Source organism: Conexibacter sp. DBS9H8, from assembly GCF_023330685.1.
Lineage (GTDB): Bacteria > Actinomycetota > Thermoleophilia > Solirubrobacterales > Solirubrobacteraceae > Palsa-465.
The window spans coordinates 2485555-2543047 of the sequence record NZ_CP097128.1 but is presented as its reverse complement, the minus strand read 5'-3'; the positions used below and the strand labels follow the sequence as shown (position 1 = coordinate 2543047).

Here is a 57493-nt window from a genome sequence, read left to right as displayed (position 1 = left end):
CGTGTTCGCCAACGCCGCCGGCTCTGCGCTCGCCCTCGGACTCGACCCGGCCGAGCGGTGGCTGGCGGTGATGCCCCTCGCCCACGTTGGCGGCCTGATGATCCTCCTGCGCTCGGCGATCTACGCGAGCACCGTCGTCGTCCACGAGCGCTTTGACCCCGAGGCGGTCCTCACCGAGCTGATGGACCCGGCGGCGGCGATCACCCTCGCCTCCTTCGTGCCGACGATGCTCGCCCGGCTGCTCGACGCCGGCCTGCAGGCACCGCCGACGCTGCGCTGGGTTCTCCTCGGCGGCGGGCCGATCCCACCGGCGCTGCTCGACCGCGCAGCGGCCGCCGGCGTCCCGGTCGCCCCGACCTACGGGATGACGGAGGCCTGCTCCCAGATCGCCACCTTCGGCCGGGCCCTCCACGGCGTCGAGATCGCCTGTGCCGCGGACGGGGAGATCCGCGTCCGCGGCACAGTTGTCGCGCCCGGCGCGCTCGGAGCCGACGGCTGGCTCGACACGGGTGACCTCGGCAGCCTCGGCGCGGATGGGCGCCTCCGCATCATCGGTCGCAAGTCCGAGACGATCGTCTCCGGTGGGGAGAACGTCGCCCCCACCGCGGTGGAGGCGGTCCTGGTCGGCCACCCCGACGTGATCGACGTCGGCGTGTTCGGCCGCCCAGACCCGGTCTGGGGGGAGGCCGTCTGCGCCCGGGTTGTCGCCCGCGGGCGCGGGACTCCCGAGCTGGGGCAGGCTCTCCTCAACCTCTGCCGTGAGCGGCTCGCGACCTTCCAGGTTCCCAAGGCGATCGAGTTCGCCGACGAGTTACCACGGACGGCCTCGGGAAAGCTGCTCAGACGCCAACTGATGTGACATTAGCCGATGTTAGGATCGCCGGAGATGATCGTCGATTCGCGCCGGGTTCCGACTCCCACCGCCACCCCGTCCACGCCACACGCCACGGGCGCGCCGGCGAACGCGGCGGGCGCTCCGGAGGCCGCCGCGGAGGCGTCGCCCAATGAGATGACGATCGAGCAGCTCGCCGCCGCCACCCAGATGACCGTCCGCAACATCCGCTCCCATCAGGCCCGGGGGCTCGTCAGTCCGCCCGAGGTCCGCCTCCGGGTCGGCTACTACGGGCCCGAGCACCGTGAACAGCTGCGGGTCATCCGTGACCTGCAGGCGGCTGGATTCAACCTGCGTGGGATCAAGCGGCTCTTCTCGATCGCCGCCGAGCTGTCCGAGCGCGGCGTGCCGCTCAGCGTCATCCTGGACGCCCTCGACGCGACCCGGGAGACCTGAGGTGCCCCCCGCGGCCGCGCCGCGGCCGGGCGCGTCCCGCGGCCGGCGAGGGGGTCGACGGTGACCGACGATCTGCGTGAGGAGCTCCTCGACTCCTGGGAACAGGCGGCCCCCGGCTGGGCCCGTCAAGCCGAACGGTGGGCGGAGGCAGTCGCCCCGGTCACCGAGGCGATGCTCTCCGCCGCCGGGCTCGCCCCCGGGACACGGGTGCTCGAGCTCGCCGCCGGCCCGGGCGATCTCAGCCGGCGGGCCGCACCGACCGTCGCGCCGACAGCGGTGCTGTGCACGGACGCCGTCCGGGCGATGGTCGACGTCGCCCGTGAACTCAACGAGGACGGGGGCCCGGCGAACATCGTCTTCCAGACCGCCCGCCTCGAGTGGATCGACCTGCCGGCCGCCACCGTCGACGTCATCCTCTGCCGGTTCGGGCTGATGCACGCCGTCGACCCCGAGACCGCCCTGCGCGAATGCCGGCGTGTCCTCACTCCCGGGGGCCGGCTCGTCCTCGCCGTCCAAGCCGCCGCGGTGGCCAACCGCTGGCTCACCCTGCCGCTTGCGGCGGCGGCGACGCTCGGGCTTGGCGCCGGGGCCCCGGACACGCCCGCACAGGGGGCCGATGGCGGTCCGGGGCCGTTCGCCCTCGCCGAACCGGGCGTTCTCGAGGAGCTGATCGGTGCCGCCGGATTCGGCGAGATCAGCCTGTGGGAGGTTCCGTTCCTGTGGTGCTACCGCGATGAGCGCGACTGGATCGGGGAGAAGCTCGACCACTCTCCGAGCTTTGCCGCGCTCTGGCGCAGCCTCGACGACGCCCAGCGGTCTGAGCTCCGCCGTCGGCTGCGGGAGCTCGCGTCGGCCGAGAGGGGTGGGGACGGGAGCTTCTCGGTGTCCGGTCGCGCCGTGCTGGCGACCGCACGGGCCTAGCGGACGTGCGGTCGCTCTCGGACCCGCCCGGTGCCGGGCCGGGCTCACCGCGGGGGTAAAAGGCTCGCCGAGAAGGCCGTTGTACGCTCAGCGCCATGTTCTACGACGACGACGCTGACCTCCACGCGCTCGACGGCAAGACCGTCGCGATCATCGGGTACGGCTCCCAGGGCCACGCCCACTCTCTGAACCTCAAGGATTCAGGCGTCGACGTCGTCGTCGGGCTGCGCCCCGGGTCAGACAGCGTCGCCAAGGCGGAGGCCAACGGCCTGCGCGTCCTCGATCCCGCCGCCGCTGCCGACGCGGGTGACGTCGTCATGGTGCTCGTCCCCGACGAGCTGCACGGGAAGGTGTGGGACGAGATCAAGGGCGGCCTCGAGCCCGGCAACCTGCTGCTCACCGGGCACGGCTTCTCCATCCTCTACGGACTGATCGAACCGCCCCAGGACATCGACGTCGCGCTCATCGCGCCGAAGGGCCCCGGCCACATGGTCCGCCGCCAGTTCCTCGAGGGCTCCGGCGTGCCCGGCCTGATCGCCATCCACCAGGACGCGACCGGCTCGGCCCAGCGCATCGGTCTCGCCTACGCCAAGGGCATCGGCTGCACGCGCGGTGGCGTGTTCGAGACCACGTTCAAGGAGGAGACCGAGACCGACCTGTTCGGTGAGCAGGCGGTCCTCTGCGGCGGCGCCTCCGAGCTCGTCCAGGCCGGCTTCGAGACGCTCGTCGAGGCCGGCTACAACCCGCAGATGGCCTACTTCGAATGCCTGCACGAGCTCAAGCTGATCGTCGACCTGATGTATGAGAAGGGGCTCGCCGGGATGCGCTACTCGATTTCGAACACGGCCGAGTACGGCGACTACACACGCGGCAAGCGGGTGATCACCGATCAGACGCGCGCGGCGATGAAGCAGATCCTCGCCGAGATCCAGTCCGGGGCCTTCGCCCGGGAGTGGATCGCCGAGAACAACGCGGGACAGGAGAGCTTCCGGCGGATGCGCGCCGAACAGGCGGGGACCCAGGTGGAGAGCGTCGGCAAGGACCTGCGCAGCCAGATGTCCTGGATCGACACCGCCTTTCACGAGTAGAGATGAGGGTCCCGTCGGGGCCCGAGGGATTGAAGCGAACCGGCTCGGAGCTCTCGCGAGTGACGGCGTGACCGAACTCGGTGCGGGTTACCGCGTCCCAGCCGAACGGTGCGGCGAGCCTGAGTGCCTCGGCGGCGCCCCGGCGTACGCGCATGGAGTGGTCGGCGGCCTCCTGATCGCTGAAAGTGAGTAATCGCGGCGCGCCAAGCTCGCCGACGGACAGCGGCGCACCTGTGGCGTCCGTCAACCACAGGACGGGTGAGGCGGCAAAGGCCCGGGCGATCCGTCGCCTGGCAGACCGTGTGCGGGCCGAGTCGTGGCTGACGTCATCCCATCCCGATGCAAGGGTGGAAAGGTGCCGGGCACCGCTCGGAATCATGTCAGCGATTAGACTGACCGTGGGCCTGCGCGACTGGCGCTGAGAGTCCGTTCGGTGCCCGCCATGTCAGGGGGCGGAGTCTGGACGGATGAGAGGTGGGGTTGACCACCGGGAAGCGCGGCCCGTCAGACCGCCGCGCGCCTGGGCATGTAGGGTCCCGTCGACGACCGGAGTGACCATGCCAGAGACCGTTTGTGACATCCCCGCGCAGCTGAGACCCGCCGACGGCCGGTTCGGCTCTGGCCCTTCCCGGGTCCGCCCCGCCCAACTCGACGCGCTCAGCCGGATCGGGGCGAGCGTGATGGGCACCTCCCACCGCCAGGCGCCGGTCAAGGGGCTCGTCGCCAGAGTTCGGGCCGGGCTTGGTGAGCTGCTCGGGCTACCGGACGGATACGAGATCGCCCTCGGCAACGGCGGCGCGACGGCGTTCTGGGACGCCCTCGCGGCCGGTGTCGTCCGTCGCCGAGCCCTCCACCTCAGCTACGGAGAGTTCTCGGCCAAGTTCGCCACCGTCACCGCGGGCGCACCGTTTCTCTCCGAACCGGTCGTGATCCGCGCCGACGCCGGGGACGCGCCCGATCCCGCCGCCGCCGGCGAGCCGGCGGCGCTCGCTGGCGCCGACGTGATCGCCTGGGCCCAGAACGAAACCTCGACCGGGGTGGCGGTCCCCGTGCTCGCCCCCGTCGGCGCCCCGGAGGACGCGCTCGTGCTGATCGACGCGACGTCTGCCGCGGGCGGGATCGCTGTCGACCTCAGCGCCGCGGACGTCTACTACTTCGCCCCCCAGAAGGGCTTCGCCTCCGACGGGGGGCTCTGGCTCGCGGCTCTCTCGCCGGCCGCGATCGAACGTATCGAGCAGATTCACGCGGACCGGCCGAGCGTTGGGCCGGAGCGCTGGATCCCCGAGTTCCTCTCTCTGCACACCGCCCTGGAGAACTCCCGCAAGGACCAGACCTACAACACCCCGGCGCTGGCGACATTGATCCTGCTGACCGAGCAGATCGACTGGATGCTCGGCCACGGCGGGCTGGCCGCGACGGCCGCCCGCGCCAAGTCGGCCTCAGATCACCTGTACGGCTGGGCTGAGGCGCACCCGCACGCGACCCCGTTCGTCGTCGATCCGGCCAAGCGGTCCCCGGTCGTCGCGACGATCAACTTCGACGCCACCGTCGACGCCGCCGCGCTTGCGGCAACCCTGCGCGCCAACGGCATCGTCGACACTGAGCCCTACCGCAAGCTCGGCGCCAACCAGCTGCGGATCGCCACCTTCCCCGCCACCGATCTTGCCGACATCCAGGCGCTCTGCGCCTGCATCGACTACGTCCTGGAGCACCGCTCATGAGCCCGTCCAGCCCCACCGCCGACCCCGTCAACCCCGCCTCCGGACCCGTGGCCGCCTCCGGTCCGGCCCGCCCGCGTGTGCTCGTCGCCGAGAAGGTCGGCGCCTCCGGCATCGACCTGCTCGGCCGGGACTGCGACGTCGAGCTCGGCATCGACTGGAGCCGCGATGAGCTGCTCGGCCGGATCGCCGGCTTTGACGCGATCCTCATCCGCTCCGCCACTCAGGTGGACGCCGAGCTGATTGACGCGGCCCCGCGGTTGCGGGCGATCGGCCGGGCCGGGGTCGGGGTCGACAACGTGGACGTCGCCGCCGCCACGCGCCGCGGCATCGTCGTCGCCAACGCGCCGCTCTCCAATGTGATCACCGCAGCCGAGCACACGCTCGCGCTCCTGCTCGCCCTCGCCCGCAACATCCCCCAGGCCCACGCCTCCCTCACCGCCGGCCGCTGGGAGCGGGCCCACTTCTCCGGGGTGGAGCTGTATGAGAAGACCCTCGGCATTCTCGGCTTCGGCCGGATCGGTCAGCTCGTCGCCCAGCGCGCCCGCGCCTTCGGGATGACGGTGATCGCCTATGACCCGGTCGTCGCCGCCGAGCGCTACGCCGCCCTCGGCGTCGAGCAGGCCGAGGCCCCCGAGGATGTCTACGCAGTCGCCGACTTCCTCACCCTCCATCTCCCCAAGACGCCCGAGACCGCCGGCTGGCTCAACGCGGACGTCCTCTCCCGCTGCAAGGACGGGGTGAGGGTCCTCAACGTCGCCCGCGGTCCGCTCGTCGTCGAGGCGGATCTCGTCGCCGCCCTCGACGCCGGCAAGGTCGGCGGCGCCGCCCTCGACGTCTTCTCGAGCGAGCCGATGACCGACTCGCCCCTGTTCGGCCGGCCCAACGTCGTCGTCACCCCGCACCTCGGCGCTTCGACGGCGGAGGCGAACGACCGCGCCGGGCTGCAGGCGGCCGAGCAGATCCTCGCCGCGCTCAGCGGCGGCTCGGTCACGACGGCGGTGAACATTCCGGCGATCGCCCCCGAGGACATCGCTGCGCTCTCACCCTACATCGGCCTGTCCCGCTCACTGGGGCGAATCGGCGCCGCGCTCACGGAGGGGTCGGCGATCGATCGCGTCAGCGTCGAGTTCCTCGGTGGCCTCGCGACCCGGGACACGCGCCTGCTCGCGGTCAACGTCCTCGTCGGCGTGCTTGCAGCCGGGTCGGCGGGCGCCGCCCGCTGCGGCGTTGCGCCGGCCGCCGTGAACGAGGTGAACGCCCCGGCTCTGGCGGACGAGCGCGGGATCGCCCGTGAGACCGTCACCAATCCGGAAGCTCGCGACTACACCGATCTCATCCGGGTCACCGTTACGAGCGGCGCGGACGCCGTCCGGGTCGTCGGCACGGTGATCGGTTCCCGCCACCGGCCCCACCTGCTCGAGGCCTGGGGTCAGCGCTTCCAGGTCCAGCTCGAGGAGTACCTCACCCTGTTTCGCTACCGGGACGTGCCCGGGATCATCGGGCGGGTCGGGACGATCTTCGGTGCGCACGGGATCAACATCGGCTCCTCCATCGTTGGGCATGGGCGCGATAGTGACGGGGTACCCGGTCCCGGTGGCACCGCCGCTGACGGCGTTGCGACGATGGTGCTCACCACCGACGTGCCGGTCCCCGACGGGGTGATCGAGGAGATCCTCGCCATCGACGGGTTCATCGCTGGACGCACCGTCGAGCTGTAGGCCCGGGGGCCGTGACGGCCGGTTCTGCCTGTGGTCGTCAAGGACCACAGGCAGACCGCAACGCGGTAGACTTCCAAGCGGCGATGACCCTCCGCGCTCGACTTCTGCTTCTCCTCCTCCCCCCTCGGGGGGAATAGCGCGCCGGCGGCCGCACACAGCCGCGAACTCACGAAGCAGAGATCCGATTCGAGCCCTTCATCAGAGGAGACATCCATGACCCCACAACGCGACGACGACCGCGTTCTCATCTTCGACACCACCCTGCGCGACGGCGAACAGTCGCCGGGCATCTCCCTCAACGCTCAGGAGAAGCTCGAGATCGCCCAGCAGCTCGCGCGGCTCGGGGTCGACATCATCGAGGCGGGCTTTCCCGTCTCCTCGCCCGGCGACTTTGAGGCGGTGCAGACGATCGCCCGGCATGTGCAGGGGCCCGTCATCGCCGGGCTTGCGCGGACGGCTGCCGGGGACATCCAGACCGCCTTTGAAGCGGTCCGGGACGCCGCCCGACCTCGGATTCACACGTTCATCGCCACATCGGACATCCACATCGAGCACAAGCTGCGGACGACACGGGCGGACGTGGTCGCCCAGGCCCGAGCAGCGGTCAGCCACGCTCGCGAACTCGTGGAGGACGTCGAGTTCTCCACCGAGGACGGCTTTCGCTCCGACCGCGCGTTCCAGGCCGAGGTGATCGCCGCGGCGATCGAGGCGGGAGCGAGCACGATCAACATCCCCGACACCGTCGGCTATGCGACTCCGGAGGAGTACGCGGGGATGTTCGTCACTCTCTATGAGCTCGTGCCCGCACTTCGGGACGTCGTCGTCTCGGTCCACTGTCACGACGATCTCGGGCTGGCGGTCGCCAACTCGGTGGCCGGGCTCGCCGTCGGCGCCCGCCAGGTCGAGTGCGCGATCAACGGGATCGGTGAGCGGGCCGGGAACACGAGCCTGGAGGAGGTCGTGATGCTGCTCGCCACCCGGCGGGACCGGCTTGGTCTGAGCACCGGGATCGTCACCCGGGAGATCGCCCGCACCTCCCGGCTCGTGAGCCGGCTGACCGGGTACGCGGTTCCGCCGAATAAGGCGATCGTCGGACGCAACGCGTTCGCCCATGAGGCCGGCATCCACCAGGACGGAGTGCTCAAGGAGCGCAGCACCTACGAGATCATGGATGCGACGACGATCGGGCTTGACTCCAACAGCCTTGTCCTCGGAAAGCATTCGGGCCGCCACGCCCTCGCCCAGGCGCTCGCGGACATGGGCATCGAGGTGAGCGGCCAGGCGCTCAACGTCGCGTTCAAGCGGTTCAAGGAGATCGCAGACAAGAAGAAGCAGGTGACCGCGCTCGATCTTGAGGCGCTCGTGGCCGACGAGGTCCGTGACGCCGACGCCGATGGTCTCACCCTCGTTGCCTTCCACGTCGAGTCCAGCAGCGAGCGGCCGCCCCACGCGCGAGTGACCCTGCGCACGTCGGCCGGGGAGGAGCTGCAGGGCAGTTTCACCGGCGACGGACCGATCGACGCGATCTTTCACGCGATCAATGCCGCCACCGGGGTCGACGCTGCGCTCGTCGAGTTTCGGATCGGGGCGGTGACCGCCGGGCAGGACGCCCTTGGGGAAACCTCGGTCGTGCTCGAGGTCGGCGGCGTCAGCGGCGCCGGGCAGGGGGTCTCCACCGACATCATCGAGGCGGCCGCCCGCGCGTATGTCCGAGCGCTCTCAACCGTGATGCGGCGGCGGGCCGAGCCGACGCCGATCGAGGCCCAGCCCGCGGTCCTTCCCTGAGCGGCGCCGTGATGGCAGGGCCGGGGCCCGGGTGCGCAGGCGTAGGTGGCGGTGATGGGTCGTTGCGATCAGGCGACGCGCGCGGCCGGCCGGACCCGCCGGTCGGGCTCGGGTTCCGGATCCGGCTGGGCGAGGCCGATGCCCTGCCGGTACCCGGCAGCGAGCAGTTCGCGGCGTGAACCGGCGGCCATCAGGTTCGTCCCGATCAGCTCGGAGGCCTCGGCGCTCGGGTTGACGATCGTCACCTCCGCGCCCCGGCTCCGCAGCGCGGCCGCCTCGATCCCCGCCGTCGACCGCGACGCGGCGCGCGCGAGGGTGATGAGCGGATGGTTGCCGTGCAGGCCGGCGGTCGGGTTGAGGCAGAGCACGCGGCTGGAGCGGGTCACCGGTGCGGCGTCGAGGTTCGTCGGGCTCCAGATACCACCGTCGACGTACTCCGCCCCCGCGATTGACACGGCGGGAAAGAGCCACGGGATCGTGCAGCTCGCGTGAACGGCTGCGGCGACACTCGCCGGCGGCGCTCCGACGGCACCGAACAGGACGCGCCGTCCGGTCGCCCGATCGACGGCGGTGACGGTGAGGCGACCGTCAAATGACCGCTCAACGGTCTCGAGGTGGGCACGGAGATCCTCGAGGGACCGGGTTGGCTGGGGCAACAGGCGCAGAGCGGCGATCCGGGCGAGCGCCCCCGCAGGGGTGGCCAGCCCGAGTGCGGCGGCGGCAAAGGGCGCCGCGAGGCTGACGGCGAGGCTCGCCGCCGGCCCGCCGAGACTGCGCGCAGCGGCCTCGAGCGGGGCCATGAGCGCGTCAGTCACCGACCGTACGGGAACTCCGGCGCTGGCCACGAGGTCCGGCATCGTCCGGCGGAAGCGCACCTCGGGGAGGGCAGGGAGGAGGTCCGGATCTGTCCGGGGTCGCCGTGGTCGCTCCCCGTTGGCGAGGCGAGCGGCGACGATCGCCCCCGCACTCGTACCGACGTAGTGGCCGCAGGTGCGCAGATCCCAGCCGGCCGCGTCCTCGAGCCCGGCGAGGACGCCGGTCATCCACGCCTCCCCGGTGACGCCGCCGCCACCGAGCACGAGGATGTCCGGGCCGGTCAGCACGGGCGAGACCTTAGCGAGGGTGCGCCGCCGACCGCTGTCGCACAGATGGGCGCCGGACGGTCGGGCCCTCGGTTTGGACGAACATCCGGCGGAAACACGGCCGGTGAGTAGCCATACAAGCGTATGTGATAGCGAACGCCACCGTGTCGACCGACTCGATGATCGAATCCGACTACGGCGCACTCGCGGGGGAGTCGCTCACGGCGTCGCCGGCGGGCCCCGGGCCGTTGGGACCGCGGGTCAAGGCGCTACGGGAGGCGATGGACCTCTCCCTCCGCGATCTCGCCGACCGCTGCGGGGTGTCGGCGCCGATGCTCTCACAGGTTGAACGGGGGAGACGAGCCCGACCCTGCAGATCGCCGCCAAGATCGCGGCTGGACTGGAGCTGCGCCTGTCGCAGTTGCTGCGCCTTGATGAGGAAGGTGCCGTCAGCATCGTCCGGGCGGGTGAGCGGCGAAGGGTCCCGCCGGGGTTGCCATCTCGACGGTGCGGGGCCTCATCACGGCTAGTCTCGAGGGTATGACCCGCCCAGCAACCCTCACTCCCAAGGGCGAACGGGCGGCGCAGGAGATTCTCGAGGCGGCCGTGAGGTGCGTGGCCCGGGATGGACTCGCGGCCGCCTCGATGCAGCGGATCGCCGATGAGGCCGGGGTGGCCAAGCGATCGGTGGTCTACTACTACGGAACCCGCGCGGGGCTCCTGGATGCGGTGATCCGCCGCGTTGGCGATGGGATGCTCGACGAGCTCGAAGCGGTCGTGCGCGGGGTCGATGACCCTGTTGAGATCGTCTCACGTGGCTTTGAGGTGCTGTGGGCGGCGATCACCACCGACCGTGCCCTGCTTGCGGCGTGGTTTGGCCTTCACGCCGAGGCCGTGACCACGCCCGCCTTCCGTTGCGCCGCGCGTTACATCAGCGGCCGGCTCGAGCAGATCGTCACGGAGTTGATCACCATCCAGCTCGAGCGGGGGCGAGTCCTGCGCTACGACCGAGCGGCGGTCGAGGTACTGGTGGTCGCCAACGTCCAGGGACTCGCCACCTACTACCTCGAGCACGGGGACGTCGCGCCCCTGCGCACCGCGATCGCGACCTTTCAGCACTTTCTCGCCCGCGAGGCGTTTGCGCCGCGAGCGTGACCCTCAGGTGTGCAGCCGCACCGGAAGCGACTTGAGCTGGCTGGAGAACTGAGAGAGCACCCAGGTCGGGGCCCCGTCAATGGCCATCCTGGGGAAGCGGCGGACCGTCTCGGCGACGAGAATCCGCAGCTCCAGGCGGGCGAGCGCGGTTCCAAGGCAGAAGTGCCTGCCCCCGGCGCCGAAGGCTTGGTGCTCGGGGTTACGGGTGACATCAAAGCGGTCAGGATCGCTGTAGACGCTCTCGTCCCGGTTGGAGGACGGGTACCAGAGCGCGACCTTGTCGCCCGCGTGGATCGGGCACCCGCCGAGGGTCGTCTCCTTCGTGGCGGTGCGGCGAAAGTGGGCAAAGGCCGGGAACATCCGCAGGGCCTCCTCAACGGCGCTTGGGACGAGACTGGGGTCGTCAATGAGTTTCTGTCGCTCATCCGGGTTTTCCATCAGCGCCCGCATGCAGCTCGTGTAGGTTGCCTTCGTCGAGTCGTTGCCGGCGGCCATCAGCAGCACGAAGCCGGCGAAGATCTCGACGTCGGTGAGCTGGTCGCCATCGACCTCCGCAAAGATGAGGGTGCTGAGCAGGTCGTCGGTCGGGTTGGCCCGCCGCTCGGCGACGAGCGTCATGCAGCGTTCAAAGAGCATCGGCACATCCTCGGCGACGAGCTGCTCGATGCCCTTGGGGTTGAGGTCGGGGTCGCCGAAGCCTAGAAGCGTGTTGATCGCGGTCGCCCACGGAATGTCGTCCTCTGGGGAGAGGCCCATGAAGCTGCCGATCACGCGCGCGACGACGGGCTGGGCGACATCTGAGACGAGGTCGCAGGTCTCACGGTCTGCGACGGTGTCCAGGACGCGCGTGGTGATCTCCAGGATCTTCTCTTCGTGACGAGCGATCGCCTTCGGGGTGAAGCCACGCTGGAAGAGCGCCTTGATCCGGTCGTGCTTGGGTGGGTCCATGCCGATGAACATGCCCTGGATAAGCTCGAGGGGAACCGCGTGGTCGGTGAGGATGATGTTCTGGGCTGAGGAGTAGGTCTCCCAGTCGCGGCTCACCTCGTGGATGAGCTCGGCGGTCGTGACCGACCAGAAGCCGGCGTCCGCAGGGGACTGGGAGATCCCGCTGCTCCAGTGCACGGGGCACTCGCGACGGAGCCGGCGGAACACGTCGTGAGGGGCTCCCTCCGTCCAGAGGGCGTCGTCAGCGACGCGGAGGGAGTCGAGCGGTTGCTGGGTGGAAATCGCCATGAAGCCATTCTACCGCATTCTGCACCGACCGGTGAAGAATGCGCAGCCGATCACCGGGCCGATCAGTCGGAGCGTGGCGCGACGATGGTGATCGTGCCCTGGGCGGCGCAGGCCAGGCGTTCCGCCTGGTAGATCTCGCCGCGGACGACTGCGCTGCGCGTCGTCATCGCGAGCACGCTCGCCTCCGCGCGGACCCGGCCGTCCTTGACCGCCGCGATGTAGTTGATCTTGAGGTCGGTCGTCGCCGCCCAACTGCCCGTCGGCATTAGCGGGTACACAGCCGCGCCGGTGATGTGGTCGAGGATGGCGGCGAGTGCGCCGCCGTGGACGTTCCCTGAGATGGTGACCAGCTCGGGGCGGAGGTCCGCTTCAGCCGAGAGCCGCCCAGGGGAGACGTCAATGAAGCGGATCCCGAGATAGCCGGGCAGCCCTTCCGTGCTGTTACCCCATTCGAGTATCCCGCGGGCGAGCTCCGCGTTGTAGCGTTCCTTCAGGCCGCCCGTGGTCACGGCCGCTCCGATTCAGTTGGCGGGGTCGATCGTGGCGGGCGCGTCGGCTCTGCGTGGGGAGGGGGGAGTGTGGCGAACATCTGAAGAAACGTACCAGTCGGTCCATTTCCCCCTGGCGGTCTCGGCAGCCTCGTGGGTGTCCGGGGCGGGCTGCCTGCTTGCGCACTAGGAGCGTGGGTCGGTAACCCGGCCGGGTCCGTCCGGCGGGTTTAAGACCATGTGGTCATGAGCGCGATTGTTCAGGACCGGCTGGTTGAGGTAGAGGCCCTGCCCGAGGTGTCGGTGGCCGCGGAGCGGCTGGCGGTGGAGAAGACGTTCCGGGCCTATGACCCTGAGCAGGTGTTGTTGATGGCGCCGGTGCTTCGGGACTGGGTGCCTGAGGGGGATCTGGCGCACTTCGTGTCGGACCTGGTCGATTCCGGTGTTTTGGACTTGTCCGCGATCTATGCGGATTACACGGAGCAGCGTGGCTTTCCGCCCTATGACCCGCGCCTGATGCTCAAGCTGTTGATCTATGGGTACGCGAACGCGGTGACGTCGTCTCGCAAGCTGGAGCGTGCGACCTACCGTGACGTGGCGGTCCGGATGTTGTGCGCAGATCAGCATCCGGACTTCAGGTCGATCGGCCGGTTCCGTGAACGTCATCTTGAGGCGTTGGGAGAGTTGTTCGTCCAGGCTCTGAGGTTGTGTCAGAAGGCGAGCATGGTCGGGTTGGGCACCCTGGCGTTGGATGGCACCAAGCTCCGTGCGAACGCGTCCAGGCATAAGGCGATGAGCTACGGGCGGATGGTCAAGAAAGAGACCGAGCTTGATGTGGAGATCGCCGCGTTGCGTGCCCAGGTCAAGGATGTTCTCGCGGACGCTGCCGCGACCGATGCCGCTGAGGATGTTGAGTTCGGCGTGGATCGTCGTGGTGATGAGTTGCCCGATGAGCTTCAGCGGCGCGAAAGTCGTCTCGCTGTGATCCGTGAAGCGAAAGAGGCATTGGAGGCTGAGGCCAAAGCGGCTGAGGAAGCCCGGCGGGCGGAGATGCGTGAGGAGGGTCGCGAGCCGCGGACTTCACCGTCGGGGCGTGATCCCTTCAAGCCCAAACCCAAGGCGCAACGGAACTTCACCGACCCTGAGTCCAAGATCATGAAAACGTCAGATGGGGCGTTTCATCAGTGCTACAACGCCCAGGCTGTCGTTGACTCTCACACCCAGGTGATCGTGGTCGCAGATGTCTCTGACCAGGCCCCGGATGCCCGGCAACTGGAGCCGGCGTTGGATCAGCTTGATGAGAACTTGGCGGCGATCGACGCGTCATTGCCGGACAAGGCGGCGCTGGTCGCTGACGCCGGCTACTTCTCCGAGGAGAACGTTCGGGTTACTGCTCAGCACAGCCTTGACCCGTATCTCGCGACCGGCCGGTTCAAGCACACAGAACCGCCCGTGCCGGCGCCGCGTGGGCGGATCCCGAAGGACGCGACACCGAAGCAGTTGATGGCACGGAAGCTGAAGACCAAGAACGGCGCAGCTGTCTACAAGCGGCGCAAAGCGATCGTTGAGCCGGTGTTCGGACAGATGAGCACCGTCCAGAACGCGCGTGAGCTGAGGCTACGCGGCAAGGCCGCCGCTCGTGCTCAATGGCGATTCCACTGCGCGGTGCACAACCTGCTCAAGCTGCACCGCAACGGCGGGCTGGTGCTGATCTCGGCCGGATGACCCGCCCCAACGTGCCCTGAGCGGCGCCACCGACGCGCTCAACCCGATTGTCCGCAACCAACCGATCCCGCCCACCGCGAACCTGGCCTGTCCAAGCCGCGCTCACTCCTGCCCAGAACCGTTACCGACCCACGCTCCTAGGAGCGTGGGTCGGTAACCCGGCCGGGTCCGTCCGGCGGGTTTAAGACCATGTGGTCATGAGCGCGATTGTTCAGGACCGGCTGGTTGAGGTAGAGGCCCTGCCCGAGGTGTCGGTGGCCGCGGAGCGGCTGGCGGTGGAGAAGACGTTCCGGGCCTATGACCCTGAGCAGGTGTTGTTGATGGCGCCGGTGCTTCGGGACTGGGTGCCTGAGGGGGATCTGGCGCACTTCGTGTCGGACCTGGTCGATTCCGGTGTTTTGGACTTGTCCGCGATCTATGCGGATTACACGGAGCAGCGTGGCTTTCCGCCCTATGACCCGCGCCTGATGCTCAAGCTGTTGATCTATGGGTACGCGAACGCGGTGACGTCGTCTCGCAAGCTGGAGCGTGCGACCTACCGTGACGTGGCGGTCCGGATGTTGTGCGCAGATCAGCATCCGGACTTCAGGTCGATCGGCCGGTTCCGTGAACGTCATCTTGAGGCGTTGGGAGAGTTGTTCGTCCAGGCTCTGAGGTTGTGTCAGAAGGCGAGCATGGTCGGGTTGGGCACCCTGGCGTTGGATGGCACCAAGCTCCGTGCGAACGCGTCCAGGCATAAGGCGATGAGCTACGGGCGGATGGTCAAGAAAGAGACCGAGCTTGATGTGGAGATCGCCGCGTTGCGTGCCCAGGTCAAGGATGTTCTCGCGGACGCTGCCGCGACCGATGCCGCTGAGGATGTTGAGTTCGGCGTGGATCGTCGTGGTGATGAGTTGCCCGATGAGCTTCAGCGGCGCGAAAGTCGTCTCGCTGTGATCCGTGAAGCGAAAGAGGCATTGGAGGCTGAGGCCAAAGCGGCTGAGGAAGCCCGGCGGGCGGAGATGCGTGAGGAGGGTCGCGAGCCGCGGACTTCACCGTCGGGGCGTGATCCCTTCAAGCCCAAACCCAAGGCGCAACGGAACTTCACCGACCCTGAGTCCAAGATCATGAAAACGTCAGATGGGGCGTTTCATCAGTGCTACAACGCCCAGGCTGTCGTTGACTCTCACACCCAGGTGATCGTGGTCGCAGATGTCTCTGACCAGGCCCCGGATGCCCGGCAACTGGAGCCGGCGTTGGATCAGCTTGATGAGAACTTGGCGGCGATCGACGCGTCATTGCCGGACAAGGCGGCGCTGGTCGCTGACGCCGGCTACTTCTCCGAGGAGAACGTTCGGGTTACTGCTCAGCACAGCCTTGACCCGTATCTCGCGACCGGCCGGTTCAAGCACACAGAACCGCCCGTGCCGGCGCCGCGTGGGCGGATCCCGAAGGACGCGACACCGAAGCAGTTGATGGCACGGAAGCTGAAGACCAAGAACGGCGCAGCTGTCTACAAGCGGCGCAAAGCGATCGTTGAGCCGGTGTTCGGACAGATGAGCACCGTCCAGAACGCGCGTGAGCTGAGGCTACGCGGCAAGGCCGCCGCTCGTGCTCAATGGCGATTCCACTGCGCGGTGCACAACCTGCTCAAGCTGCACCGCAACGGCGGGCTGGTGCTGATCTCGGCCGGATGACCCGCCCCAACGTGCCCTGAGCGGCGCCACCGACGCGCTCAACCCGATTGTCCGCAACCAACCGATCCCGCCCACCGCGAACCTGGCCTGTCCAAGCCGCGCTCACTCCTGCCCAGAACCGTTACCGACCCACGCTCCTAGGATCAGCCCGGCCCTTCCCTGAGCTTACAAACGTATGTGATAGCGTACATCGGGTCGTGAGGACCGACTCAATCACCGAACCCGGCCAAGGCATACCCGCAGCGATGCCCGCGGGGGAGTCGGCTGCGGGCTCGCCGGCGGGCCCCGGGCCGTTGGGACCGCGGGTCAAGGCGCTGCGAGAGGCGATGGACCTCTCCCTCCGTGACCTCGCCGACCGCTGCGGGGTCTCGGCACCGATGCTCTCTCAGGTCGAACGGGGGGAGACGAGCCCGACCCTGCAGATCGCCGCCAAGATCGCGGCTGGACTGGAGCTGCGCCTGTCGCAGCTGCTGCGACTCGATGAGGAGGGTGCGGTCAGCGTCGTCCGGGCCGGTGAGCGGCGCAAGGGACCGGGCGGCGTCGCCGGGCATCGCTACGAGATTCTCACCCCGCCGCTGCCCGGCCAACGGGTCGAGCTCTCCGAACATGTGCTCGCCCCCGGGGCATCCACGGGCGGGGCCGGAGACCCGCCGATGCATGAGCCGGGTAGCCGTGAGACCGCTCTCATCCGGGAGGGGACGGTCACGTTCGCCTGTGACGGCGAGCGCTTTGAGCTCGGTCCCGGCGACGCCGTCACCTTCGACGCCGACCTGCCCCACCACTTCGAGAATCGCGGCCCGGGGGAGGCGACCCTGTACGCGATCCTCAGCGCCGGATTGCGGCGCAGCTGACGCGTTCCGCTGAGACCGTGAACGTCACCCGACCCACCCCGTCCCGACAGAGGAGAGATATGCCTCAATCGTTGTTCGACAAGATCTGGGAGCGCCACGAGGTCGCGCCGGGCCTCATTTACATCGACCTTCACCTCGTGCACGAGGTGACGAGCCCGCAGGCCTTTGACGGCTTGCGGCTGTCCGGCCGTCAGGTGCGCCGGCCCGACCGCACGCTCGCGACCGCCGACCACAACACGCCGACCGACGGGACCGCGGCCGCCCGCCTGATCGCGGACGAGCTCTCCCGAGTGCAGGTCCAGACCCTCGAGGCGAACGCGGCGGAGTTCGGGATTCCGATCTACTCGCTCGGCTCCGAGCATCAGGGGATCGTGCACGTGATCGGCCCCGAGCTCGGCGTCACCCAGCCGGGGATGACGATCGTCTGCGGCGACTCCCATACCGCCACCCACGGTGCATTCGGCGCGCTTGCCTTCGGGATCGGCACCTCTGAGGTGGAACATGTGCTTGCCACCCAGACGCTTGTGCAGACCAAGCCCAAGTCGATGAGGATCCGGTATGACGGGGCGCTCGGCTACGGGGTCACCGCCAAGGACCTGATCCTCTACACGATCGGCCAGATGGGCGTCGCCGGGGCGACCGGATACGTGGTCGAATTCGCGGGCCCGGCGATTGAGGCGCTCTCGATGGAGGGCCGGATGACCGTCTGCAACATGACGATCGAGGGGGGCGGCCGGGCCGGGATGATCGCGCCGGACGAGACGACCTTCGCCTACGTCATCGGCCGACCCGCTGCCCCGGCGGAGGTACCGGCCGACTGGCGGGAGCTGCGCAGTGATGAGGGGGCTCGCTTCGACAGGGAGCTCGTCATCGACTGTGGGCAGATCTCCCCGATGGTGAGCTGGGGCACCAACCCGGCGATGGTCGCGCCCGTCACCGATGACGTGCCGGCCCCGCGTTCTGAGCAGGATGAGCGCGCCCTCGACTACATGGGCCTCCGTGGCGGCACCCCGATCGAGGAGATCACCCTCGACCGGGTGTTCATCGGGTCCTGCACGAACTCGCGGATCGGCGATCTCCGCGCCGCCGCCGACATGGTCCGCGGCCGCCGGGTCGCCGACGGCGTCTACGCGATGGTCGTGCCCGGCTCGGTTCAGGTGAAGGCCCAGGCCGAGGCCGAGGGGCTCGACGAGATCTTCCGGGCCGCCGGCTTCGACTGGCGGGCGGCCGGCTGCTCGATGTGCCTGGGCATGAACCCGGACGTCGCCGCCCCCGGGGAGCGGATCGCCTCGACCTCGAACCGCAACTTCGAGGGGCGCCAGGGCCGGGGAGCACGGACCCACCTCGTCTCCCCACAGATGGCGGCGGCCGCGGCGATCGAGGGACACTTCGTCGACATCCGCACCTGGTCACCATCCACCCCGTCCACCCACTCACCCACCGCGGAGGCCTGAACCCATGCGAGCGATCGAAACGATCACCGGCGAGGTGTCCGTGCTCCGGCGTGATGACATTGACACCGACCAGATCATGCCCAAGCAGTTCCTCAAGCGGGTCCAGCGGACCGGCTTTGGCGAGTTCCTCTTCTACGACTGGGCCAAGGAGCCGGACTGGCACCTCCCGGCCAACCCGATCCTCGTCACCGGGCGCAACTTCGGCTGTGGCTCCAGTCGTGAGCACGCCCCGTGGGGACTGGAGGACTACGGGTTCCAGGCGATCATCGCCGAGAGCTTCGCCGACATCTTCTACTCCAACTGCACGAAGATCGGCCTGCTTCCGATCCCGCTGCCGGCGGAGGCGTGCGCGGCGATCGCGGAGGCCGGCAGCGCCCAGATCGACCTCGCCGCCCAGGAGGTCCGCTGGCCCGGCGGGTCAGCCACCTTCGCCATCGACGCGGAGATCAAGCACCGCCTGCTGAACGGGCTCGATGACATCGGCGTCACCCTCTCTCAGGAGGAGGCGATCGCCGCCTATGAGAGCCAACGGGAGCGCCAGGGTCCGGTGACCACGGCGCTGTGAGCCCAGCCACCGGGGTGCCCGGGTGATGCCGAGCGCGAATCGGGATTGGGACGCCCGCACCTACCATCGGGTCTCCACGCCCCACCGGGGGTGGGCCAAGGCGCTGATCGACCGTCTCGAGCTGCGCGGGGACGAGACGGTCTGTGACGCCGGGTGTGGGTCGGGCGCGGTCACGGCGATGCTCGCCGATGCGCTCCCGGCCGGCCGGATCTACGCCGTCGACGTGGCTCCGTCGATGGTCGCCCACGCCCGCGAGACGCTCGCCGGACGGCCGGTCACCGTGCTCGCCCAGGAGCTGACGGAGCTCACCCTGCCCGAGCCGGTCGACGCGATCTTCTCGAGCGCCACCTTTCACTGGATCGCCGACCACGACACGCTCTTTCGCCGGCTCGCGCTGGCCCTCCGGCCCGGCGGACGCCTCGTCGCCCAATGTGGGGGAGAGGGCAACATCGACGCCTTCCGCGCGATCGCAGACGACGTCGCCTTCACCGAGGCACCGTTTGCCCAGTATTTCCAGGACTGGACCCGGCCCTGGCACTACGCCGGTGCAGACGCGACCGCCGTCCGGCTCACCGACGCCGGGTTCCGTGACGTCCACACCTGGCTCGCGCCGGCGCCGACCGCGATCGACGATCCAAAGCCGTTCCTGACCAGCGTCTGCCTTGTCCGCCACCTCGACGCGCTCCCCCCCGCGCTGCGCGAGGTCTTCGTCGACCGGGTGCTCGAACGGTGCACGCATCCGCTCGTCCTCGATTACGTTCGCCTCAACATCGTCGCAACAAAGTCGACTGAAGCGGTTGACTAATCCGAAATAAGCTCGGCGCCTGATGCTCGCCCTCGACATTCAGAACCTCGTCAAGCGCTATCCGAGTGGCACCGAGGCGCTCAAGGGCGTCACGCTGCAGATCCCCGAAGGCGCCTTCTTCGGTCTGCTCGGTCCCAACGGCGCGGGCAAGTCGACGCTCATCCACTGCACGACGGGTCTTGCTCGTCCGACCTCCGGCAGCGTGCGGGTGTTCGAGCATGACGCGGTCAACCATTATCAGCATGCACGCTCGGGGGTGGGGCTCGCCCCGCAGGAGATCAATCTCGATCAGTTCCTCACCGTCGAACAGGTGCTCGACTACCACGGGGGCTACTTCGGAATGACGCGGCGAGAGCGGCGCGCCCGGGCCGGTGAGCTGCTCGAGGCCTTCAGCCTCACCGAGAAACGGGAGGACTTCACCCGGTTCCTCTCAGGCGGCATGAAGCGGCGGCTCACGCTCGCTCGCGCCCTGATGCACCGCCCGCCCCTGCTCATCCTCGACGAGCCGACTGCGGGCGTCGATGTCGAGCTGCGCCTCGAGCTGTGGCGCTACATCGAGCGGGTCAACGTGGAGGGCACGACGATCCTGCTGACGACCCACTACCTCGAGGAGGCCGAGCGGCTCTGTGACCGGATCGCCTTCATCAACCACGGTTCGATCATCACCGAGGGTTCAGTCGGCGAGATCTGCGATCACTTCCATGTCGCCACGCTGGAGGACGCCTACCTGCGCCTGATCGGCCGCGACGAACTCTCCCGCGCATGAGCAGCCTCGACTCCGATTCCGGCCTCAGTGCCTTCGGCTCACCCCGCCGGGACGGGCGCCGCCCGCTCGTCAGCGGCGGGCCGGTGACCGTCGGCACCCGCCGCATCCGGATGCGTGCGCTCGTCGGCCGTGAAGTCGCCCGCTTCATGAAGATCAAACGCCAGACGCTCGGGGCGCCGATCCTCGAGACGTTCCTCTATATCTCGGTGTTCGGTGCGGCGCTCGGGGCGGCGATCCACCTCGTCCACGGCTTCCGCTATATCGTCTTCGTCCTCCCGGGGCTGATCATGATGGCGTTCGCGACCAACGCGTTCGCGAACAACTCCAGCTCGATCCTGCAGCAGAAGTTCACCCACGCGATCGACGATCAACTCAGCTCCCCCGCCTCCCCGCTCGAGCTGCTGCTCGGTTTCACCCTTGGCGGCTTCCTCCGGGGCCTGCTCGTCTCGGGCATCTCCTACGCCGTTGCCGGGGCGCTCGTCGGCGAGCCGGTTCGCCACCTGCTCGTGCTGCTGCCGTCGATCGCGCTCGTCGGCCTCTTCTTCGCTCTCGCCGGGGTGCTCGTCGGGGTGCGGGCCAAACAGTTCGATGATGTCGCCCTCTATCAGACCTTCGTCATCCAGCCGCTCATCTTCCTCGGCGGGGTCTTCTATTCGGCCTCCTCGTTACCCCAGCCCTTCGGGACCCTCACCCACTTCGACCCGATCTACTACATGATCTCGCTCACCCGGTATGGGTTCATCGGCTTCCGGGAGACGTCGATCCTCGTCTCGTTCCTGGCGCTCGCCGCGGCGACCGCCGCGCTGTTCGCCGTGGATCTGTGGATCTTCACCCGGGGCCGGTACCTGCGCAGCTGACCCGGCGGGGACCGCGTTCTCCGCCCGTGGGATGAATCACAGATCAGCCCTTGGGTCCCTTCAGCCGCCGCCTGCCACGGACTACCTTTGTGATCATGACCGCCTCCGCCCCGAGCGTTCCGTCGCCGAACGAGCCGCCGCATGGCCGGATCGCCACCGTCTATGCCGGCCTGGGGCGCTTCGTCGTCCGCTTCCGCTGGGCGATCCTCGTCTTCTGGGTTCTCGCGGTTGCGTTCACCTCGGCGGTGATGCCGAACATCGCCAATGAGATCAACGGGAACAACTCGGCGTTTCTGAAGCCGAGCGAGCCGAGCATCAGGGCCGCCAACCTCGCCGCTCCTCTCACCGGGGCGGGGATCGGCACCAAGAACACGAGCATCCAGGTCGTCGCCTCCGCCTCAACGCCACTGACGCCGGCGGACACGGCCACCCTCCAGCGCCTCGCGCGCGCTCTGCTCGCGGTACCCGCCGTCCACTCGGTTCGCCTCGGCGGGGTCGCCCGGGACGGTGAGGCGGCCGAACTCCTCATCCGTGCGACGGCGAGCCAGTCAGAGATCTCCAAGGACAAGACCCTGATCGACAAGATCACGGCCACGCTCGCCAAGGCGGGCGCGCCCCCCGGCCTGTCGCTCAACGTCGCCGGCCAGATCGCCACGGTCGTCGCGAGCCAGAACCAATCCAACAAGCAGGGAAACCAAACCCAGCTGTTCTCGATCCTGTTCGTCGTGGTGCTGCTGCTGCTCGTCTTCCGCTCACCGCTCGCGGCGGTCATCACCCTCATACCGAGCGTGTTCGCCTTGCTCATCTCGATGCGGGTGGTCGCGGCGATCGCCTCCGCCGGTGTGCTGCAGATCTCCGCGATCACCCAGATCCTCCTGATCGTTCTGCTGATCGGGGCGGGCACCGACTACGGACTGTTCCTCGTCTTCCGGGTCCGCGAGAACATGCGCGATGGGCTCGAGGCGCGGGCCGGTGTGGCCCGGGCGGTGGTGAGCGTCGGTGAGTCGATCACCGGATCGGCAGGAACGGTCATCCTCGCCCTGCTCACGCTGCTGTTCGCCAGCTTCGGGCTCTACCACGACCTCGGTCTGCCGCTCGCGATCGGCGTGTTCGTGATGCTGCTGATCGGCCTCACCCTGCAGCCGGCACTGCTGGCGATCTTCGGCACCAAGGCGTTCTGGCCGGTCATCCCCCGCCCAGGCGCCCAGAAGGAGGGGGTGTGGGGCACGGTCGCCAAGCGGCTCGTCGCCCGGCCCGGCGTCACGCTCGTCGTCGGGCTGATCATCTTCGGTGGGCTCGCCCTCGGCGCCCTGGGATATCAGGCCGGTGGTTTCGGCGGGAGCACGACCGCCCCCGCCGGGACGAGCGCGGCCGCCGGGAACGCCGCCCTTGCCCGGCACTTCCCGCGGTCGGCGAACAACCCCGCGAACCTCGTCTTCGCCTTCGGCCACAACGTCTGGAACGATCCGGCGACGATCAACGCCGCCGAACGCTCGCTCGAACGCTCCGGACAGTTCACTGCGCTCAGCGGGCCGCTCGATCCGAACGGAACCACCCTCAGTCCGGCCGAGTTCGTCGCGCTCCACCATCGCCTCGGCCCGCCTCAGCAACTGCCGCTGAGGGTTCCGGCCGGGGTCGGTGTGCCCGCGCCGGTCTACGACGCCTACCGAGCTGATGCGCTGTTCCTCTCCGCAGACGGACGGATACTGCAGTTCGAGGCGGCCCTGCGTGCCGGCGCCCAGGACTCGACGGCGGCGATGAACGCCACCCCGCAGATCCGGGCGGCCGTTCACCGCGCGGGTGCTACGTCAGGGGCAACCCAGACCGGCGTGTCCGGTGAGGCCGCCGCGGTCTACGACATCAACAGCGCCGCCAACAGCGACCTCGCGCTGATCGTGCCGATCGCGATTGTCGCGATCGGCCTCCTGCTCGCCCTCGTGCTCCGTTCCGCCATCGCGCCGCTCTATCTCATCGTCAGCGTCGGCCTGTCCTTCCTTGCCGCGCTCGGGGCGGCGACGATCGTCTTCCTCGACTTCGGGAACTACGGCGGGATCACCTTCGTCCTCCCGTTCCTCCTGTTCATCTTCCTGCTCGCCCTCGGCGAGGACTACAACATCCTTGTGATGACCCGGATCCGTGAGGAGGCGCGGCACATGCCGCTGCGCGAGGCGGTGATCAAGGCCGTCTCTCGCAGCGGGTCGACGGTGACGACCGCCGGCATCATCCTCGGTGGCACGTTCGCGGTCTTCGCGATCGTCGGGGGTGGCGGTGGCGGCGGGAAGGGCGCGAGCTCGTTCACGCCGATCGGGTTCGGACTCGCCCTTGGCATCCTCATGGACACCTTTCTCGTGCGCACCCTGCTCGTCCCCTCCACGGTGATGCTGCTCGGGCGCTGGAACTGGTGGCCCTCGCGCCTCGGGCAGCCGACACTCGCCGGGCCCGCCACCCCTTCGCCGGCGGAACCGGCCGGGCCCGAGGCGCGGCTGACACCCGCGCCCGACAGCGCCTGAACGGTTCGCGCTGCTAGGGTCGCGGACCCATGTCACACACGATCGTTCTTCTCCCGGGGGACGGGATCGGTCCCGAGATCACCGCCCCGACCGTGACGCTGCTCGAGCGGCTCGGACTCGACCTGCGCTTTGAGGAGCATCGCTTCGGCGGGGCAGCCATCGATGCCGACGGGGCTGCGCTCACCGACGACACCCTTGCCGCGTGCGCCAACGCCGACGCCGTCCTGCTCGCCGCCGTCGGCGGACCCAAATGGGACAGCACGGATCCCCAGCGGCCGCGCCCCGAGCAGGGCCTCCTCGGCCTGCGCAAGGGCCTGGGTCTGTACGCGAACCTCCGGCCCGTCAAGCCGATCCCGGCCCTGTCGGCGGCCAGCCCGCTCAAGGGGGAGGTGATCGCCGGAACCGATCTGCTCGTCATCCGGGAGCTCACCGGAGGCATCTACTTCGGGGAGAAGACGCGGACGGCCACTCAGGCGAGCGACCTGTGCACCTATACCGCCGCTGAGATCGAGCGGATCGCCCGCGTCGCCTTCGAGGCCGCGCGCGGACGCTCAGGGCGGGTCGCCTCCGTTGACAAGGCCAACGTGCTGGAGACAAGCCGCCTGTGGCGGGAGGTCGTGCACACGCTGCACGCCGCCGAGTACGGCGATATCGAACTCACCGACGTGCTCGTCGACAACGCCGCGATGCAGCTTGTCTCGCACCCCTCCGGGTTCGACGTGCTCGTCACCGAGAACATGTTCGGCGACATCCTCTCGGATGAGGCCGCGACGCTCACCGGCAGCATCGGCATGCTCCCGAGCGCGAGCCTCGGCGCCCCCGGTGCCCCGGGTGTGTTCGAGCCGGTCCACGGTTCGGCCCCCGACATCGCCGGCCAGGGGGTTGCCAATCCCCTCGCGATGTTCCTCTCTGCCGCCCTCCTACTCCGTCACGGCCTCGGTTTGGAGGACCCGGCGGCGGCGGTAGAATCAGCGGTTCACCAGGCCCTGGCCGACGGCCTCAGGACACGGGATCTGGGCGGTTCCGCGTCGACGGCGCAGGCCGCGCAGGCCGTACTCGCACACCTGTAGGCGTCCGGCCACGGTCGCCACAAGCAAGGAGAAACGACGTGGATCAAGCGGACCTCATCTGGCAAAACGGGGAGCTCGTTGCCTGGGAGGACGCGAAGGTACACGTCCTGACCCACGGTCTGCACTACGGCACCGGCGTCTTCGAGGGGGTCCGTGCGTACGAAACGTCGCGCGGATCGGCGATCTTCCGCCACGCCGACCACATCGATCGGCTCTTTCAGTCCGCCGCGCTCTACTACATGGACATCCCGTTCTCCAAGGCGGAGATCCGCGAAGCCGCCCACGACCTGCTCAAGGCCAACGGACTGCGCGAGTGCTACCTGCGGCCGATCGCCTTCCGGGGGTATGGCTCGATGGGGCTCAACCCGCTCGCGGCCCCGGTCGAGGTCGCAATCGCCGCCTGGCCGTGGGGTGCCTACCTCGGCGAAGACGCCAAGCTCGCCGGGATCCACGCGAAGGTCTCCTCCTGGCGGCGGATGTCGGCCGACGCGCTCATTCCCCACGCCAAAGCCTCCGGCCAGTACCTCAACTCGATCCTCGCCAAGCTCGAGTCCCTCAAGGCCGGCTACGACGAGGCGATCATGCTCGACGACCACGGCTTCGTCTCCGAGGGCAGCGGGGAGAACATCTTCGTCGTGCGCAACGGTCAGCTGCTCACCCCGCCCCAGTCGGCCGCGATTCTCGACGGGATCACGCGCGCTTCGATCATCGAGATCGCCCGGGACTGCGGTTTCGAGCTGATCGAGCGCAACATCGCCCGGGCCGAGTTGTACGTCGCTGACGAGGTGTTCCTCACCGGCACCGCCGCTGAGCTCGTGCCGGTGACCAGGGTCGACGATCATGTCGTGGGTGACGGTGAGCGGGGACCGATCACCGCCCAGGTCGCCGACGTCTTCGAGCGGGCGCTGCGTGGACTGGACGACCGTTATGCCGCCTGGCTCGACATCGTCGACGTGCCCGCCGCCAGCGCCGCACCCTGACGCCACCGGCGATCGATGACGCGGATCGAGCTCTACGACACGACCCTGCGTGACGGCATGCAGGGGGAGGGAATGTCGCTGTCGGCGCATGAGAAGCTCCGGGTCGCCCATACCCTCGACGAGCTCGGCATCGACGTCATCGAGGCCGGCTTCCCCAGCTCGAACCCGAAGGAACTCGAACTGTTCGGGCTGCTCAGCGCCGAGCGCTTCGACCACGCGCAGGTGGCGGCATTCGGCATGACGCACCGCAAGGACCTCAGCGCCGCCGAGGACCCGGCACTCGCGGTGCTCGCGGACTGCTTTGCCCCGATCGCCACGATCGTCGGCAAGACGTGGTCGCTGCACCTTGAGAAGGTCGTGAAGGTGAGCCCGGCCGAGAATCTCGCGATGATCGCGGACTCGGTCGCGTTCCTCGTCTCCGCGGGGAAGCGGGTGATCTACGACGCCGAGCACTTCTTCGACGGCTTCTGTGCCGACCGCGAGTACGCGCTCGCCTGCCTGATGGCGGCCGCACGCGCCGGAGCCGACACGGTCGTCTGCTGCGACACCAACGGTGGCTCCCTGCCCGAGCAGATCGCCGAGGCGATCGCTGCCGTCCGAGCCACGCTTCCTCCGGCGGTGGCGGTCGGAATCCACTGCCACGACGACGCCGGACTCGGGGTGGCCAACACGCTCGCGGCCGTCACGGCCGGTGCCCGGCAGGTCCAAGGCACCCAGAACGGTTACGGGGAGCGCTGCGGCAACGCGAACCTCACGACCGCGGTGGCGAACCTCCAGCTCAAGCTCGGCTACGCGTGCGTCAGGCCGGACCAGCTTGCCCAGCTCACCGCCGCATCCGGCTTTCTCAACGAGCTGCTCAACCTCGCCCCCAATCCAGATCAGCCCTACGTGGGACGCAACGCCTTTGCCCACAAGGGAGGCATGCACGTGGCCGGCATCGCAGCCGACCCGGCCACCTTCGAGCACATCGACCCGGTGCTCGTCGGCAACAGTCGCGACGTCCTCGTCTCCGAGCTGTCGGGCCGCGGGACGATCCTCGCACACGCCGAGCGCGCCGGGATCTCGCTTGAGGACAACGTCGCCGCCCGCGTCCTCGAAGACGTCAAGGAGCGTGAGCACCGGGGCTATCACTATGAGGCGGCCGACGGCTCGCTCGAGCTCCTGTTGCGCAAGGCCACCGGGGACTACGAGCCGCTGTTCGTGCTCGAGTCCTGGCGGGTGATCGTGGAGAAGCGCGCCGAGGACCGTGTCGCCACGGAGGCGACGGTGAAGCTGTGGGCGCCGCCCGGCCCGGACGCCGTGCGCTACGTCCAGACCGCCGAGGGCAACGGGCCCGTCAACGCCCTCGACGCGGCGCTGCGCGGCGCGCTCGCGGCGATCTACCCCGATCTGGCGGGCATCGAGCTGGCGAACTTCAAGGTGAGGATCCTCGACGGCAACAAGGGAACGGAGGCCGTCACCCGAGTGCTGCTTGACTCGACGGGCGAGGACGGCCGCGAGTGGGGCGCCGTTGGCGTCTCCGCCAACGTGATCGAGGCCTCCTGGGAAGCGCTGCTTGACTCACTCGAGTACGGGATGCAGACCGCGTCCACCCATGCCGCCCGGGGAGCCCGGCTGGCGGGACGCGAGCCGTGAGCGAGCCCGGCGGCCCGCTGCCGCTTGCCCAACCTGTGCTCGGGGCCCGCGAGGAGGAGCTTGTGCTCGAGGTGCTCCGCTCCGGACACCTCTCGCTCGGCCCGCGTCTGGCTCGGTTCGAGCACGCGTTCGCTGACCGCGTCGGCGCAGTCCACGCGAGCGCGGTGTCCTCGGGGACCGCCGGACTGCACCTCGCCCTGCGCGCCGTCGGGGTGGCTCCCGGGACCGAGGTGGTCACCACACCGTTCAGCTTCGTCGCCTCCGCCAACGTCGCACTGTACGAGGGAGCGACCCCCGTGTTCGCCGACATCGACCCCGTCACCCTCAACCTCGATCCCGATGCTGCGGCCGCCGCGATCGGGCCGCGGACAGCCGCCCTTCTGCCCGTGCACGTGTTCGGATACCCGGCTGACCTGGCCGCCCTCGAAGGCCACGGGCTGCCGATCGTCGAGGATGCCTGTGAGGCGCTCGGCGGCACCTATGCCGACACCGGGGAGCGGGTCGGGAGCCGCGGACATCCGGCCGTGTTCGGGTTCTACGCGAACAAGCAGATCGCCACCGGCGAGGGCGGCATGGTCGTGTGTGCCTCCCCGGCCCAGAAGGAGCGGATCGACAGCGAGCGCAACCAAGGGCGCGCGCCGGACATGGGCTGGCTCGACCATGATCGCCTCGGTTTCAACTACCGACTCTCTGACCTTCACTGCGCCCTTGGCATCGCCCAGCTTGAGCGGCTCGATGCCATGCTCGCCGACCGCGCCCGAGTGGCGGCGCTGTACCGCCAGTACCTCGGTGCGCTGACGGACCGCGGGCTCGGGTTGCCCTGCGCCGACGGAGTCGGTGGGAGCGCGGCTCGTCGCGGGTGGTTCGTCTTCGTCGTCCAACTGCCCTCCGGGCAGGACCGCGATGCGACGGTGCGCGCCCTGGCGGAACGCGGCGTACCCGCCAAGCCGTACTTCCCCGCCATCCACCTGATGTCCTACTACCGCGAGCGATTCGGCTATCGGTCCGGCCAGTTTCCCGTGACTGAGGAGGTCTCCGCGCGCTCCCTTGCGCTCCCGTTCTTTCCGGCGATGACCGAGGCGCAGGTGGCGACCGTCGTCGCCGCTCTCACCGCGGTGCTCGGGCGCGTCGCGCCGACGTGACGGCGAGTGACCGGGCAAGACGATCTGACGAGCCCGGTCGCGGTGGCGCCGCCCTTCATCGGCCGGCGTCGCCTCGGCCGAGCATTCTTCGCCCGGCCGGTGCTGACCGTTGCCGCCGAGCTCATCGGCTGCGTCCTTGCCACGGGCGATGCGGCCGGGGTGATCGTCGAAACCGAGGCCTATCACGACTCTGAGCCCGCCTGCCATGCCCACGTCGGCCTCACCGCACGGACCGCGACCCTGTTCGGGCCGCCGGGAATCGCCTACGTCTACCGCTCCTACGGGGTGCACGCGCTCGTCAACGCCGTCTGTGAGCCGGAGGGAGTGGGGGCGGCGGTGCTCATCCGCGGCCTCGAGCCGGTCTGGGGACAGGAGCGGATGGCTCTGCGCCGCCGAATCGACTCTCTGACGATGCCGCCGCGCAGCGACCGCGCCCATGCCCGCGCTCTGTGCGCGGGTCCTGGGCGGCTCAGCCAGGCGCTCGGGATCACGCTCACGGACAACGGGAGCGAGCTCAGTCGGGGACGGCTGAGCATCTTGTCCCGGGGCCCTGGCTGGGAGGAACCGGAGATCACCACGGCCACGCGGATCGGCATCACCAAGGCTGTCGGTCTGCCTTGGCGGTTCTGTGCGGTTCAGTCGGCGTGCGTATCGGTACCTCCGCGCTGAGCGCCGCCTCGGCCGGCCCGTCGTGAGGGCGCGCTCAGCCCCCGAGGCCGGCGCCTCCGGAGCTTGCGCCGCCGGTGCCCGTGGTTGGGGGGGGCGGCGACCCGCCGGTGCTGGTGCCCGGGGTGGTGCTGACCGGCGCGGCCGGGGTGGTACCGGCCGGGGTGACGGGGGTCGTACTGGCAGGCGTCGTGGTCGCCGGGGTCGTGCCGGCTGGACCGTTACCCGCTGGAGTGGTCACGGTCGCCGGGGGGGTGGCGGCGCCCACCGCCCCCGATGGAACCGTCGCGGAGGAGGGAGCGCTGCTCGATCCGCCGGCGGTGACGGCCGTTGCCGTCGATGAGCCGGCGCTGGTCTGAGCGCTCGTCCCCGAGGACTGCCCAGCTAGGAGGTTCAGCGCCGCTTCCGTGTAGGCCTTCCAGATCTCTGCGGGAAAACTGCCGCCGACGACGGGCTGGCCGTTCCAGTTGGTAAGCATCGCCTTGCCGCTGTTGGGGTAGCCCATCCACACGCACGTCGTCAGCTGCGGGGTCCAGCCACAGAACCAGGCATCGACCTCGTTGTTGGTCGTACCCGTCTTACCGGCCACGTCGACTCCCGGAATCGCCGCCAAGCCGCCTGTGCCTGTCGCGACGACCCCTTGCAGCAGGCTGTGGATCGTTGCGGCGACGCTCGCGGACATGACACGCCGGTCCGTTGGGTGGTTGACGATGTCATGCTGGGCGCACGCGCCACACCCGGCGATCGAGTGGATTCCGATCGGGCCCTCGTCGACGTCGCCGAGGATCGGGTTGTAGACCTTCTCGCCCCCGTTGGCAACCGTCTCATACGCGTGGGTGAGGTCGAGGTTCGAGACTCCCTGGCTGAGCCCGCCGATGATCATCGCCGGGTTGGTGGAGACCGGGGAACGGATCCCGAGCAGGTGCGCCTGGCGCGCGATGTTGACGGTCCCGACGTGCATGCCGACCTGGACGAACACGCTGTTGTCTGACACCGCAGTCGCCTGGGCAAGCGTCGTCGGGCCGGTGTAGACGTTGGCGTAGTTATGGACGATGAAGTGCCCGATTGCGCCGTCAGGCTGGCGGAAGGGGATGTCGAGCGGGTGCGAATCGATGATCGAGCTCGGCGTGTAATCGCCGGTCCCGAGCGCCTGAGCGAGCGTGAAGAGCTTGAAGGCCGACCCGGGCTGGCGGTACCCGAGCGTCGCGAGGTTGAACGGGTCCGCCTGGTAGTCGCCGTTGCCTGACACCATCGCCCGGACCTCGCCGGTTGCATTGTCGATCGAGATGAGTGTCGCCGACGGGCCGTGGGCCTGGGCGATGAACTCGTCGACGGCCTGCTGGGCGGCCTGCTGCATCGCGAGGTTGATTGTCAGCTTGATCTTGAGCCCACCGTAGTAGGCCTCGTACGGGGCGATCTTGGCCGGGACCCCCTCTCGCTCGAGCGCGGTGATGATCTGGGGGCGGACCCAGCTGGTGAAGTACGGCGCCGACGGAGGCTCGGCGGGCTGCTGGATGTCGTTGACGGTCGGCAGCGGACGGGCGTTGGCGTGGGTGAAGACCTGGCGGGTGATGTAGCGCTGGGCGAGCATGTCCGACAGGACGAGGTTGCGGCGGGCGCGGGCGGCGCTCGGGTAGTAGAGCGGATTGAACCCGCCGGGGTTTGCGACGATTCCGGCGAGCAGAGCAGCCTGATAGGGCTTGAGCAGGCTCGCACAGGATGGCAAGTGAGGGTTCTGGACGGTGGCCGTCCCGCACCGGCCTGCGCTCGGGTCGGTTGGGTCATACCCCAACTGCTTGCCGAAGTAGATCCGGGCGGCGGACTCGATTCCGTACGCACCGTTGCCGAAGTAGATGATGTTGAGGTACTGGGTGAGGATCTTGGTCCGTTTCCAGCGGTGGACGAGCTGGAAGGCGAGTCCGGCCTCCCGCAGCTTCTCGAGGATCGTCCGGTTGTTCTGCTCGGCCAAGGCGTTCTTGACGAACTCCTCAGCGATCGTCGACGCACCCTGGGTCGGCCCCCCGGCGATGTCGTTGAGGAAGGCCCGGGCGATGCTCTTGAGATCGATCCCCGGGTCGGTCCAGAAGTGCTTGTCCTCCACCGAGACGATCGCGTGGACCATGTTCTGAGAGATCTGGCTCCAGCGGTCGATCACCGGCTGGTTGGGCGGGGCGAGGACCCCGATCGGCTTGCCCGTGTCGTCGTAGAGGACCGAGTCGACGTTCGCCTGATACTGCACCTGGTTGGAGAGCTGTGGCAGGTCGGACGCGACCGCTGTCAACATCCCGAACACGGCGGCGATCCCGGCGATCACCAGCAGGCTCAGGGTGACGACCACGACCCGAAGCTTGCGCAGGCGCGGGCGCGGTCCCTCTCCCCGGCGTCGAACCCGCTCGCGTCGCGGACCGCTGACGGTGAGCGATGGCGGGTCCACGCCAGCGCCACGAGCCGGCCGGTCGGTGAAGGTGTGATCTTCGACGGTCATATCAGCGGTGCCAGGCCCAGCGTTCGACCCCCAACCCGGGGAGCGGTCAGACTGCCCGGACCGAGAGACGGCGCAGGAGCGAGTGCGGTGGCGGCAACCGGGGCGAGCAGTTTAGACCCCGGACGGACGTCGCGTGTGGAGGCTCTGCGCTACCAGGCACCGACGCGCGCATCTGCACGGTCGCGGCCGTCGGGTGCCGCGACCGAGTCGGCCTCTAGGATGGCGGCCATGGACGAGCGCTCGACACCCGGCGGCGCCGCCCGCTGGCTGACCCGCAACAGCGTCGAATGTCTTCCCGATGGCGACCTCGAGCGCAAACTCGCCGAGGGGCGGCCCCTCCGAGTCAAGCTCGGAGTCGATCCGACGGCCCCCGATCTCACGCTCGGCCACACCGTGGTCCTCCAGAAGCTCGCAGAGTTCCAACAGCTCGGTCACACCGCGGTGCTGATCATCGGTGATGGCACCACTCAGGTCGGTGATCCGAGCGGTCGCTCGAGCACCCGGCCGATGCTCGATCCGGAGCAGATCGCCGCCAACGCCGCCACCTACCAGGAGCAGGCGTTCAAGATTCTCGACCGCGACCGCACCGAGATCCGCCATAACGCCGACTGGCTGATGATGGGGATGCCGGCGCTCTTTCGCCTGCTCTCCACGACGACCGTCGCGACCGTCGTCGAGCGCGAAGACTTCGCGCGCCGCCTGGCGGACAGAACCCCGATCTCGATGCTTGAACTCCTCTACCCGCTTCTGCAGGGATACGACTCCGTCGCCGTCCGGGCCGACGTCGAGCTCGGAGGCACCGACCAGACCTTCAATCTGCTGATGGGCCGCTCGATTCAACGAGCTTACGGGCTCCCCGGCCAGGCGATCCTCACCGTTCCGCTGCTCGTCGGGACCGACGGTGAGAAGAAGATGTCGAAGTCACTGGGCAATTACGTCGGGGTGGCCGAACCCGCCGCCGAGATCTACGGCAAGACGCTGTCGGTGCCCGATGCGGCACTTCCTCAGTGGTATGACCTCCTCCTCGGCGAGCCACTGCCAACGGACGTATCCCCCCGCGACGCCAAGCGCGCGCTTGCGAGGGCGCTGGCGGACCGTTTTGCCGGCCCCGGCAGAGGAGCGGAGGCGGAGGCCGCCTTTGATCGCGTCTTCGTACGCGGTGAGCTGCCGATTCAGGTCCCCGAGTTCCACTACGACACGGGTGGGGAGGCGGTCCACCTGCCGGCGCTGATGGCCGCCGCCTTTCGCCTCTCAACGTCCGAGGCGCGCCGACTGCTGAGCCAAGGCGGCGTCCGGCTCGACGGAGAACCGCTGGCCGCCGAACCACTGGACCGCGACGCCGTCGCCCTTGGCGGACGGGTCCTCTCCCTCGGCAAGCGCCGACACGTCCGGTTACACCTCACCTGATCCGGCCCGGTGCGCTGCGAGGTCGACGCCGCCCCAGCGCACCGAGCCGCAGGGCGGGCACGCGATGTTGGGCGGTCCATGAGCCCGGACAGGACCGAAGACTGAGGGGATTTGCAGGCTGAACACCGGGCCGGGAGAACTGGGAAAAAAGTTTTCGCGGCGATCGGCGTGACCCCTGCTACCTTTGCCGACCGCAGAAGAAGTCCGGCCGGTTCGGGCGCTGCGGAGGACAAACCGCCCACGGGTCGTTTTACTCCGCCGACTCGAATGGCTATACTCCTCTGCCTGCCTCGTGGCCTCGGCCACGGGCGCCGAAACGAGAGAAACCCTCTCACGGAGGCGCGGCGGTCTTTGAAAACTCAACAGCATGCGCACCTCGGCCATACGCCTAGTAGGCCGAAGGTGTGTCCAGGTTCGACACCGTCTCGGAGCGCCCGGTCATACGGGGGCATCCGAAAAGACGGTGCCAAGATTGAACCCGTCTCGTGTTGAGAGCTCACCGTGTACATCGAGCTCTCCGACGCCGCTTCTCTCTGAGAGGTTGGCCGGTACACGAGGGCCTCATAACCTCTGCCAAGAGGGAGGCCCAAGACTCGCATCGCTCGCCGGAGGCCAAGCGCCTACGGAGATGAGGACGCGAGCTCTTTGACAGCTTTTCGTGAGCCGGCCGCACAACGGCCGGCAGCAGTTCTTCACGGAGAGTTTGATCCTGGCTCAGGACGAACGCTGGCGGCGTGCCTAACACATGCAAGTGGAGCGACGAACCGGGCTTCGGCCCGGGGCAAAGCCGCGAACGGGTGAGTAACACGTGGGTAACCTGCCCCGATAACCGGGACAACCCGTCGAAAGACGGGCTAATACCGGATGTGCCCTCCAGCCGTAAGGCCGGCGGGGAAAGGAAGCTTCGGCCTCCGTATCGGGATGGGCCCGCGGCGCATTAGCTAGTTGGTGGGGTAACGGCCTACCAAGGCGACGATGCGTAGCTGGTCTGAGAGGACGATCAGCCACACTGGGACTGAGACACGGCCCAGACTCCTACGGGAGGCAGCAGTGGGGAATCTTGCGCAATGCGCGAAAGCGTGACGCAGCAACGCCGCGTGGGTGAAGACGGCCTTCGGGTTGTAAAGCCCTTTCAGTTGGGACGAAGCTTTGCCGGTGAATAGCCGGTTGGAGTGACGGTACCTTCAGAAGAAGCCCCGGCTAACTACGTGCCAGCAGCCGCGGTAATACGTAGGGGGCTAGCGTTGTCCGGAATCATTGGGCGTAAAGCGCGTGTAGGCGGCTTGACAAGTCTGCTGTGAAAGTCCAGGGCTCAACCCTGGAATGCCGGTGGAAACTGTCGAGCTAGAGTCCGGAAGGGGAGTGTGGAATTCCTGGTGTAGCGGTGAAATGCGCAGATATCAGGAGGAACACCAATGGCGAAGGCAGCACTCTGGGACGTGACTGACGCTGAGACGCGAAAGCGTGGGGAGCAAACAGGATTAGATACCCTGGTAGTCCACGCCGTAAACGATGGGTACTAGGTGTGGGGGGTGTCGACTCCCTCCGTGCCGACGCTAACGCATTAAGTACCCCGCCTGGGGAGTACGGCCGCAAGGCTAAAACTCAAAGGAATTGACGGGGGCCCGCACAAGCAGCGGAGCATGTGGTTTAATTCGACGCAACGCGAAGAACCTTACCTGGGCTTGACATGTTTCTGACCGCCGTGGAAACACGGTTTCCCTTCGGGGCAGATTCACAGGTGGTGCATGGCTGTCGTCAGCTCGTGTCGTGAGATGTTGGGTTAAGTCCCGCAACGAGCGCAACCCCCGTCGCATGTTGCCAGCATTTAGTTGGGGACTCATGCGAGACTGCCGGTGACAAACCGGAGGAAGGTGGGGATGACGTCAAGTCATCATGCCCCTTATGTCCAGGGCTACACACGTGCTACATTGGCGCGTACAGAGGGCTGCAAGACCGCGAGGTGGAGCGAATCCCTTAAAGCGCGTCTCGGTTCGGATTGCAGGCTGAAACTCGCCTGCATGAAGGCGGAGTTGCTAGTAATCGCGGATCAGCATTGCCGCGGTGAATACGTTCCCGGGCCTTGTACACACCGCCCGTCACACCATGGGAGTGAGCAACACCCGAAGCCGGTGGCCTAACCCGCAAGGGAGGGAGCCGTCGAAGGTGGGGCTCGTGACTGGGGTGAAGTCGTAACAAGGTAGCCGTAGCGGAAGCTGCGGCTGGATCACCTCCTTTCTAGGGAGTCTGCCTTGAGCAGGCGCACCAAGCCCGGCCGGCAATACCGTCGGTCGAGTCAGTGGCAATAGGTGGAACCTCGAGTTCCCCGGCTTCTGCAGAGATTGGTACTAGAGATGTCGACCGGACCTGGAAGGCCGCACTGTTCATGAGAAGCCAGCTTCTCAGTCCGCAGGGGCGGCCGCATGCTGTTGAGTTTTGAGAGACCGGCACTCAGTCCGAGTGCGGTGCCTCTTTGCGGACCTTGAAAACTGCACAGTAGCCAATGTAAACGGGTATCACCGGGCGACGGCTTTGCCGTCGTCTCGGACGGCGCACCATCCTTACGGTGCGTCGTTGAATAGATCACCGTCAAGATAGTAAGGGCACATGGTGGATGCCTTGGCACCAAGAGCCGACGAAGGACGTGAACGACTGCGATAAGCCGCGGTGAGGCGTTGAATAGCCTTTGACCCGCGGATTTCCGAATGGGGAAACCCGGCGCCTCTAATCGGGCGTCATCAACTGCTGAACACATAGGCAGTTGGAAGGCAAGCGGGGGAAGTGAAACATCTCAGTACCCCGAGGAAAGTAAATCAAACGAGACTCCCTGAGTAGTGGCGAGCGAAAAGGGACCAGCCCAAACCGCTGCGCTTGCGTAGCGGGGTTGTAGGGCGGCTCATTGTGGAGTTACAAAGTTGTGTGGTAGTCGAATCGTGTGGAAACGCGAACCAAAGAGGGCAACCGTCCCGTAGACGAAACTGCACGACCTCCCGAGCCGTACCTGAGTAAGTCCGCACCCGTGAAACGCGGACTGAATCTAGGGGGACCACCCTCTAAGGCTAAGTACTCCTTGGTGACCGATAGCGGACTAGTACCGTGAGGGAAAGGTGAAAAGTACCCCGGAAGGGGAGTGAAATAGTACCTGAAACCATGTGCCTACAAGCGGTGGGAGCGGGCTTGTCCCGTGACCGCGTGCTTTTTGCATAACGAGCCGGCGAGTTAGTCGTCTGCGGCAAGGTTAAGCGATGAGCGGAGCCGTAGCGAAAGCGAGTCCGAATAGGGCGAATCAGTCGTAGGCGCTAGACCCGAAGCTGAGCGAGCTACCCATGGGCAGGTTGAAGCGGGGGTAAGACCTCGTGGAGGACCGAACCGACCTAGGTTGAAAACTGGGCGGATGACCTGTGGGTCGGAGTGAAAGGCTAATCAAGCTCAGTGATATCTGGTTCTCTCCGAAATATATTTAGGTATAGCCTCGGTTCAATTCCGTGGCGGCCGTAGAGCACTGTTTGGACTAGGGGCCCTACCAGGTTACCGAATTCAGGCAAACTCCGAAGACCGTCACGGCTACACCGGGAGTCAGTTGCTGGGGGATAAACTTCAGCGTCAAAAGGGAAACAGCCCAGACCGCCAGCTAAGGTCCCTAAGTTGTGGCTAAGTGGTAAACGATGTTCGAGTGCATAGACAACCAGGAGGTTGGCTTAGAGGCAGCCACCCTTGAAAGAGTGCGTAACAGCTCACTGGTCAAGTGTTCGAGCGCGGATAATGTAACGGGGCTCAAGCCACACACCGAAGCTGCGGGTGCGTATTTATACGCGCGGTAGGAGAGCGTTCCCAGGGCAGTGAAGCGGCGGGGTAACCCAGCCGTGGAGGCCTGGGAAGTGAGAATGCCGGCATGAGTAACGAAAGAGGGGTGAGAATCCCCTCCGCCGATTGCCCAAGGATTCCTGAGTAAAGTTCGTCTGCTCAGGGTTAGTCAGGACCTAAGGCGAGGCCGAAAGGCGTAGTCGATGGCCAACAGGTTGATATTCCTGTACCACGTCGTGACCGTTTGACCGATGGGGGGACGGGGAAGGCTATGGGATCCCAGGCGATGGTCGCCCTGGGGTAAGCGTGTAGGGGTGGAGCCAGGCAAATCCGGTTCCGCATAACCCGAGGCGCGATGCCAGCTGGCTTTGAGCCGGCGAGTCCCGGACGCCATGCCTCCAAGAAAAGCCTCTAGGGAGGTCACGCGTGCCTGTACCAAAACCGACACAGGTGGGCAAGTGGAGAACACTAAGGTGATCGAGATAACCCTCGTTAAGGAACTCGGCAAAATCGCCCCGTAACTTCGGGATAAGGGGCGCCCTAGTAGGGTGAAGCGACTTGCTCGTGGAGCCCGAGGGGGCCGCAGTGAATAGGTTCAAGCGACTGTTTACCAAAAACACAGGTCTCTGCTAAGTCGTAAGACGACGTATAGGGGCTGACGCCTGCCCGGTGCCGGAAGGTTACGTGGAGGTGTTAGGAGCAATCCGAAGCACCGAAACTAAGCCCCGGTAAACGGCGGCCGTAACTATAACGGTCCTAAGGTAGCGAAATTCCTTGTCGGGTAAGTTCCGACCTGCACGAATGGCGTAACGACTTGAACGCTGTCTCAACGAGGGGCTCGGTGAAATTGCAGTCTCGGTGAAGATGCCGAGTACCCGCGGCTAGACGGAAAGACCCCGTGAACCTTTACTACAACTTGGTATTGGGGTTCGATGCATCTCGCTCAGGATAGGTGGGAGCCTTGGAAGCACTGACTGCGGTTGGTGTGGAGGCAACCTTGAGATACCACCCTTGGTGTATTGGATCTCTAACTGCGCGCCGTGAATCCGGGCGCAGGACAGTGACAGGCGGGTAGTTTGACTGGGGCGGTCGCCTCCCAAAATGTAACGGAGGCGCACAAAGGTTCCCTCAGCACGGTCGGAAATCGTGCGTAGAGTGTAAAGGCAGTAAGGGAGCTTGACTGCGAGACAGACATGTCGAGCAGGTACGAAAGTAGGTCTTAGTGATCCGGCGGTAGCAAGTGGAAGCGCCGTCGCTCAACGGACAAAAGGTACTCCGGGGATAACAGGCTTATCGGGCCCAAGAGTCCACATCGACGGCCCGGTTTGGCACCTCGATGTCGGCTCGTCGCATCCTGGGGCTGAAGTAGGTCCCAAGGGTTGGGCTGTTCGCCCATTAAAGCGGTACGCGAGCTGGGTTCAGAACGTCGTGAGACAGTTCGGTCCCTATCTGCCGTGGGCGTTGGAGAATTGAGTGGATTCGTCCCTAGTACGAGAGGACCGGGATGAACGCACCTCTGGTGTAGCTGTTGTCCTGCCAAGGGCATCGCAGCCTAGCTACGTGCGGATCGGATAACCGCTGAAAGCATCTAAGCGGGAAGCCGGCCACAAGATGAGTTCTCCCATCTCCCAGAGAGAGTAAGACCCCTGGTAGACCACCAGGTTGATAGGCCAGATCTGGAAGGGCGGTAACGTCCGTAGGAGACTGGTACTAATGGGTCGAGGGCTTGACGGTTTACATCTTTGTGATACCGACTCCTCGTCCGCGCCACGAGCGCGACATGCAAGGCGAGAGAGCGGGCGCGTGCGCCCGGCATTGGTTACTGTGTGGTTTTGAAGGTCCGCATGAGGGACTCTCGTCCTAGGCGGGCGGACTCTCGACAATTTCCGGTGGCTATGGCGAGGGGGAAACACCTCTTCCCTTTCCGAACAGAGCCGTTAAGCCCCTCAGCGCCGATGGTACTTGACCCGAAAGGGTCCGGGAGAGTAGGTCGCCGCCGGTGTCTTCTGCAACGGGCCGCCCGAGGGCGGCCCGAAGCGTTTAACGTCATGTGCGACTGTGGCCGGTGAAGGTGGCGATTGGAGCTTCGCCCGTGTGCCGGTGACCTCAGCCTGCCGTGTCGCCGATGGCCGAAGCTGGGTCGATGCTGCGTGGCACGAGCGGGGTGACGACGGCTCCGCCGGCATCGTGCTCGCTCAGGCGGCTCCGTCGGCGTTTGAGCGGGCGCGTCAACCGGCTGATATCAGCGATGTGCGGCTCGAGGCGGGCGACCGCTGCGCTTACCTCGTGCATCCCATCCGCGAGGACGCCGAGCTCCCCGCGCATGTCGCGGACCTCCTGCTCGAGGGAGTCGACCCCGGTGCGCATGAGGACAACCTCGCCGTCCAGGTGGATGATGTGCTCCTGGATCGAGCGGAGTGCGACGACGATCTCCGGGAGAGCGCCGAGGAGCATGACGGCGTCATTGAGCCGATCGTTGAAGAAACCCGCGCCGGGAAGGCTGCCCACACCGGGCAGGCGCCGTCGACTTGTGTCGACCGGTTCATTGGTGTACATGGCAAAGCACCTGCCCTCTCACTCGGTGGCCTCCGAGGCGCCAACGTGGCGCCGCGCTCCGGAGGTTGTCTCTCTCCTCATACACAATGGCAGCTGAGGCGGATGCCGTGCCGCGCTCATCCATTCTCCATCGGCAGACGATCTCATTCCCCTGAGCGTGGGGTTTGAATCAAAACCTCGGCTGTGACAGCGCCAAGGGCCGGTCGTGGGAGCGGTGATCGCGCCGCGGCGCCGGTGACACGGGCGGGCCGCTCAGCGGGGTGCGGCGGCGCGCGGTCGCTTTCCGGCGCGCGGAACGGGGCATAGGCAGACGGGTTCAGCGGGAGGCACGCCTCCGGGACGGCGAACCCCGCCGGCACCGGTGGAAGACAGCTCACCCCGGCGGTGGGGGTGGGCGCGGTGATAGGTGAGGAGGTCCTCCTCATAGACGTGGAGAGGCAGGTCGGCCCCGAGGATGTCCTCGCTGAAGTCCTGCCACCAGAGGCTGAGGCTATGCACGAAGGTACGGAACATGTGTTCGCAACGCTAGCCGGGGGGTCGGACGGAAGCGCCCGCGAGGCTGCACGTTTTCACCCAACCTGGCGCCGCGCAGGCCCAGAGGCCGGCCGGGCTCGTGGTCGGGCAGATCCTGTGCCGCCAGGGCGGGGGCACAGGGTCGGCGACGTTTTGCGTCGCCCCTGCGTGTCGGTCCCCGTGGGGAGGCGCGGCTCAGCGTCAGGCAGCGTGGGCGATGCCACTCACGCGGCTGCCACAGACGAACGCGGGCCCGCTGGAGAAGCGCGTCGCGACCGTGTACTGGACGCGTGCAGCGCGCGGGCTGAAGAAGCGCCCGACGAGGGTGAAGGCGGTCGTCCCGTCAACCTTGCCGTCCGGAGCCGTCGAGGCCACCTTAAAGGCGTAGGAGAAGCTGCCGTTGGGCCGGATCGTGATGGGGCCCGCCGGTTTCGCCACGGCGTGACCGGAACCACAGTAGTAGCTGTAGTGGGCGAGGAAGTCGACGATCCTGGCCGGGGTAGTGCCCTTCCGGTCGGTGACCGTGAACGAGAAGCGCTGGCGCCCGGCCGGAGAGCGGTAGCACTGCTCCTTGGGGGCCTTCGGGCAAGGGGCATTGTTGTAATACTGCCTACCGGAGCCCTCATAGATGGCTGCGCGGACGGTGCGAGCCGCGAGCGCCGCGGCGGTCAGCGCGACGGGGACCGTGCCGCATACAAGTGCGAGGACAAAGCCCCGGTATGCCCACGATCTCGCCATCCCGCCGTTATACCACCTGACGTCGCGGCCGTGGGGTTGATCTCCGGGCCCCGGCCGATACGGGATCACGTCAGCGAAGGGTGACGGACGTGACGGAGCGTCAGGTGCCGGGGCCGAGGGAGGCCCACACGTCGAGCTTGTGCGCGATCCGCTGCACGACGGCGGAGGTGAACTCGGTGGTGCCGGCCGACCCGCCCAGGTCGACCGTCTTGGTGCCGGCGGCGATCGTCTCGAGCGCCGCCTCATAGATCGCCCGCGAGGCCCGTTCAGCCGCCGGACCGTGGCGTTCGGCGGCGTAATGCATCACCGCGCCGCAGGCGAGGATCATCGCGAGCGGGTTGGCGATGTCCTTGCCCCGTAGCGTCGGAGCGGTACCGTGCGGTGCCTCGGCCATCGCGCAGGTGAGCTCGTCTGAGTCGTTGAAGGCGAGCAGGATCGACTCGGCGCCGGCGATCGACCCGAACATCGGCAGGACCATGTCAGAGAGACAGTCGCCGTCCCGGTTGAGAGCGGGGATGACGAGCGGACGGTCGGTCGCGCCGGACAGCAGGCCGGCGTAGGTCGCATCGATCAGCACGGGCTGGTAGTCGACCTCGGGGTGGCGGGCCGCTGCGGCGTCCATCTCCTCCTTGAGCATCCCCTCGTACACCGGAGACACCGTCCACTTCGGGCCACCGTAGACGCGCCCGTCCATCATCACGGCGGTGCGGAAGGCGAACTCGGCGACCGCGCGACAGGTCCCGCGGCTGATCTTCTCGGTCCGATAGGCGATCTCCTCCGCGCCGCCGGGAGCGCCCTCGCGCCACTGCTCGGCGCCGTAGGCGTCATCGACGGCCATCCGCACGACGCAGATCGGGTAGTGCACCCCGGCGATCGGCGCGACCCCGGGCAGACGTCGACCGGTGCGGAGGATCACCTTGCCGCCGATCCCCTCGCGGACGATCCGGTTCGGGGAACCGACGTCATCTTTGCCCTCCGGCGTGATCGTCGCCGCCTTCAACCCGAGGCCGGCCTCTCCCATCGCCGCCGCGGCCGCGTCGACAACACCGTTACGCGTCGCCCGGCGGTTCTCCAGCGAGAGGTCGAAGTGCTCGAGGGAGACGGGAAGCCCCAGCAGTTCTGGGTCGAGAACCGACAGCGACTGCTCCAACAACTCCTGGCCGGTCTCGTCGCCGTCCAGGACCACGATCGTGATCTCAGACATTTCCGGTCACCTTAGAAGATCGCCGTCTCGACGGGGTTTCGAGCCGGCGGAGGCAGCGGTCGTCACGGTCGGTCGGGGTGGCGAGCCGTCAGCCGGCCCCAGCGTCGGCGGGGCCGGGCAGGAGCCGGTCGGCGTGGGGGAGGAGGGCGGCGATGACGAATGCGACGTGAGTGTCGAAGTCGATCCCGAGCGCCTCGGCGCCGTGGCGGAGGTCATCCCGGCTCACCGCGGCGGCGAAGGCGGCGGACTTCATCTTCTTCTTCACCGACTGCGGGGTCATCCCGGAGAGGCCGTCGGGCCGGACATAGGCCACGGCGAGGATGAACCCCGACAGCTCATCCACGGCGAACAGAGCCCGTTCGAGAAGCGACTCGCGAGGAATCCCGAGCCCGTCGGCGTGTGAGCCGATCGCGCGGACGAGCTCCGCAGGGTACCCGCGCTCGCTCAGCAGTGCCATCGCCGTCCGCGGATGCCCGTCGGAGGCCGACAGGTCGGGATGGCGTTCGTAATCGAGGTCGTGCAGGAGGCCGGTGAGACCCCAGAGATCGACGTCCTCGCCGAAGTGGAGCGCGTAGGCGCGCATCGCCGCCTCGACGGCGAGCATGTGGCGACGCAGGGAGTCCGACTCGGTCCACTCACACAGCAGGTCCCACGCGGCGGGGCGCGAATCCCGATCCATCATGGCCGCCACCATAGCCCACACTCGTACCGCGCACGGACGCGCACTCGATCCCATCGGGCCGATCCGAGCAGCTAACCTCCGCGAAGCTCGATCTGAGAGGGACCCGCTTCCCCCGACCAGAAAGCCCCCCATGGAGAAGTTCGTCATTGAAGGCGGCGTGCCGCTGTCTGGGACCATCACCGCCGCCGGCAACAAGAACGGCGCGCTTCCGATCATCGCCGCCTGCCTGCTCACCGACGAACGGGTCGTGCTGCGCAACGTGCCACCGATCTCCGACGTATACGACATGCTCGAACTGCTCGTCGGGCTTGGCGCGGAGATCGGCTGGCTCGGTCACGGTGTCGTCTCCGTCGACTGCTCCGGGATCAACTCGACGATGCTCGACTATGCGCTCGCGTCGCGGATCCGTGCCTCCTTCCTCCTCGCCGGCCCGCTGCTCGCCCGGTTTGGCTCCGCGACGATGCCGCCGCCCGGAGGGGACGTGATCGGCCGCCGCCGGCTCGATCCGCACCTCGACGCCTTCCGGGCGCTCGGGGCCGAGGTGCGCTACGGGGACGAGATCGAGTTCCGCGCCCCGCCGCTCGGGCTCACCCCGTGCGACTTTCTGATGGACGAACCGTCGGTGATGGCGACCGAGAACGCGCTGATGGCCGCTGCCCTCACCCGTGGGACGACGGTGATCCGTAACGCGGCGTCCGAGCCCCACGTCCAAGACCTCGCGCGGATGCTCGTGTCGATGGGCGCCCCGATCGATGGCATCGGCTCGAACGTGATGACCGTTCACGGGGTCGCCGAGCTGCGCGGCACGAGCCACACGATCGCCCCCGATCACATCGAGATCGGATCGTTCATGGCGCTCGCCGGTGTCACCGGTGGCGAGCTGACGATCAAGGACACCGTGCCCCAGGACCTGCGAATGATTCGGCTCGTGTTCGAGAAGATCGGTCTGCGCTCCGAGCTGCGCGGCTCGGACGTGATCGTCCCCGGCGGACAGAAGCTCGCCGTCGTCAATGACGCGGGTAACCACACCCCCACCGTGCAGGATGGTCCGTGGCCGAAGTTCCCCGCCGACCTCACGAGCATCGCCCTCGCGCTTGCCACCCAGTCGGAGGGGTCGGTCCTCATCCACGAGTGGATGTTCGAGAACCGGCTTGTGTTCACCGACAAGCTGCAGTCGATGGGGGCGGCGATCACGATCTGTGATCCACATCGCGCGATCGTCGTCGGTGCCCGGAAGCTGCGCGGCCAGCGCCTTGAGTCACCCGACATCCGTGCCGGCATGGCGATGCTGATGGCCGCCCTGTGCGCGGACGGGATCACGGAGATCGGCAACATCCGCCAGATCGACCGCGGGTACGAGCGGATCGACGAACGCCTGCGCGAACTCGGGGCCCGGATCGCCCGCGTCGAGGACACCGCCAAGGCACCGGTCTTCGAAGACTGATTCTCTACAGGGCCATGCCCGAACGCACTCCCAGCGGGACCCGTGACGTCCTGCCCGACGAGATGCGGGAGCTGCGCGCACTCACCGAGCGGATTCGCACCGTGTTTGACCAAGCCGGGTACGGCGAGGTCGCCACGCCCGCCCTCGAGTACGACCGTGGTGATGACGGGGCCCGTGCGGCCTACCGCACTTTCGACCAGCACGGCAACGTGCTCGTGCTGCGCTCGGACATGACGGTCCCGATCGCCCGGCTCGTCGGCGCCCGGTACGCAACCGTCGAGCCGCCGCTGCGGTTCTGTTATTTCGCCCACTCCTATCGGGCCGTGCGCACCCATCGCGGCCAATCTCGCGAGCTGTTGCAGGCGGGCGTCGAGCTGATCGGCGCGCCCGCCCCCGAAGGCACTGCTGAGGTCCTCACCGTGCTCTGTGGTGCCCTCGACGCGGCCGGGCTCACCGACTACCGGATCGGACTTGGGGACGCGATGCTCTATCCGGCCCTGCTCGACAGCCTGTCGGTCGCCGAACCGGCCCGGGGGCGGATCCTCGCCGAGCTCACCGACGGGGACTTTGTCGGGGTGGAGCGAGAGATCGTCGCCCTCGGCCTCCCAGTGGAGGAGACGGCGTTGCTCACGCGGGTCCCGCGCCTGCGGGGAGGCGCTGAGCTGTTTGACGGCCTCGACGGGCGGGTGGGCGCCGCGGTGACCGGGCTGCGGGCCGTCTATGACCGGCTCGCCGACTCGGTTGCCGCCCGGATCATCTTCGACTTTGGCCTGCTGCGCTCGCTCGGCTACTACACCGGCGCAGTGTTTCAGGTCTACGACCCGGCCCACGGCGAGCCGCTCGGCTCCGGCGGGCGCTACGACGAGTTGCTGGGACGGTTCGGGCGGCCCCTGCCGGCGGTCGGGTTCGCTCTCAACGTCGAGAGCGTCCACGTCGCCCTGATGATGGAGGACCGTCGGCGTGTCGGCTGACCGACCGCTGCGGATCGCCGTGCCCCGCGGGGCGCTGATGGACGGCACCCTCGACCTGCTTGACTTCCTCGGGATCGACACCGCACCGGTGCGCGCCAACGACCGTCGGCTGTGGTTCGAAGAGGTCGGGATCATCACGATGCGACCCTCCGACGTGCCGATCTACGTCGAGTCCGGTGCCGCCGACCTCGGGGTGACCGGCAAGGACGTGCTGATGGAGCAAGCCGAGCGGGAGGTGTACGAGCTCGCCGACCTCGGCTTCGGAGCCTGCCGCATGGTCCTCGCCTCCGAGGCCGGGCCGGACAAGGCGGCCGAGGCGCTCAAGCGCCTCGGCGTCGTCCGGATCGCAACGAAGTACCCGCGGATCGCCACCACGTACCTCGAGGCGACCGGACGGCAGGCCGAGATCGTCGAGGTGAAGGGGTCGGTCGAGCTGGCGCCGCTCACCGGGATGGTGGAGGCGATCGTCGACCTGACCGCGACGGGAACGACCCTCGCGGAGAACAACCTCGTCATCCGAGAGGAGATCGCCCTCTGCACCGCCCGGCTGATCGCCAATCCGGTGTCGGACAAGCTGAGGGCCCGCGCGATCGACGGTCTCCTGGAGCGTATCGGTGGACGTTGAGCGCGCGGAGGCGGCCGGCCGGGCGCCCGACGAACTCGCAGCGGGGTTGCGCCGCCTGATCCTGTCGGGTGCCGACGTCGCCGATGCGGTCCTGGAGATCATCGCCGATGTCCGCAGCGACGGAGACGCCGCCCTGCTCGCGCTCACCCGCCGCTATGACGGTCCGCTGGCCGCGCTGGCGGTCCCCGAGGCGGAGATCGACGCCGCCCTGGAGGCGCTCGACCTCGCCGTCGCCCGCGGTCTCGAGCTCGCCATCACCAACGTCGGCCGGGTCGCCGCGGCCGGGGTCCGCCGGCCGCGCGCCGTGGACTTCGGCTCCCACGAGGTGATCGTGCGGGAGGTGCCCCTCGACCGGGCCGGTATCTACGTCCCCGGCGGGCGGGCACCCTACCCGTCAACGGTCGTGATGGGTGTCGTCACCGCCCGCACCGCAGGCGTCCGAGACGTCGTGCTCTGCTCACCGCCCGGCGCGGATGGCCACGTCAACCCGACGGTGCTCGCCGCCGCGCGGATGTGCGGGGCGAGTGAGGTCTACGCGGTCGGTGGCGCGCAGGCGGTCGCCGCTCTCGCCTACGGAACCGAATCGATCCGGCCCGTCGATGTCATCTGCGGGCCTGGCAACCTCTACGTGCAGGAGGCCAAACGCCAGGTCTGTGACCGGGTGGCGATCGACTCCTTCGCCGGGCCGTCGGACCTGATGGCGATCATCGACGCCGGTGCCGACCTTGAGCCGGTCGCCCTCGACCTGCTCGCCCAGGCCGAGCACGGCTCCGGAACCCTCGTCGTCGGCGTGTCGGTGTCCGCGGCGGTGATCGACGCCCTCAGCGAGCGTCTCGCCGGCGCACTCGCCGCCTCACCGGCCGTCTGCCGGCTCATCCACGTCCCCTCCGCCGAGTACGCCCTCGCCCTCGCCCAGGCCTTCGCTCCCGAGCACCTCGAGCTGCTCGGCCCCGACGCCGAGGCGCTCGCGGACCGGATCACTCACGCCGGCTGCGTGTTTCTGTCGACTGGGACCGCCTTTGGCGACTACATCGCCGGTTCCAACCACACCCTCCCGACCGGCGGGTCGGCCCGTTTTGCCTCCTCGCTCGGTCCCTGGCACTTCCGCCGGGTCTACACCGAGGTCCGGATTTCCTCGCCCGCGGCGCTCGCTCAGGCGGCGGCACCGATCGCCCGGGCGGAGGGGTTCGAGCTCCACGGCGCGTCGATGGAGGCCCGGATCGGGGAGAATCCAGCCGATGACGCGCACCGCGACGATTGAACGCAGCACCGGGGAGACGGCCGTCACGGTCAGCCTCGCCCTCGACGGGGCCGGGGGGGGCGAGCGGGCCACCGGCGTCGGGTTCTTCGACCACATGCTCGACCTGCTCGCCCGTCACGGTCGCCTCGACCTGTCCGTCGCCGCAACCGGGGATCTCCAGACCGGTGCCCACCACACCGTCGAGGATGTGGGGATCGCCATCGGCCGCGCGCTCGACGAAGCGCTCGGGGACCGCCGCGGCATCACTCGCTTCGGTGATGCGGTCGTGCCGATGGACGAGGCCCGAGCGGAGGCGGTGATCGACATCTCCGGGCGGGGTCTGCTCGTCTTCGACGCCGATCTCCCGCCCGGGTCGATCAACGGCTTCGAGCATGAACTCTGTCGCGAGTTCCTCCATGCGGTGGCGACCAACGCGAAGCTGACCCTGCACGTCGGCGTGCTCGCCGGCGCCAACGTCCACCACATCATCGAGGCGATCTTCAAGGCGACCGCGCGCGCGCTGAGGATCGCCGTCAGTCTCGACCCGAGCGAACCGGGGATCCCGTCAACCAAGGGGACGCTCCGATGACCGCCGCCTCCGGCCCGGTCCGGGTCGGCATCATCGACTACGGGATGGGCAACCGCCGCTCGGTCGAGAAGGCCCTCGTCCACGTCGGGGCCGACGTCCGGGTGAGCGACGACACGGACGAGCTTGCCGGCATGGACGCGCTCGTGCTGCCGGGAGTCGGCGCTTTTGCCCGTGGCATGGCCCAGCTCCGCGAACGCGGGCTGATCGGACTGATCTGCGACCAGGCCGCGTCCGGGACACCGCTGCTGGGGATCTGTCTGGGCATGCAGTTGCTCTTTGAGGGCTCGAGCGAACTCGGGGGCGCTCGCGGTCTCGGCCTCCTCCCCGGGGAGGTGCGCGCACTCGCGGCCGGACGGCTGCCGGTCCCGCACATCGGCTGGAACGAGGTGACGCTCGTCCGGTCCTCGCAACTGCTCGAGCGGAACGCACCCTTCTATCACGTGCACTCCTACTGCGCCGTGCCCGCCGACCCCGCCGACGTCATCGCCACCGCCCACTACGGCGAGAGGTTCGCCACCGCGGTCGGGCGAGCGAATGTTCTCGGGGTGCAGTTTCACCCCGAGAAGTCCTCGACCGACGGTCTCGCGCTGCTGCGCCGCTTCTGTGAAGGAGCTCGCGCCGAGCCGACGGCGGCGAGGCCCGGGGTGGGTGGCGTCGAGACCGACGCGGCCGCGCCCGCGCCGACGCGGGAGGCGGCATGATCCTGCTGCCGGCGATCGACATGCTCGGGGGCCGGGCGGTGCGCCTGGATCAGGGAGACTACGCACGGCGGACCGATTACTACCCCGACCCGGTCGATGCCGCCAAGCGGTGGGTGGAGGAGGGAGCCGAGGCGCTGCATGTCGTCGACCTCGACGGTGCCCGCACCGGCGCACCGGAGAATCTGCGGCACCTCTACCGGATCGTCGAGTCGCTCGAAGTGCCCGTCGAGTTCGGGGGTGGCCTGCGCAGCGATGCCGCGGTCGCGGACGCGTTCTCCGCCGGGGCGGCCGAGGTGATCATCGGCACCGCCGCGTTCAAGGACGCCGCGTTTCTCGAGCGGATCCTCTCCGCTCACGGGGAGCGGGTGATCGTCTCCGTCGACGCACGCGCCGGGCACGTCGCGTCGGCCGGCTGGCTCGAGCAGACCGACCTGTCCCTCGCTGCCGCCTTCACCGGCCTGCAGGAGCAGGGCGTCCGGCGGTTCGTGTTCTCCTCCATCGACCGGGACGGGATGTTGAGCGGACCGGACCTCGAGGGAGCACGGGCCGTCGACGAGATGGTTGACGGCAGCTACGTATATTCCGGCGGCATCTCCTCCCTCGCCGACCTCGAGCAGCTTGGCAGCCTCGCGCTGCGCCGCCTCCGCGGGGTGATCGTCGGCAAGGCGCTGTTTGAGGGCCGCTTCACCGTCGCGGAGGGGCAGGCGGCGCTGTCGGCCGGGGCTTCGGAGCGGTGAGCCACTACAAACGGGTCATCCCCTGCCTCGACGTGGACGGCGGGCGGGTCGTCAAGGGCGTCGGCTTCCTTGACATCCGCGACGCCGGGGACCCGGTCGAGCTCGCCCGCGCCTATGACCGGGCGGGCGCGGACGAGCTGGTGTTCCTCGACATCACCGCCACCTCCGACACGCGCGAGACGGTGCGCGCCCTCGCGCGACGCGCCGCCGATGACGTGTTCATTCCGTTCACCGTCGGTGGGGGGATCCGCTCGGTCAGCGACGCCCAGGCCGTGCTCGACGCCGGCGCCGACAAGGTGTCGGTCAATTCGGCGGCGCTCGCCCGGCCCGAGTTGATCTCCGAGCTCGCCGAGGTATTCGGCAGCCAGTGTGTCGTGCTCGCCATCGACGCCAAGCGCGCCGAAACGCCGGGGCACTGGGAGGCCCACGTCGCCGGCGGCCGGCGCCCCACGGGACGAGACGCGGTCGCCTGGGCGGTGGAGGGGGTCTCACTCGGGGCGGGGGAGATCCTGCTCACATCGATGGATCAGGACGGCGCCGGCACCGGCTATGACCTCGAGCTGCTCGGGGCGGTGGCGGCTGCCGTGTCGGTGCCGGTGATCGCCTCGGGCGGCGCCGGCGAACTCGACCACCTCGTCAGCGCCCTGCGGGCCGGCGCCGACGCGGTGCTGTGCGCCTCGATCTTCCACTACGGTCGCTTCAGCGTCGCCGACGTCAAACACCACCTGGCGGCGGCGGGAATCGCGGTTCGGCCGGTCCCGGACCCGTGATTCCCACCGCGGTCAGGCAGATCGGTGCGGCGGACACGGAGTGCCCGGCGCCGAGGTTACGCTAAGCGGCCTCTTCCACGTATCCCGCCGCTGCACAGGCATCACAGTACGCAGCGGGAGGGACCCGTGGTTCATAACAGCCGGGACGGCAGCAGGTCGATGACCGCTTGGGACGACCCCGGCCAATGCGGGCAGCCGCAGCATCCTTGAGCTCCTCGCGCATGCGATCGAGCTCGGCTGCGTGCTCCGCACAGAAGCGCCGGCCGCTGAGGGCCGGTTCCTGACAGTGACTTCCACTACGACAGCGCATATCAGTAGAAGGATACCAGAGAGTCCTTCAACGAGCAAGGATTTGTGCTGCAGTTTGGAGGAAACCGGGCCGCGCCGGCGGTCGGCTGCAACCGATCGCCGCCAGGGATCATGCGGTGGCGGTCGTTCAGGAATGCCCTCGCCAACCACTAAGATCGACTCGATGATCCGCAACGTCGTGATGGTGGCCCTACGAGAGGACCACGACCGCGCGGAGGTCGCCGCGGTTCAGGCTGGCTTTCGCGCGCTCGACCCACCTGGATGTCGGCGCTACACGCTCGGCGACGACCTCGGCCTGCGGGACGGGAACTGGAGCTTTGCCATCGTCGCCGACTTCGAGGATGAGGTCAGCTACCGGGCCTATGACCTGGACGCCGAGCACAACCGGCTGCGGGCACGGCTCGCCCTGCAGGTCAGTGAGATCGCCCGCGTCCAGTTCGAGCTTTCCGACTGACCGGGCGGCTCCGGCGGACCACCGACGGACCGGATCGGCTCTGCCGAGGGGCGGAGTGTCCGGTACGGCTTCGGGGCGGAGCGGCGGGCGGGCGACTCGTCCGCCGTGTGGAGGCGGGGAGCAGCTGATACAGCGTGTAGCCGCCGACGAGATAGAGGTGGGTCGGGTCCGCGACGACCGGGGAGAAGGCTCCGTCGTGGAAGGTGAAGACGACCTTGCCGCTGCGGGCGTTGAGGCCGGTCGTGAGCTTGTCGTCGAGATCGGAGTAGTAGACGACGTCGTTGACGATCGTCGGTGAGCCTGAGATCCGGTCGCCGTAGGCGTCACGGTGTACCCAGCGGACCGCGCCCGAGCGCGCGTTGAAGGCGTAGAAGTCGCCGTTGTAGGAGCCGAGGTAGACGGTCGGTCCCAGTCCGGGGATGTCCGCGACCGCCGGCGATGAGTAGACGTAAGCCCCCGTGCCGTAGGACCAGGCGAGCTGCCCGGTGTTGGCGGTGAAGGAATACACGTACCCGGAGGTGTTGCCGACGTAGACGCGGCCGAAAGCGACCGCCGGCGTCGTGTAGAACGTCCCGCTGGAGAAGCCGAGCGCGGCGCCGTTGGCCGACGCCGCCCAGATCTGGTGGCCGGTTCGGGCGTTGATGTCGTAGACGTGACCGCCATAGTCGTCGACATAGAGGTTCTCCCCGGAGAGCGCCGCTCCGCCCTTGACCGCGCCGCTCGCCTGGAAGGTCCAGTTGACGTGACCGGTCGCGGCGTTCATCGAGTACACCGTCCCGGCCTGGTCGCCGAAGTAGACAGAACCGCCGGCGATGAGCCCGGAGGACTCGCTGCCGGAGGGCAGAAAGTGATGCCAGATGGTCGCGCCGGTTCGCATCGACAGGGCGATCACCTGGCCGCTGCCGGGGGAGGAGCCCGTGTCCGACAGGGTCGGCACGATGAGCAGTCCTTTGGCGGGGTCGAGCACCGGACTGGCGGCGGCGAGACGGCCGATCCGCCGCTGCCAGCGGACGCGACCGGTGATCGTGTCGACCGCCTTGACGGTGGCGTTGTCATCCATGTACCAGAGGGTGTGGCCGTCGATGACGGGCGGAAACTCCAGCAGCGCGTTTTGACCGACGGTCCAGCCCCGCCGGAACGGGGGGTGCAGATCGGGGGCACCGGTGAACGCCCGGGTGCGTGCGAGGTCGTAGCCGTAGCGCGGCCACAGGAAGTGGTCAGGCGGGGGCGGGGCGGCGGTGGTGGTGGTGGAGGTCGTCGGGGCGGTGAAGGACAGGTTGGGGTGCGAGACGTTGTGAGGTGCATGCACCAGAACGAAGACGACGGCGGCCACGACGAGCAGCACCGCAGCGCCCGCACCGGCCATCAGCCGGCGCGCCAACCTGCCGTTCAGCCGACGCCCGCTTGGGCGTTCGTCGTCGTCCGGCATCGTCGTCAGGTTACCGGCCCCTCGCCGCCGGTGATGGTCAACGGACGCTCCCCGGGTTGCGCGTCGGTTGTGATCGGGTTGGCGTTCGCCGCGAACGCCGCCGTGTCGAGACCCGGGACGGGCGGCGGAGATCCCGGTCGGCTTGGCAAGATCCCGCCATGGCCACGCGACCCGCCGACCTGCTGTCCGCGCTTGAGGACCTGACCGAGCCGAGCCGCCTGATCGCCCGACTGGGCGGGGGTTTCACCCCGGCCCTGTGGGTCGTCGGCGGTGCGGTCCGCGATCTCCTGCTCGGGCGGGTTCCCGCCGACGTCGACCTGATCGTCGACGGGCCTTTGGGGCCGGTTGCCGCCGCGCTCGGCGGCGAGCCGGTTCGACATGAGCGGTTTCTCACCGCACGGGTCGGCGGTGTCGACCTCGCCCGCGCCCGGCGCGAGACCTATCCCCGGCCCGGAGCGCTCCCGACCGTCGCGCCGGCCACCGTGGCGGAGGACCTCCGCCGGCGTGACTTCACCGTCAACACCTTCGCGGTCTGTCTCACCGGGCCCGAACGCGGCACGCTCCGCTGCGCACCGACGGCCGAGCGCGACCTCGCAGAACGGCAGCTGGCGACCCTGCACGAGCGATCGTTCCTCGACGATCCGACCCGCCTGGTGCGCCTCGCTCGCTACGCGGCTCGGCTCGACTTCTCCGTCGAGGAGCGGACACGGGACGAGATCGAGGCCGCTCTCACGGCGGGGGTGCTCACGACGGTCACCGGCGTGCGGATCGGCAACGAGTTACGCAAGCTGCTGTGCGAGCCCGACCCTGTGCGGGCGATGGTCGCCCTCCGGGAGCTGAAAATCGACGGACGGATCGCCACGCAACTCGGCCTCATCGACGATCAACTCGCCCGCCGAGCGCTCGCCCTGCTCGAGCCCGAGGACCGGCGCGACCGGACGGTCCTTGCCGCCGCCCTCCTTGGCAGCTCCGCTGAGGTGGCCGCCCAACTGCTTGATCGCTGGGGGTTCCCTGCCGAGGACCGCGACGTGATTGCCCGCACGGTCGCCCAGGCCGAGCGGGTCTCCCGCCGCCTCGAGTATGCGAGCGCGCCGTCCGAGATCGACTGGGCGGCCGGCGGGCCCGACAGCGACCCTGAACTTATCGCCCTCGCCGGCGCGATCCATCCCGCCAACGCGGCGCGTGAGTGGCTCGTTGAGCTCCGTCACCGCCGCCTGGCGATCGGCGGCGCCGACCTCCTCACCGCCGGCGTTCCCGCCGGTCCGGCGATCGCGCGCGGACTTGCCGCCGCCCGGGCGGCGATGCTCGACGACGAGGCCCCAGATGCCGCCAGCCAGCTCGCCGCCGCGCTCGCTGCCCTGTGAGTCTGCCCCGCGAGAGCCCCCGCCGCAGCCGAACCGGGACCCAGCCACCCGGTACGCTGGAGCGGTGGTTCTGCCGGCGCCGTTCGTCTGGGATACGGATCAGATCACCGTCGACCTGCCGGGAGCCCGTGCGCTCTTCAGCACCGTCGCGGCCGGCAACCTCGGGCTGCTGACCGGGGACCCTCGCGCCCCCGCCAACCGGGCGCGGCTCGCCGCTCGGCTCGGCGTCGGGCTCGCCTGGCGCAAGCAGGTGCACGGTAGCCGGGTCGACATCGTCGACGTCGCGACGGACCCGGCGGCACCGTGGATCGAGGCGGACGGTCTGCTCACCGCCACGCCGGGGGTCGCTCCGCTCGTCCTCGCCGCCGACTGCCTCCCGGTCATTCTCGCCAACGGGGCCGCGGTCGCCGCCGTCCACGCCGGGTGGCGGGGTCTGGCGGACGGGATTCTCGCGACCGCCGTCACCCAACTGGGTCGGCTCGGCTCCGGCCCGGTTGGGGCCGCGATCGGACCGGGTGCGGGCCCCTGCTGCTATGCGGTCGGCGACGAGCTGCGCGACACCTTCACCGGCTACGGGGCGAGCCGTGGGGCCAACCTCGACCTCAAGCTGATCGCCGCGACCCAGCTCCGGGACGCCGGGGTCGCCGAGGTCCATGACGTCGGCCTGTGCACGATCTGCTCGGATCCGGGACGGTTCTTCAGCCACCGACGCGACCACGGCGACACGGGCCGTCAGGCCGGCATCGGTTGGCTCACGTGATCGAGCCCGTCCACCACCTCGAGCCTGGCGACGTTGCCGCGAACCTCGCGCGCGTCCGGGCCGAGATCGCCGCGGCCGGACGGGATCCCGCCACGGTCGAGATCCTCGCGGCGATCAAGTACCTTCCCGGCGAGCTGCTGCCCGCGCTGGCGGCCGGCGGGATTGTCACGGTCGGGGAGAACCGCGTCCAAGACCTGCTCGCCAAGCAGGAGCAGACCGGGATCGACCGGTTCGCCCACTGGGACTTCATCGGCGCGCTGCAGAGCCGCAAGGTCGCGGCGCTGCTCGGCCGGGTCCGTTACATCCACTCACTCGCCTCCGAGAGCGCGCTCGCCCAGCTCGCCCGCCACGATCCGGGCGACACCCAGGTGCTGATCGAGGTCAACGTCGCCGCCGACCCGGCCAAGGCCGGGATCGCGCCCGCGGGACTCGCGCGCTTCCTCGCCCGCTGCCCGGTTCCCGTCGCCGGGTTGATGACGATGCCGCCCCGGGCGGCGGCGCCGGAGGAGAGCCGACCCGCCTTTCGCGCCCTCGCCGAACTTGCGGACGCGCACGGCCTGAGGGAGTTGAGCATGGGCACGAGCCAGGACTACCGTGTCGCGCTCGAGGAGGGGGCGACGATCATTCGGCTCGGACGCGGTCTGTTCACCGCGTCATAATGGGTGCGGGCAGGGAAATTCCGGACGAAGGCGAACCACTCGGCGATATGGCAATGCGCGACACATGGCACCGAACCCTCGTCTACTTCGGCCTCGCCGAAGATGAGGCCTATGAGGACGAGTTCGAGCCCTACTCGGAGCCGGAGGTTCAGATGCAGGACACCTATCGCGAACGACCCACCGTCCGCCGCCTTCCCCAGTCCCGCCGCCGGCGCGACGATTACGACGACATCTTCGCCGACGAGGACAGCGGGTACAGCCGCCCGACCGCGACCCTGCGGCCGGTGGCGACCCGCAGCAGCCGCCAGAGCTTCCACTTCGTCGCCCCGAAGAACTTCAACGACGTCCAGGACGTCGGTGACAAGTTCAAGGCGTCGATCCCGGTGATCCTCAACCTGCAGAATGCCGACCACGACCTGTCCAAGCGGCTGATCGACTTCGTCTCCGGGCTCACCTACGCACTCGACGGTGGGATGCAGCGGATCGCGGACAAGGTGTTTCTGCTCACCCCCGAGGGCGTCGAGCTGTCGGCGGAGGAGCGGGCGAGCCTCGCCTCCAACGACTTCTTCAACCAGAGCTGACCGTCAGGGCGGTTCCGGGACGGTTCCCACTCGGCCCGAGGCGATCAGCGGCACACAGACCAACTAGGCTTGGGCTCATGGTGATCGGCCTGATCGGCGCCGGAAACATGGCTCGCGCCCTTGCGCGCGGGTGGGGCCGCCCGGTGCTCGTCTCCGACGCCGGGTCCGGACGGGCCCAGGCGATCGTCGACGAGGTGGGCGGGGAGCGGGTCTCCAACCTCGAGGCGGCGCAACGGGCGGACGTCCTCGTGCTCGCCCACAAGCCCCATCAGCTCGCGCAGGTGGCCGCCGAGATCTCAGGGGCCGCGACGACCGTCGTCTCCGTTCTCGGGGCGACCCCGACGGCGGCGCTGCGCGCCGCGCTGCCGGGAGCCCGCTGCTTCGCGATCATGCCGAACACGCCCGTCGAGGTGCAGCGCGGGGCGATCGTCTACGCCGCGGACCCGGAGGCGGATCCGGCGGTGGAGGCCACCATTCTGGGCCTGTTTCGGGAACTCGGTGTCGTCGTCAGCGTGCCCGAGGGTCTGCTCGACGCCGCGACGAGCCTCAGCGGCGTCGGGCCCGCCTATCAGGCGCTGCTCGCCGAGGCGCAGATCGACGCGGGAATCCGGCTCGGCCTGCGTCCCTGGGATGCCGAGAACCTCGTGATTGAGACGATGGCCGGGACCGCCGAGCTGCTCCTGCGCCGCAACCGCGACACGCTGGCGGTCCGGCGAGAGGTGACGAGCCCAGGCGGGTCGACCGCCCGCGGGCTCGCCGCGCTTGAGGCGGCCGGGCTCCGGTCCGCCTTCCACCAGGCCGCTGACGCGGTCGTCGGACCCTCCCGGAAGTGATTGCGATGCTGCTCGGCGCCTCCGTCACCTCCCAGATCGGCAGCTACATCGGCGCCGTCATCGTCGTCTACATCGTCCTGCTGCTGCTCTTTCTGCTGACCAACCTGCTGCTCGGCTTCGGGGTTCGACCACCGTATGCCCGCTGGTCCGATGCGGTGCTGAGCTTTCTCGCCGAGGTCTCCCAGCCCTACCTTCGGATCTTCCGCAAGTTCATCCCGCCGCTGGGCCCGGTCGACCTCAGTCCGATGGTCGCGATCTTCGTCCTGCTCATCCTCAATGAGGTGATCCGATCGCTGCTCAATGCCTGAGCTGACCGCCGCCGCTCCCGCGCCGCTGCGGCGGCGCACGGCGGCGCTCCGCGCCGGGGTCGTCGTCCTCATCGTCGTCGGGCTCGATCAGTTGGCCAAGCACACGATCGGGACGAGCATCGCTCCCGGCCAGCACCGGCACGTGATCGGATCGGTGCTCGAGTTCGTCTACGTCCGCAACACCGGCGTCGCCTTCGGGGTGCTGGCCGGTGGCGGGATCGCCGTCTACGTCGCCACCGCGGTGGCGCTCGCCTGTCTGCTTGGGTACCTCATCTTCGGGGTGACCCGGCGCTGGCTGTGGCTGCCGACGGGGATGCTTGTCGGCGGCGCGATCGGCAACCTGATCGACCGCGTCACGCGCGGCAGCGTGATCGATTTCATCAAGCTGCCGCACTGGCCGGCCTTCAACGTCGCGGACATGTCGATCACCTTCGGCGTGATCATCCTCGTGCTCCTGGTGGAGTTCGGTGGCCGACCTGGAACTTGACGTCCCGGCGGAGGCGGACGGGATGCGCCTGGACGCGTTCCTGGCCCCCCACGTGGGCTCACGGACCCAGGCGGTGACGCTGATCGCGGAGGCGAGCGTGACCGTCGACGGCGTCCAGGTCCTCAAACGCCACGCCGTCCGTGCCGGCGAGTGCGTGCGCGTTGCCGCGCCCGCACCCGCCCTCACCGCCCCCGCGGAGCCTCTGACGGGAGAGCCTCCGCCGCCGGCGCCGGGCAGTGAGCCCGGCGGCCCCACGGTCGCCTACACGGTCGCCTACACGGACGAGTATCTGCTCGTCGTCGACAAGCCGGCCGGACTCGTCGTCCACCCCGGCCGCGGCCACCGGGAGGGAACGCTCTCCCAGGCCCTCGGCCTCAGCGTCGACCGTGGCGGGATCGTCCACCGCCTCGACCGGGACACCTCGGGCCTGCTCGTCGTCGCCCGCACCGAGCGGATTCAGCGTGAACTGCAGGCTCAGATCAAGGCGCGTGAGGTGCGCCGCGAGTACCTCACCCTCGTCGGCGGCCGACCGGAGGCGCGCGCCGGGACGATCGACGCGCCCATCGGCCGCGATCGGCACAGCCGGACGCTGCACTCGCTTGACACCGACACGCCGCGGGCGGCGGTGACCCACTTTGAGATCGTTGAGGCGTGCGCGG

The 57493-nt window shown here is 68.4% G+C and carries 51 protein-coding genes and 3 rRNA genes (2 of these 54 running past the window's edge); 44 read left to right on the top strand and 10 right to left on the bottom strand.

The window, feature by feature from the left end:
* The 7 genes from M3M55_RS12100 to M3M55_RS12070 all read left to right on the top strand — a co-directional run.
* Positions 1 to 859, top strand: partial view of a class I adenylate-forming enzyme family protein gene (locus M3M55_RS12100; protein ID WP_249009755.1) — the 3' portion only. Its footprint begins 356 nt before the window's first position; the window shows 859 of its 1215 coding nt (coding positions 357–1215); its start codon lies beyond the left edge, outside the window; the stop codon is at positions 857 to 859.
* A gap of 27 nt (positions 860 to 886) precedes the next feature.
* On the top strand, positions 887 to 1288 hold the full coding sequence (locus M3M55_RS12095; RefSeq protein ID WP_249009754.1) for a helix-turn-helix domain-containing protein: 402 nt from the start codon (positions 887 to 889) through the stop codon (positions 1286 to 1288).
* A gap of 60 nt (positions 1289 to 1348) precedes the next feature.
* Entirely contained in the window at positions 1349 to 2209 is an 861-nt protein-coding gene (locus M3M55_RS12090; RefSeq protein ID WP_249009753.1) for a class I SAM-dependent methyltransferase, read from the top strand.
* 95 nt (positions 2210 to 2304) lie between these two features.
* Positions 2305 to 3297, top strand: coding sequence for a ketol-acid reductoisomerase (gene ilvC / locus M3M55_RS12085; RefSeq protein ID WP_249009752.1), 993 nt, complete (start codon positions 2305 to 2307; stop codon positions 3295 to 3297).
* 557 nt (positions 3298 to 3854) lie between these two features.
* Complete coding sequence (serC, locus tag M3M55_RS12080) at positions 3855 to 5018, top strand: phosphoserine transaminase (protein WP_249009751.1); 1164 nt, start codon at positions 3855 to 3857, stop codon at positions 5016 to 5018.
* Positions 5015 to 6736 (top strand): phosphoglycerate dehydrogenase, encoded by a 1722-nt coding sequence (gene serA, locus M3M55_RS12075; RefSeq protein WP_249009750.1) that lies wholly within the window; start codon positions 5015 to 5017, stop codon positions 6734 to 6736. Before serC ends, serA begins: the two co-directional genes overlap by 4 nt.
* Positions 6737 to 6949: 213 nt before the next feature.
* On the top strand, positions 6950 to 8521 hold the full coding sequence (locus M3M55_RS12070) for a 2-isopropylmalate synthase (RefSeq protein WP_249009749.1): 1572 nt from the start codon (positions 6950 to 6952) through the stop codon (positions 8519 to 8521).
* 68 nt (positions 8522 to 8589) lie between these two features.
* On the opposite strand, the gene M3M55_RS12065 is transcribed toward M3M55_RS12070, so the two are convergent.
* Positions 8590 to 9624 (bottom strand): patatin-like phospholipase family protein, encoded by a 1035-nt coding sequence (locus M3M55_RS12065; protein ID WP_249009748.1) that lies wholly within the window; start codon positions 9622 to 9624, stop codon positions 8590 to 8592.
* A gap of 158 nt (positions 9625 to 9782) precedes the next feature.
* Here M3M55_RS12065 and M3M55_RS12060 point away from each other — a divergent pair, with 158 nt between their 5' ends.
* Together M3M55_RS12060 and M3M55_RS12055 are read left to right on the top strand one after the other, a co-directional pair.
* Positions 9783 to 10133: a helix-turn-helix domain-containing protein gene (locus M3M55_RS12060; RefSeq protein ID WP_371878763.1), complete on the top strand. Its 351-nt coding sequence runs from the start codon at positions 9783 to 9785 to the stop codon at positions 10131 to 10133.
* A gap of 10 nt (positions 10134 to 10143) precedes the next feature.
* Positions 10144 to 10758: a TetR/AcrR family transcriptional regulator gene (locus M3M55_RS12055; RefSeq protein WP_249009747.1), complete on the top strand. Its 615-nt coding sequence runs from the start codon at positions 10144 to 10146 to the stop codon at positions 10756 to 10758.
* Positions 10759 to 10761: 3 nt separating this feature from the next.
* Here the strand turns inward: M3M55_RS12055 and M3M55_RS12050 are convergent, their stop codons facing one another.
* Positions 10762 to 11994 (bottom strand): cytochrome P450, encoded by a 1233-nt coding sequence (locus tag M3M55_RS12050; RefSeq protein WP_249009746.1) that lies wholly within the window; start codon positions 11992 to 11994, stop codon positions 10762 to 10764.
* A gap of 62 nt (positions 11995 to 12056) precedes the next feature.
* On the bottom strand, positions 12057 to 12503 hold the full coding sequence (locus M3M55_RS12045) for a PaaI family thioesterase (protein WP_249009745.1): 447 nt from the start codon (positions 12501 to 12503) through the stop codon (positions 12057 to 12059).
* A 225-nt stretch (positions 12504 to 12728) separates the two neighbouring features.
* Here M3M55_RS12045 and M3M55_RS12040 point away from each other — a divergent pair, with 225 nt between their 5' ends.
* The 14 genes from M3M55_RS12040 to M3M55_RS11975 all read left to right on the top strand — a co-directional run bounded on the left by M3M55_RS12040 (position 12729) and on the right by M3M55_RS11975 (position 29187).
* Positions 12729 to 14207, top strand: a complete 1479-nt coding sequence (locus M3M55_RS12040) for an IS1182 family transposase (protein ID WP_249009428.1) — start codon at positions 12729 to 12731, stop codon at positions 14205 to 14207.
* 197 nt (positions 14208 to 14404) lie between these two features.
* Positions 14405 to 15883, top strand: a complete 1479-nt coding sequence (locus M3M55_RS12035; RefSeq protein ID WP_249009428.1) for an IS1182 family transposase — start codon at positions 14405 to 14407, stop codon at positions 15881 to 15883.
* A 245-nt stretch (positions 15884 to 16128) separates the two neighbouring features.
* The gene (locus tag M3M55_RS12030; RefSeq protein WP_249009744.1) at positions 16129 to 16734 is read left to right on the top strand and encodes an XRE family transcriptional regulator; all 606 of its coding nucleotides are present in this window, start codon (positions 16129 to 16131) and stop codon (positions 16732 to 16734) included.
* A gap of 59 nt (positions 16735 to 16793) precedes the next feature.
* Positions 16794 to 18188, top strand: coding sequence for a 3-isopropylmalate dehydratase large subunit (gene leuC, locus M3M55_RS12025; protein ID WP_249009743.1), 1395 nt, complete (start codon positions 16794 to 16796; stop codon positions 18186 to 18188).
* Positions 18189 to 18192: 4 nt separating this feature from the next.
* Positions 18193 to 18753 carry a 3-isopropylmalate dehydratase small subunit gene (gene leuD / locus M3M55_RS12020; RefSeq protein ID WP_249009742.1) on the top strand — a complete coding sequence of 187 codons (561 nt, stop codon included), beginning with the start codon at positions 18193 to 18195 and terminating at the stop codon, positions 18751 to 18753.
* Positions 18754 to 18778: 25 nt separating this feature from the next.
* A complete protein-coding gene (locus tag M3M55_RS12015; RefSeq protein WP_249009741.1) occupies positions 18779 to 19558 on the top strand; it encodes a methyltransferase domain-containing protein in 780 nt (259 codons plus the stop codon).
* A 22-nt stretch (positions 19559 to 19580) separates the two neighbouring features.
* Positions 19581 to 20324, top strand: coding sequence for an ABC transporter ATP-binding protein (locus M3M55_RS12010; protein ID WP_249009740.1), 744 nt, complete (start codon positions 19581 to 19583; stop codon positions 20322 to 20324).
* The gene (locus M3M55_RS12005) at positions 20321 to 21181 is read left to right on the top strand and encodes an ABC transporter permease (RefSeq protein ID WP_249009739.1); all 861 of its coding nucleotides are present in this window, start codon (positions 20321 to 20323) and stop codon (positions 21179 to 21181) included. Before M3M55_RS12010 ends, M3M55_RS12005 begins: the two co-directional genes overlap by 4 nt.
* Before the next feature lie 95 nt (positions 21182 to 21276).
* Positions 21277 to 23691 (top strand): MMPL family transporter, encoded by a 2415-nt coding sequence (locus tag M3M55_RS12000; protein ID WP_249009738.1) that lies wholly within the window; start codon positions 21277 to 21279, stop codon positions 23689 to 23691.
* A 29-nt stretch (positions 23692 to 23720) separates the two neighbouring features.
* Positions 23721 to 24761, top strand: coding sequence for a 3-isopropylmalate dehydrogenase (leuB, locus tag M3M55_RS11995; protein ID WP_249009737.1), 1041 nt, complete (start codon positions 23721 to 23723; stop codon positions 24759 to 24761).
* A 38-nt stretch (positions 24762 to 24799) separates the two neighbouring features.
* Positions 24800 to 25741: a branched-chain amino acid transaminase gene (locus M3M55_RS11990; protein WP_249009736.1), complete on the top strand. Its 942-nt coding sequence runs from the start codon at positions 24800 to 24802 to the stop codon at positions 25739 to 25741.
* A gap of 15 nt (positions 25742 to 25756) precedes the next feature.
* Positions 25757 to 27376, top strand: coding sequence for a citramalate synthase (gene cimA, locus M3M55_RS11985; RefSeq protein ID WP_249009735.1), 1620 nt, complete (start codon positions 25757 to 25759; stop codon positions 27374 to 27376).
* Complete coding sequence (locus M3M55_RS11980; protein ID WP_249009734.1) at positions 27373 to 28518, top strand: DegT/DnrJ/EryC1/StrS aminotransferase family protein; 1146 nt, start codon at positions 27373 to 27375, stop codon at positions 28516 to 28518. The genes cimA and M3M55_RS11980 overlap by 4 nt, the downstream gene beginning before the upstream one ends.
* A 42-nt stretch (positions 28519 to 28560) precedes the next feature.
* Positions 28561 to 29187 carry a DNA-3-methyladenine glycosylase gene (locus M3M55_RS11975; protein WP_249009733.1) on the top strand — a complete coding sequence of 209 codons (627 nt, stop codon included), beginning with the start codon at positions 28561 to 28563 and terminating at the stop codon, positions 29185 to 29187.
* Positions 29188 to 29221: 34 nt separating this feature from the next.
* Here M3M55_RS11975 and M3M55_RS11970 read toward each other — a convergent pair whose 3' ends face one another.
* Entirely contained in the window at positions 29222 to 31522 is a 2301-nt protein-coding gene (locus M3M55_RS11970; RefSeq protein ID WP_249009732.1) for a transglycosylase domain-containing protein, read from the bottom strand.
* 375 nt (positions 31523 to 31897) lie between these two features.
* On the opposite strand from M3M55_RS11970, the gene tyrS reads away from it, so the two are divergent.
* The 4 genes from tyrS (at position 31898) to rrf (ending at position 38882) form a co-directional block, all read left to right on the top strand.
* Complete coding sequence (tyrS, locus tag M3M55_RS11965; RefSeq protein WP_249009731.1) at positions 31898 to 33076, top strand: tyrosine--tRNA ligase; 1179 nt, start codon at positions 31898 to 31900, stop codon at positions 33074 to 33076.
* A 691-nt stretch (positions 33077 to 33767) separates the two neighbouring features.
* Positions 33768 to 35314: ribosomal RNA gene (locus M3M55_RS11960) — 16S ribosomal RNA — on the top strand.
* Positions 35315 to 35663: 349 nt separating this feature from the next.
* Positions 35664 to 38614: ribosomal RNA gene (locus M3M55_RS11955) — 23S ribosomal RNA — on the top strand.
* A 151-nt stretch (positions 38615 to 38765) separates the two neighbouring features.
* Positions 38766 to 38882: ribosomal RNA gene (rrf, locus tag M3M55_RS11950) — 5S ribosomal RNA — on the top strand.
* Together the 16S, 23S and 5S rRNA genes form the textbook arrangement of a ribosomal RNA operon.
* 104 nt (positions 38883 to 38986) lie before the next feature.
* Here the strand turns inward: rrf and M3M55_RS11945 are convergent.
* The 5 genes from M3M55_RS11945 to M3M55_RS11925 form a co-directional block, all read right to left on the bottom strand.
* Positions 38987 to 39436, bottom strand: coding sequence for a hypothetical protein (locus M3M55_RS11945; RefSeq protein WP_249009730.1), 450 nt, complete (start codon positions 39434 to 39436; stop codon positions 38987 to 38989).
* 252 nt (positions 39437 to 39688) lie between these two features.
* On the bottom strand, positions 39689 to 39949 hold the full coding sequence (locus M3M55_RS11940; RefSeq protein WP_249009729.1) for a hypothetical protein: 261 nt from the start codon (positions 39947 to 39949) through the stop codon (positions 39689 to 39691).
* A 201-nt stretch (positions 39950 to 40150) separates the two neighbouring features.
* Positions 40151 to 40687 carry a hypothetical protein gene (locus M3M55_RS11935; protein ID WP_249009728.1) on the bottom strand — a complete coding sequence of 179 codons (537 nt, stop codon included), beginning with the start codon at positions 40685 to 40687 and terminating at the stop codon, positions 40151 to 40153.
* A 100-nt stretch (positions 40688 to 40787) separates the two neighbouring features.
* Positions 40788 to 41891: an isocitrate/isopropylmalate family dehydrogenase gene (locus M3M55_RS11930; protein ID WP_249009727.1), complete on the bottom strand. Its 1104-nt coding sequence runs from the start codon at positions 41889 to 41891 to the stop codon at positions 40788 to 40790.
* 88 nt (positions 41892 to 41979) lie between these two features.
* The gene (locus M3M55_RS11925) at positions 41980 to 42570 is read right to left on the bottom strand and encodes an HD domain-containing protein (protein WP_249009726.1); all 591 of its coding nucleotides are present in this window, start codon (positions 42568 to 42570) and stop codon (positions 41980 to 41982) included.
* 133 nt (positions 42571 to 42703) lie between these two features.
* Here M3M55_RS11925 and murA point away from each other — a divergent pair, with 133 nt between their 5' ends.
* The 9 genes from murA to M3M55_RS11880 all read left to right on the top strand — a co-directional run bounded on the left by murA (position 42704) and on the right by M3M55_RS11880 (position 50413).
* Positions 42704 to 44017 carry a UDP-N-acetylglucosamine 1-carboxyvinyltransferase gene (murA, locus tag M3M55_RS11920; RefSeq protein ID WP_249009725.1) on the top strand — a complete coding sequence of 438 codons (1314 nt, stop codon included), beginning with the start codon at positions 42704 to 42706 and terminating at the stop codon, positions 44015 to 44017.
* Between the two features lie 14 nt (positions 44018 to 44031).
* The gene (locus tag M3M55_RS11915; RefSeq protein ID WP_249009724.1) at positions 44032 to 44988 is read left to right on the top strand and encodes an ATP phosphoribosyltransferase regulatory subunit; all 957 of its coding nucleotides are present in this window, start codon (positions 44032 to 44034) and stop codon (positions 44986 to 44988) included.
* Complete coding sequence (hisG, locus tag M3M55_RS11910) at positions 44978 to 45613, top strand: ATP phosphoribosyltransferase (RefSeq protein WP_249009723.1); 636 nt, start codon at positions 44978 to 44980, stop codon at positions 45611 to 45613. Before M3M55_RS11915 ends, hisG begins: the two co-directional genes overlap by 11 nt.
* Positions 45603 to 46874 (top strand): histidinol dehydrogenase, encoded by a 1272-nt coding sequence (gene hisD / locus M3M55_RS11905; RefSeq protein WP_249009722.1) that lies wholly within the window; start codon positions 45603 to 45605, stop codon positions 46872 to 46874. The genes hisG and hisD overlap by 11 nt, the downstream gene beginning before the upstream one ends.
* Entirely contained in the window at positions 46852 to 47442 is a 591-nt protein-coding gene (hisB, locus tag M3M55_RS11900) for an imidazoleglycerol-phosphate dehydratase HisB (RefSeq protein WP_249009721.1), read from the top strand. Before hisD ends, hisB begins: the two co-directional genes overlap by 23 nt.
* Complete coding sequence (gene hisH / locus M3M55_RS11895; RefSeq protein ID WP_249009720.1) at positions 47439 to 48143, top strand: imidazole glycerol phosphate synthase subunit HisH; 705 nt, start codon at positions 47439 to 47441, stop codon at positions 48141 to 48143. The genes hisB and hisH overlap by 4 nt, the downstream gene beginning before the upstream one ends.
* Positions 48140 to 48880 (top strand): HisA/HisF-related TIM barrel protein, encoded by a 741-nt coding sequence (locus M3M55_RS11890; RefSeq protein WP_249009719.1) that lies wholly within the window; start codon positions 48140 to 48142, stop codon positions 48878 to 48880. Before hisH ends, M3M55_RS11890 begins: the two co-directional genes overlap by 4 nt.
* Positions 48877 to 49650 (top strand): imidazole glycerol phosphate synthase subunit HisF, encoded by a 774-nt coding sequence (gene hisF, locus M3M55_RS11885; RefSeq protein WP_249009718.1) that lies wholly within the window; start codon positions 48877 to 48879, stop codon positions 49648 to 49650. The genes M3M55_RS11890 and hisF overlap by 4 nt, the downstream gene beginning before the upstream one ends.
* A gap of 472 nt (positions 49651 to 50122) precedes the next feature.
* On the top strand, positions 50123 to 50413 hold the full coding sequence (locus M3M55_RS11880; RefSeq protein WP_249009717.1) for a Dabb family protein: 291 nt from the start codon (positions 50123 to 50125) through the stop codon (positions 50411 to 50413).
* On the opposite strand, the gene M3M55_RS11875 is transcribed toward M3M55_RS11880, so the two are convergent.
* A complete protein-coding gene (locus M3M55_RS11875) occupies positions 50373 to 51842 on the bottom strand; it encodes a PQQ-binding-like beta-propeller repeat protein (RefSeq protein WP_249009716.1) in 1470 nt (489 codons plus the stop codon). The two genes, M3M55_RS11880 and M3M55_RS11875, sit on opposite strands and share 41 nt — an antisense overlap.
* 158 nt (positions 51843 to 52000) lie before the next feature.
* On the opposite strand from M3M55_RS11875, the gene M3M55_RS11870 reads away from it, so the two are divergent.
* From M3M55_RS11870 to M3M55_RS11835, 8 genes are all read left to right on the top strand, one after another.
* Positions 52001 to 53206, top strand: a complete 1206-nt coding sequence (locus M3M55_RS11870) for a hypothetical protein (protein ID WP_249009715.1) — start codon at positions 52001 to 52003, stop codon at positions 53204 to 53206.
* A 64-nt stretch (positions 53207 to 53270) separates the two neighbouring features.
* On the top strand, positions 53271 to 53966 hold the full coding sequence (locus M3M55_RS11865; RefSeq protein WP_249009714.1) for a polyphenol oxidase family protein: 696 nt from the start codon (positions 53271 to 53273) through the stop codon (positions 53964 to 53966).
* Positions 53963 to 54625 carry a YggS family pyridoxal phosphate enzyme gene (locus M3M55_RS11860; protein WP_249009713.1) on the top strand — a complete coding sequence of 221 codons (663 nt, stop codon included), beginning with the start codon at positions 53963 to 53965 and terminating at the stop codon, positions 54623 to 54625. The genes M3M55_RS11865 and M3M55_RS11860 overlap by 4 nt, the downstream gene beginning before the upstream one ends.
* A 53-nt stretch (positions 54626 to 54678) precedes the next feature.
* Positions 54679 to 55206, top strand: a complete 528-nt coding sequence (locus M3M55_RS11855; RefSeq protein ID WP_249009712.1) for a cell division protein SepF — start codon at positions 54679 to 54681, stop codon at positions 55204 to 55206.
* Between the two features lie 77 nt (positions 55207 to 55283).
* A complete protein-coding gene (locus tag M3M55_RS11850; RefSeq protein ID WP_249009711.1) occupies positions 55284 to 56039 on the top strand; it encodes a pyrroline-5-carboxylate reductase in 756 nt (251 codons plus the stop codon).
* 5 nt (positions 56040 to 56044) lie between these two features.
* Complete coding sequence (locus tag M3M55_RS11845; protein WP_249009710.1) at positions 56045 to 56347, top strand: YggT family protein; 303 nt, start codon at positions 56045 to 56047, stop codon at positions 56345 to 56347.
* On the top strand, positions 56340 to 56834 hold the full coding sequence (gene lspA / locus M3M55_RS11840; protein WP_249009709.1) for a signal peptidase II: 495 nt from the start codon (positions 56340 to 56342) through the stop codon (positions 56832 to 56834). The genes M3M55_RS11845 and lspA overlap by 8 nt, the downstream gene beginning before the upstream one ends.
* A gap of 22 nt (positions 56835 to 56856) precedes the next feature.
* Positions 56857 to 57493, top strand: the 5' portion of a protein-coding gene (locus tag M3M55_RS11835; RefSeq protein WP_371878762.1) for an RluA family pseudouridine synthase. Its footprint extends 251 nt past the window's final position; 637 of the gene's 888 nt are visible here — the first part of the coding sequence; it begins with the start codon at positions 56857 to 56859; the stop codon falls past the right edge of the window.

Bases quoted from the DNA above. Each gene is read 5' to 3' on its own strand.
- M3M55_RS12040 (WP_249009428.1), top strand. From the start codon at position 12,729: ATGAGCGCGATTGTTCAGGACCGGCTGGTTGAGGTAGAGGCCCTGCCC.
- M3M55_RS11880 (WP_249009717.1), top strand. From the start codon at position 50,123: ATGATCCGCAACGTCGTGATGGTGGCCCTACGAGAGGACCACGACCGC.
- M3M55_RS11855 (WP_249009712.1), top strand. From the start codon at position 54,679: ATGCGCGACACATGGCACCGAACCCTCGTCTACTTCGGCCTCGCCGAA.
- M3M55_RS11845 (WP_249009710.1), top strand. From the start codon at position 56,045: ATGCTGCTCGGCGCCTCCGTCACCTCCCAGATCGGCAGCTACATCGGC.
- leuD (WP_249009742.1), top strand. From the start codon at position 18,193: ATGCGAGCGATCGAAACGATCACCGGCGAGGTGTCCGTGCTCCGGCGT.
- M3M55_RS11930 (WP_249009727.1), bottom strand. From the start codon at position 41,891: ATGTCTGAGATCACGATCGTGGTCCTGGACGGCGACGAGACCGGCCAG.
- M3M55_RS12050 (WP_249009746.1), bottom strand. From the start codon at position 11,994: ATGGCGATTTCCACCCAGCAACCGCTCGACTCCCTCCGCGTCGCTGAC.
- serC (WP_249009751.1), top strand. From the start codon at position 3,855: ATGCCAGAGACCGTTTGTGACATCCCCGCGCAGCTGAGACCCGCCGAC.
- leuB (WP_249009737.1), top strand. From the start codon at position 23,721: ATGTCACACACGATCGTTCTTCTCCCGGGGGACGGGATCGGTCCCGAG.
- tyrS (WP_249009731.1), top strand. From the start codon at position 31,898: ATGGACGAGCGCTCGACACCCGGCGGCGCCGCCCGCTGGCTGACCCGC.
- lspA (WP_249009709.1), top strand. From the start codon at position 56,340: ATGCCTGAGCTGACCGCCGCCGCTCCCGCGCCGCTGCGGCGGCGCACG.
- M3M55_RS12070 (WP_249009749.1), top strand. From the start codon at position 6,950: ATGACCCCACAACGCGACGACGACCGCGTTCTCATCTTCGACACCACC.
- murA (WP_249009725.1), top strand. From the start codon at position 42,704: ATGGAGAAGTTCGTCATTGAAGGCGGCGTGCCGCTGTCTGGGACCATC.
- M3M55_RS12015 (WP_249009741.1), top strand. From the start codon at position 18,779: ATGCCGAGCGCGAATCGGGATTGGGACGCCCGCACCTACCATCGGGTC.
- M3M55_RS11925 (WP_249009726.1), bottom strand. From the start codon at position 42,570: ATGGATCGGGATTCGCGCCCCGCCGCGTGGGACCTGCTGTGTGAGTGG.
- cimA (WP_249009735.1), top strand. From the start codon at position 25,757: ATGACGCGGATCGAGCTCTACGACACGACCCTGCGTGACGGCATGCAG.
- hisB (WP_249009721.1), top strand. From the start codon at position 46,852: ATGACGCGCACCGCGACGATTGAACGCAGCACCGGGGAGACGGCCGTC.
- M3M55_RS12055 (WP_249009747.1), top strand. From the start codon at position 10,144: ATGACCCGCCCAGCAACCCTCACTCCCAAGGGCGAACGGGCGGCGCAG.
- M3M55_RS11935 (WP_249009728.1), bottom strand. From the start codon at position 40,687: ATGGCGAGATCGTGGGCATACCGGGGCTTTGTCCTCGCACTTGTATGC.
- M3M55_RS11870 (WP_249009715.1), top strand. From the start codon at position 52,001: ATGGCCACGCGACCCGCCGACCTGCTGTCCGCGCTTGAGGACCTGACC.
- hisH (WP_249009720.1), top strand. From the start codon at position 47,439: ATGACCGCCGCCTCCGGCCCGGTCCGGGTCGGCATCATCGACTACGGG.
- M3M55_RS12095 (WP_249009754.1), top strand. From the start codon at position 887: ATGATCGTCGATTCGCGCCGGGTTCCGACTCCCACCGCCACCCCGTCC.
- M3M55_RS11945 (WP_249009730.1), bottom strand. From the start codon at position 39,436: ATGTACACCAATGAACCGGTCGACACAAGTCGACGGCGCCTGCCCGGT.
- M3M55_RS11875 (WP_249009716.1), bottom strand. From the start codon at position 51,842: ATGCCGGACGACGACGAACGCCCAAGCGGGCGTCGGCTGAACGGCAGG.
- ilvC (WP_249009752.1), top strand. From the start codon at position 2,305: ATGTTCTACGACGACGACGCTGACCTCCACGCGCTCGACGGCAAGACC.
- M3M55_RS11850 (WP_249009711.1), top strand. From the start codon at position 55,284: ATGGTGATCGGCCTGATCGGCGCCGGAAACATGGCTCGCGCCCTTGCG.
- M3M55_RS12010 (WP_249009740.1), top strand. From the start codon at position 19,581: ATGCTCGCCCTCGACATTCAGAACCTCGTCAAGCGCTATCCGAGTGGC.
- M3M55_RS12030 (WP_249009744.1), top strand. From the start codon at position 16,129: ATGCCCGCGGGGGAGTCGGCTGCGGGCTCGCCGGCGGGCCCCGGGCCG.
- serA (WP_249009750.1), top strand. From the start codon at position 5,015: ATGAGCCCGTCCAGCCCCACCGCCGACCCCGTCAACCCCGCCTCCGGA.
- M3M55_RS12005 (WP_249009739.1), top strand. From the start codon at position 20,321: ATGAGCAGCCTCGACTCCGATTCCGGCCTCAGTGCCTTCGGCTCACCC.
- leuC (WP_249009743.1), top strand. From the start codon at position 16,794: ATGCCTCAATCGTTGTTCGACAAGATCTGGGAGCGCCACGAGGTCGCG.
- M3M55_RS11890 (WP_249009719.1), top strand. From the start codon at position 48,140: ATGATCCTGCTGCCGGCGATCGACATGCTCGGGGGCCGGGCGGTGCGC.
- M3M55_RS12000 (WP_249009738.1), top strand. From the start codon at position 21,277: ATGACCGCCTCCGCCCCGAGCGTTCCGTCGCCGAACGAGCCGCCGCAT.
- M3M55_RS12060 (WP_371878763.1), top strand. From the start codon at position 9,783: ATGATCGAATCCGACTACGGCGCACTCGCGGGGGAGTCGCTCACGGCG.
- M3M55_RS11940 (WP_249009729.1), bottom strand. From the start codon at position 39,949: ATGTTCCGTACCTTCGTGCATAGCCTCAGCCTCTGGTGGCAGGACTTC.
- M3M55_RS12035 (WP_249009428.1), top strand. From the start codon at position 14,405: ATGAGCGCGATTGTTCAGGACCGGCTGGTTGAGGTAGAGGCCCTGCCC.
- M3M55_RS11915 (WP_249009724.1), top strand. From the start codon at position 44,032: ATGCCCGAACGCACTCCCAGCGGGACCCGTGACGTCCTGCCCGACGAG.